Origin of the sequence: Enterobacter sp. Sphag1F, from assembly GCF_014193275.1 — a bacterium.
In the GTDB taxonomy this organism is placed as follows: Bacteria; Pseudomonadota; Gammaproteobacteria; order Enterobacterales; family Enterobacteriaceae; genus Pantoea; species Pantoea symbiotica.
This window is the reverse complement of the sequence record NZ_JACHZD010000003.1, coordinates 460,100-517,770: the sequence shown is the minus strand read 5'-3', so window position 1 is coordinate 517,770 and position 57,671 is coordinate 460,100. Positions and strand designations below refer to the sequence as shown.

The 57,671-nt window shown below is 54.7% G+C and carries 45 protein-coding genes (1 of these 45 cut by a window edge); 30 read left to right on the top strand and 15 right to left on the bottom strand.

The genetic code is table 11. The features are described from left to right. Nucleotides 1-30 precede the first annotated feature (30 nt). The 5 genes from FHW71_RS13125 (at nt 31) to FHW71_RS13105 (ending at nt 4,485) form a co-directional block, all read left to right on the top strand. Nucleotides 31-645, top strand: a complete 615-nt coding sequence (locus FHW71_RS13125) for a YitT family protein (protein ID WP_008109953.1) — start codon at nt 31-33, stop codon at nt 643-645. Between the two features lie 48 nt (nt 646-693). Beyond that, nucleotides 694-1,887: an amino acid aminotransferase gene (locus tag FHW71_RS13120; protein ID WP_179451825.1), complete on the top strand. Its 1,194-nt coding sequence runs from the start codon at nt 694-696 to the stop codon at nt 1,885-1,887. 183 nt (nt 1,888-2,070) lie between these two features. Further along, on the top strand, nt 2,071-3,606 hold the full coding sequence (locus FHW71_RS13115; protein WP_218889274.1) for a catalase: 1,536 nt from the start codon (nt 2,071-2,073) through the stop codon (nt 3,604-3,606). A gap of 108 nt (nt 3,607-3,714) precedes the next feature. Beyond that, nucleotides 3,715-4,131 carry a secondary thiamine-phosphate synthase enzyme YjbQ gene (locus FHW71_RS13110; RefSeq protein ID WP_061718371.1) on the top strand — a complete coding sequence of 139 codons (417 nt, stop codon included), beginning with the start codon at nt 3,715-3,717 and terminating at the stop codon, nt 4,129-4,131. A gap of 3 nt (nt 4,132-4,134) precedes the next feature. After that, a complete protein-coding gene (locus FHW71_RS13105) occupies nt 4,135-4,485 on the top strand; it encodes an MmcQ/YjbR family DNA-binding protein (protein ID WP_008109961.1) in 351 nt (116 codons plus the stop codon). Nucleotides 4,486-4,491: 6 nt separating this feature from the next. Here the strand turns inward: FHW71_RS13105 and FHW71_RS13100 are convergent, their stop codons facing one another. Next, nucleotides 4,492-5,556: an NAD(P)-dependent alcohol dehydrogenase gene (locus FHW71_RS13100; protein ID WP_179451826.1), complete on the bottom strand. Its 1,065-nt coding sequence runs from the start codon at nt 5,554-5,556 to the stop codon at nt 4,492-4,494. A 211-nt stretch (nt 5,557-5,767) separates the two neighbouring features. After that, nucleotides 5,768-8,596 carry an excinuclease ABC subunit UvrA gene (gene uvrA, locus FHW71_RS13095; RefSeq protein ID WP_008109963.1) on the bottom strand — a complete coding sequence of 943 codons (2,829 nt, stop codon included), beginning with the start codon at nt 8,594-8,596 and terminating at the stop codon, nt 5,768-5,770. 222 nt (nt 8,597-8,818) lie between these two features. Here uvrA and ssb1 point away from each other — a divergent pair, with 222 nt between their 5' ends. Beyond that, the gene (gene ssb1 / locus FHW71_RS13090; protein ID WP_008109965.1) at nt 8,819-9,373 is read left to right on the top strand and encodes a single-stranded DNA-binding protein SSB1; all 555 of its coding nucleotides are present in this window, start codon (nt 8,819-8,821) and stop codon (nt 9,371-9,373) included. A 69-nt stretch (nt 9,374-9,442) separates the two neighbouring features. On the opposite strand, the gene FHW71_RS13085 is transcribed toward ssb1, so the two are convergent. The 3 genes from FHW71_RS13085 to FHW71_RS13075 form a co-directional block, all read right to left on the bottom strand. Next, complete coding sequence (locus FHW71_RS13085) at nt 9,443-9,904, bottom strand: RES domain-containing protein (RefSeq protein ID WP_179451827.1); 462 nt, start codon at nt 9,902-9,904, stop codon at nt 9,443-9,445. Then, nucleotides 9,901-10,344, bottom strand: a complete 444-nt coding sequence (locus FHW71_RS13080) for an antitoxin Xre-like helix-turn-helix domain-containing protein (RefSeq protein WP_101763056.1) — start codon at nt 10,342-10,344, stop codon at nt 9,901-9,903. The genes FHW71_RS13085 and FHW71_RS13080 overlap by 4 nt, the downstream gene beginning before the upstream one ends. A gap of 72 nt (nt 10,345-10,416) precedes the next feature. Further along, the gene (locus FHW71_RS13075; RefSeq protein WP_179451828.1) at nt 10,417-10,944 is read right to left on the bottom strand and encodes an isochorismatase family protein; all 528 of its coding nucleotides are present in this window, start codon (nt 10,942-10,944) and stop codon (nt 10,417-10,419) included. A gap of 123 nt (nt 10,945-11,067) precedes the next feature. On the opposite strand from FHW71_RS13075, the gene FHW71_RS13070 reads away from it, so the two are divergent. Further along, complete coding sequence (locus tag FHW71_RS13070) at nt 11,068-11,898, top strand: AraC family transcriptional regulator (RefSeq protein ID WP_179451829.1); 831 nt, start codon at nt 11,068-11,070, stop codon at nt 11,896-11,898. Nucleotides 11,899-11,970: 72 nt separating this feature from the next. Then, entirely contained in the window at nt 11,971-12,924 is a 954-nt protein-coding gene (locus FHW71_RS13065) for a DMT family transporter (protein ID WP_008109969.1), read from the top strand. A 932-nt stretch (nt 12,925-13,856) separates the two neighbouring features. Here FHW71_RS13065 and FHW71_RS13060 read toward each other — a convergent pair. Next, complete coding sequence (locus FHW71_RS13060) at nt 13,857-14,252, bottom strand: IS3 family transposase (RefSeq protein ID WP_008109970.1); 396 nt, start codon at nt 14,250-14,252, stop codon at nt 13,857-13,859. 526 nt (nt 14,253-14,778) lie between these two features. On the opposite strand from FHW71_RS13060, the gene FHW71_RS13055 reads away from it, so the two are divergent. Next, complete coding sequence (locus tag FHW71_RS13055; protein WP_008109971.1) at nt 14,779-16,035, top strand: polysaccharide biosynthesis C-terminal domain-containing protein; 1,257 nt, start codon at nt 14,779-14,781, stop codon at nt 16,033-16,035. An 8-nt stretch (nt 16,036-16,043) separates the two neighbouring features. Then, nucleotides 16,044-16,994 (top strand): ATP-grasp fold amidoligase family protein, encoded by a 951-nt coding sequence (locus FHW71_RS13050; RefSeq protein ID WP_008109972.1) that lies wholly within the window; start codon nt 16,044-16,046, stop codon nt 16,992-16,994. Nucleotides 16,995-17,050: 56 nt separating this feature from the next. On the opposite strand, the gene FHW71_RS13045 is transcribed toward FHW71_RS13050, so the two are convergent. Further along, nucleotides 17,051-17,332, bottom strand: coding sequence for a YjcB family protein (locus tag FHW71_RS13045; RefSeq protein WP_008109973.1), 282 nt, complete (start codon nt 17,330-17,332; stop codon nt 17,051-17,053). A gap of 253 nt (nt 17,333-17,585) precedes the next feature. Continuing rightward, nucleotides 17,586-18,017 (bottom strand): superoxide response transcriptional regulator SoxS, encoded by a 432-nt coding sequence (gene soxS / locus FHW71_RS13040; RefSeq protein WP_036649992.1) that lies wholly within the window; start codon nt 18,015-18,017, stop codon nt 17,586-17,588. Between the two features lie 98 nt (nt 18,018-18,115). On the opposite strand from soxS, the gene soxR reads away from it, so the two are divergent. From soxR to FHW71_RS13020, 4 genes are all read left to right on the top strand, one after another. Then, the gene (soxR, locus tag FHW71_RS13035) at nt 18,116-18,592 is read left to right on the top strand and encodes a redox-sensitive transcriptional activator SoxR (RefSeq protein WP_008109977.1); all 477 of its coding nucleotides are present in this window, start codon (nt 18,116-18,118) and stop codon (nt 18,590-18,592) included. Nucleotides 18,593-18,635: 43 nt separating this feature from the next. Then, the gene (locus FHW71_RS13030; RefSeq protein WP_179451830.1) at nt 18,636-19,301 is read left to right on the top strand and encodes a glutathione S-transferase; all 666 of its coding nucleotides are present in this window, start codon (nt 18,636-18,638) and stop codon (nt 19,299-19,301) included. 258 nt (nt 19,302-19,559) lie between these two features. Further along, the gene (locus FHW71_RS13025; RefSeq protein ID WP_179451831.1) at nt 19,560-20,909 is read left to right on the top strand and encodes an NCS2 family permease; all 1,350 of its coding nucleotides are present in this window, start codon (nt 19,560-19,562) and stop codon (nt 20,907-20,909) included. 139 nt (nt 20,910-21,048) lie between these two features. After that, nucleotides 21,049-22,698 (top strand): Na+/H+ antiporter, encoded by a 1,650-nt coding sequence (locus FHW71_RS13020; RefSeq protein WP_008109982.1) that lies wholly within the window; start codon nt 21,049-21,051, stop codon nt 22,696-22,698. A 69-nt stretch (nt 22,699-22,767) separates the two neighbouring features. Here FHW71_RS13020 and FHW71_RS13015 read toward each other — a convergent pair whose 3' ends face one another. Next, nucleotides 22,768-23,670 (bottom strand): LysR family transcriptional regulator, encoded by a 903-nt coding sequence (locus FHW71_RS13015; protein WP_008109983.1) that lies wholly within the window; start codon nt 23,668-23,670, stop codon nt 22,768-22,770. Nucleotides 23,671-23,774: 104 nt separating this feature from the next. On the opposite strand from FHW71_RS13015, the gene FHW71_RS13010 reads away from it, so the two are divergent. The 4 genes from FHW71_RS13010 to FHW71_RS12995 all read left to right on the top strand — a co-directional run bounded on the left by FHW71_RS13010 (nt 23,775) and on the right by FHW71_RS12995 (nt 26,198). Continuing rightward, on the top strand, nt 23,775-24,197 hold the full coding sequence (locus tag FHW71_RS13010; RefSeq protein WP_008109984.1) for a CidA/LrgA family protein: 423 nt from the start codon (nt 23,775-23,777) through the stop codon (nt 24,195-24,197). Beyond that, the gene (locus tag FHW71_RS13005) at nt 24,190-24,885 is read left to right on the top strand and encodes an LrgB family protein (protein ID WP_008109985.1); all 696 of its coding nucleotides are present in this window, start codon (nt 24,190-24,192) and stop codon (nt 24,883-24,885) included. Before FHW71_RS13010 ends, FHW71_RS13005 begins: the two co-directional genes overlap by 8 nt. Nucleotides 24,886-24,969: 84 nt before the next feature. Continuing rightward, nucleotides 24,970-25,512, top strand: coding sequence for a YfaZ family outer membrane protein (locus FHW71_RS13000; RefSeq protein ID WP_008109986.1), 543 nt, complete (start codon nt 24,970-24,972; stop codon nt 25,510-25,512). A gap of 140 nt (nt 25,513-25,652) precedes the next feature. Beyond that, on the top strand, nt 25,653-26,198 hold the full coding sequence (locus FHW71_RS12995; protein ID WP_008109987.1) for a YfaZ family outer membrane protein: 546 nt from the start codon (nt 25,653-25,655) through the stop codon (nt 26,196-26,198). A 77-nt stretch (nt 26,199-26,275) separates the two neighbouring features. On the opposite strand, the gene actP is transcribed toward FHW71_RS12995, so the two are convergent. From actP to acs, 3 genes are all read right to left on the bottom strand, one after another. Continuing rightward, on the bottom strand, nt 26,276-27,928 hold the full coding sequence (gene actP, locus FHW71_RS12990) for a cation/acetate symporter ActP (protein WP_008109988.1): 1,653 nt from the start codon (nt 27,926-27,928) through the stop codon (nt 26,276-26,278). Next, nucleotides 27,925-28,251 carry a DUF485 domain-containing protein gene (locus tag FHW71_RS12985; protein ID WP_008109989.1) on the bottom strand — a complete coding sequence of 109 codons (327 nt, stop codon included), beginning with the start codon at nt 28,249-28,251 and terminating at the stop codon, nt 27,925-27,927. Before FHW71_RS12985 ends, actP begins: the two co-directional genes overlap by 4 nt. Before the next feature lie 173 nt (nt 28,252-28,424). Beyond that, on the bottom strand, nt 28,425-30,380 hold the full coding sequence (gene acs, locus FHW71_RS12980) for an acetate--CoA ligase (RefSeq protein ID WP_179451832.1): 1,956 nt from the start codon (nt 30,378-30,380) through the stop codon (nt 28,425-28,427). 581 nt (nt 30,381-30,961) lie between these two features. On the opposite strand from acs, the gene gltP reads away from it, so the two are divergent. The 5 genes from gltP to FHW71_RS12955 all read left to right on the top strand — a co-directional run bounded on the left by gltP (nt 30,962) and on the right by FHW71_RS12955 (nt 41,966). Beyond that, nucleotides 30,962-32,263 (top strand): glutamate/aspartate:proton symporter GltP, encoded by a 1,302-nt coding sequence (gene gltP / locus FHW71_RS12975; protein ID WP_061718358.1) that lies wholly within the window; start codon nt 30,962-30,964, stop codon nt 32,261-32,263. A 217-nt stretch (nt 32,264-32,480) separates the two neighbouring features. Beyond that, on the top strand, nt 32,481-32,885 hold the full coding sequence (locus tag FHW71_RS12970; RefSeq protein ID WP_179451833.1) for a type II toxin-antitoxin system HicB family antitoxin: 405 nt from the start codon (nt 32,481-32,483) through the stop codon (nt 32,883-32,885). 139 nt (nt 32,886-33,024) lie between these two features. Further along, nucleotides 33,025-33,936: an N-acetylmuramic acid 6-phosphate etherase gene (murQ, locus tag FHW71_RS12965; protein ID WP_179451834.1), complete on the top strand. Its 912-nt coding sequence runs from the start codon at nt 33,025-33,027 to the stop codon at nt 33,934-33,936. Continuing rightward, on the top strand, nt 33,936-35,366 hold the full coding sequence (gene murP, locus FHW71_RS12960) for a PTS N-acetylmuramic acid transporter subunit IIBC (protein WP_179452015.1): 1,431 nt from the start codon (nt 33,936-33,938) through the stop codon (nt 35,364-35,366). Before murQ ends, murP begins: the two co-directional genes overlap by 1 nt. A 531-nt stretch (nt 35,367-35,897) precedes the next feature. After that, nucleotides 35,898-41,966 (top strand): autotransporter outer membrane beta-barrel domain-containing protein, encoded by a 6,069-nt coding sequence (locus FHW71_RS12955; RefSeq protein ID WP_179451835.1) that lies wholly within the window; start codon nt 35,898-35,900, stop codon nt 41,964-41,966. 146 nt (nt 41,967-42,112) lie between these two features. On the opposite strand, the gene FHW71_RS12950 is transcribed toward FHW71_RS12955, so the two are convergent. Then, nucleotides 42,113-46,828: an Ig-like domain-containing protein gene (locus FHW71_RS12950; protein WP_179451836.1), complete on the bottom strand. Its 4,716-nt coding sequence runs from the start codon at nt 46,826-46,828 to the stop codon at nt 42,113-42,115. 429 nt (nt 46,829-47,257) lie between these two features. Here FHW71_RS12950 and FHW71_RS12945 point away from each other — a divergent pair, with 429 nt between their 5' ends. Then, the gene (locus tag FHW71_RS12945) at nt 47,258-48,802 is read left to right on the top strand and encodes a PAS domain-containing methyl-accepting chemotaxis protein (protein ID WP_179451837.1); all 1,545 of its coding nucleotides are present in this window, start codon (nt 47,258-47,260) and stop codon (nt 48,800-48,802) included. Here FHW71_RS12945 and FHW71_RS12940 read toward each other — a convergent pair. Then, nucleotides 48,799-49,749 carry an AraC family transcriptional regulator gene (locus FHW71_RS12940; RefSeq protein ID WP_179451838.1) on the bottom strand — a complete coding sequence of 317 codons (951 nt, stop codon included), beginning with the start codon at nt 49,747-49,749 and terminating at the stop codon, nt 48,799-48,801. The genes FHW71_RS12945 and FHW71_RS12940 overlap by 4 nt on opposite strands. Nucleotides 49,750-49,852: 103 nt before the next feature. Here FHW71_RS12940 and FHW71_RS12935 point away from each other — a divergent pair, with 103 nt between their 5' ends. The 4 genes from FHW71_RS12935 to FHW71_RS12920 all read left to right on the top strand — a co-directional run bounded on the left by FHW71_RS12935 (nt 49,853) and on the right by FHW71_RS12920 (nt 54,582). Then, nucleotides 49,853-51,040 carry an MFS transporter gene (locus FHW71_RS12935; protein WP_008105635.1) on the top strand — a complete coding sequence of 396 codons (1,188 nt, stop codon included), beginning with the start codon at nt 49,853-49,855 and terminating at the stop codon, nt 51,038-51,040. Between the two features lie 301 nt (nt 51,041-51,341). Further along, nucleotides 51,342-51,551, top strand: coding sequence for a DUF1471 domain-containing protein (locus FHW71_RS12930; RefSeq protein ID WP_008105630.1), 210 nt, complete (start codon nt 51,342-51,344; stop codon nt 51,549-51,551). A 215-nt stretch (nt 51,552-51,766) separates the two neighbouring features. Continuing rightward, nucleotides 51,767-52,819 carry a YncE family protein gene (locus FHW71_RS12925; protein WP_179451839.1) on the top strand — a complete coding sequence of 351 codons (1,053 nt, stop codon included), beginning with the start codon at nt 51,767-51,769 and terminating at the stop codon, nt 52,817-52,819. 122 nt (nt 52,820-52,941) lie between these two features. Continuing rightward, a complete protein-coding gene (locus FHW71_RS12920) occupies nt 52,942-54,582 on the top strand; it encodes a dihydroxyacetone kinase subunit DhaK (RefSeq protein ID WP_179451840.1) in 1,641 nt (546 codons plus the stop codon). A 76-nt stretch (nt 54,583-54,658) separates the two neighbouring features. On the opposite strand, the gene sbmA is transcribed toward FHW71_RS12920, so the two are convergent. Then, nucleotides 54,659-55,894: a peptide antibiotic transporter SbmA gene (gene sbmA, locus FHW71_RS12915; RefSeq protein WP_008105623.1), complete on the bottom strand. Its 1,236-nt coding sequence runs from the start codon at nt 55,892-55,894 to the stop codon at nt 54,659-54,661. Nucleotides 55,895-56,194: 300 nt separating this feature from the next. Between sbmA and FHW71_RS12910 the strand changes: the two genes are divergently transcribed. After that, on the top strand, nt 56,195-56,929 hold the full coding sequence (locus FHW71_RS12910) for a gluconate 2-dehydrogenase subunit 3 family protein (protein ID WP_008105622.1): 735 nt from the start codon (nt 56,195-56,197) through the stop codon (nt 56,927-56,929). 2 nt (nt 56,930-56,931) lie between these two features. After that, nucleotides 56,932-57,671, top strand: the 5' portion of a protein-coding gene (locus FHW71_RS12905) for a GMC family oxidoreductase (protein ID WP_008105620.1). 1,045 nt of this gene lie beyond the right edge of the window; only the first 740 of its 1,785 coding nucleotides appear in the window; the start codon lies at nt 56,932-56,934; its stop codon lies off the right edge, out of view.

Genomic DNA, 57,671 nt, shown 5'->3' with positions numbered 1-57,671 from the left:
GAACCGCATCATTTGCAATGAGATTAACCCATGGATAACGTTGTTCAACCCACCAAAGTTCCCCATTCGCTGATTGAAGATGCGCTGGCAATCGTGCTCGGCACGCTGATGGTCTCTTTCGGCGTCATTATGCTGAAACAGGCCGGCGCACTGACCGGAAGTTCAGCGGGTATTGCCTTCTTAATCAGCTATTTGTCACCGCTCTCCTTCGGTAGCGCCTTCTTCCTGATCAACCTGCCATTTTACTGGCTGGCCGTGCGCCGCATGGGCTGGGAATTTACCCTGAAAACCTTCTGCGCCGTTGGACTGGTGTCGCTGTTCACCCATTTGCATCCGCTGTTTGTGCATTTTTCTGCGCTAAATCCGTTTTATGCGACACTGTTCGGTAACGTGGTGATGGGCATTGGGTTTATAGTGTTGTTCCGTCACAAAGCCAGCCTCGGCGGCATCAATATTTTGGCGCTCTGGCTGCAGGACCGCATCGGTCTGCGTGCCGGAAAACTGCAAATGGCGGTTGATACCTGCGTGGTATTAGCGTCACTGTTTGTGGTGTCGTTACCGATGCTGTTTGCTTCAATCGCGGGCGCGGTGATCCTCAATCTCATCATCGCAATGAATCATCGTCCCGGCCGTTACATGGTTTGATGACGCATCTTTACCTCTTATTTATGACCAATCATGGAGATCTGCACCGTGTTTCAAAACGTTGATGCCTATGCCGGCGATCCGATTCTGTCGTTGATGGAAACCTTCAAACAAGATCCGCGTGATAACAAAGTAAACCTGAGCATCGGTCTCTATTACAACGAAGCGGGCATCATTCCTCAGCTGCAGGCGGTTGCCGCAGCAGAAGAGCACCTGCAGGCGCAGCCGCATCAGGCGTCGCTGTATCTGCCGATGGAAGGTCTGAACGCTTACCGTAACGCCATTGCACCGCTGCTGTTCGGTAAAGAACATCCGATGCTGCAAGCGGGCCATATTGCATCCATCCAGACCTTAGGTGGCTCAGGCGCGCTGAAAGTCGGTGCTGATTTCCTCAAGCGTTATTTCCCAGCCTCAAACGTGTGGGTGAGCGATCCAACGTGGGAAAACCATATCGCGATCTTCAACGGTGCGGGCTTTGATGTAGAGACTTATCCGTGGTACGACGCAGAAACCAACGGCGTGAAGTTTGATGCGTTCATCGCCAAGCTGAAAACCTTGCCGAAACAATCCATCGTGCTGCTGCATCCGTGCTGCCACAACCCAACCGGCGCCGATCTGACCAACGCGCAGTGGGACGAGACTACCGAAGTGCTGAAAGCGCAGGAGCTGATTCCGTTCCTCGATATCGCTTATCAGGGCTTTGGCGCGGGCATGGAAGCGGATGCTTATGCGATTCGCGCCATTGCGGCTGCCGGCTTGCCAGCGCTGGTGAGCAACTCGTTCTCCAAGATCTTTTCGCTGTACGGCGAGCGTGTTGGCGGCTTGTCCATTGTCTGCGACAGCGCGGAAGAGTCTGCGCGTGTGCTGGGTCAGCTGAAAGCGACCGTGCGCCGCAACTACTCCAGCCCGCCAAACTTTGGTGCGCAGGTGGTTTCCTGCGTGCTGAACGACGAAGCGCTGCTGAATAACTGGCTGGCAGAAGTGGAAGCGATGCGTCTGCGCATTATCGAAATGCGCCAGGCGCTGGTGAATGTGTTGAGCACCAAGCTGCCGGGTCAAAACTTTGATTACCTGCTGAAGCAGCGCGGTATGTTCAGCTACACCGGTCTGAGCGCGCAGCAGGTTGATCGTCTGCGCGATGAGTTCGGCGTCTACCTGATTGCCAGCGGCCGCATGTGCGTTGCGGGCCTGAACAGCCGTAACGTCAACCAGGTTGCTGAGGCGTTTGCCGCAGTGATGTAAGTCAGAATTTGATGATTAAAAACCGTCGGCGCAGGCTGGCGGTTTTTTTTTAACTTATTTGTTAAGGATAATCGAGACTGGTCTTGTTAGCGCTTAACTCCTTGAATGTAAAGATTCTCCAGCCTAAAAAATGGCTGAGCGCGACATCATAATCGCGAATTTTATGCACAAGGAAGCATGCTCATGACCCTTAAAACCCGTTCTTACCTCATCAAACCCACGGCTATTGCACTTGCGTTAGCTTTCTCTGTTCCGGCTTATAGCACCGAACTCACGCGCGATAACGGCGCGCCGGTTGGTGATAACCAGAATTCTCAAACCGCAGGCGAGCATGGTGCGGTGCTGCTGCAGGACGTGCAGTTAATCCAAAAGCTGCAGCGCTTTGACCGTGAACGCATTCCAGAGCGCGTGGTTCATGCACGCGGTACCGGCGCACACGGCGAGTTCCGCGCCAGCAAGGACATCAGTGACTTAACCATTGCCGAAGTGTTCAAACCGGGCAGCGTAACGCCGGTATTTGTGCGTTTCTCTTCAGTTGTTCACAGCAAACATTCTCCAGAAACGCTGCGCGATCCGCGCGGTTTTGCCACAAAGTTTTACACCAGCCAGGGCAACTGGGATTTAGTCGGCAATAACCTGCCGGTGTTCTTCATCCGCGACGCGATTAAATTCCCGGACATGGTGCACGCATTTAAGCCCGATCCACGCACCAACCTTGGCAATGACGCTCGCACCTTTGATTTCTTCTCACATGTACCAGAAGCCACGCACGGCCTGACCATGCTGTTCTCCAACATGGGTACGCCAGCAAACTATCGTCAGATGGATGGCAACAGCGTGCACGCCTATAAGTTCGTCAACGCGAAAGGCGAAGTGCACTATGTGAAATTCCACTGGAAAACTCTGCAGGGCGAGAAGAACCTCGATCCAGGCGAAGTGGCGGCAATTCAAAGCGGCACCTTCAGCCACATGACCGAGGATTTAGTGGCATCGATCAACAACAAAGCCTTCCCGAAATGGGATCTCTATATTCAAACCATCAAAGCCAGCGATCTCGATAAGTTCGACTTCAACCCGCTGGACGCCACCAAAATCTGGCCGGGTATCGCTGAAGTGAAAGTCGGCCAGATGGAACTGAACCGCAACGTGGATAACTTCTTCCAGGAAACCGAGCAGGTAGCGATGGCACCGTCGAATCTGGTGCCGGGCATTGAGCCATCAGAAGATCGCCTGCTGCAGGGCCGCTTGTTCTCCTACGCCGATACCCAGATGCACCGCTTGGGCGCTAATGGCCTGACGTTGCCGGTCAACGTGCCGCGCGTGCCGGTGAGTAACGGCAATCAGGATGGCGCGATGAACAGCGGCAAAGCTGACGATCATGGCGTGAACTATCAGCCAAGCCGTATCTATCCGCGCGAAGAGCTGCAGAGCGCACGTTATAGTCACAGCCCGCTGAGCGGCACTACGCAGCAGGCGATGATCGCTAAAACGCAGAACTTTAAGCAGGCGGGCGATCTGTATCGTTCCTTTAACGACAAAGAGAAAACCGATCTGATCAATTCTCTGGGCGGCGCGCTGAAAGGTGTGGATGTGCAGAGCCGCGCCATTATGCTGTCGTATTTCTACAAGGCCGATAAAGAGTACGGCGAGCGTCTGGCTGCTATCACTAAAGATGATGTGGGCAGCATCAAAACCATGGCCGCTAAGCTGAGCGACTAACCTTCAGGCGGCAGAGTTCACGCTCTGCCGCTTTTTCCTCTCTTCAGGGTTTACCTTTCGCCGACATGCTGCACACTTAAACGGTGTGATTACTTATAGGATTCTGGCATGTGGCATCAACAAACGCTTACGCTTGGCGCTAAAGCGCGCGGCTTTCATCTGATTACCGACGAGATTGTCGGCCAGCTTCACGGCTTATCCGATGTGCGCGTCGGCCAATTGCATCTCCTACTGCAACACACATCGGCGTCTCTAACGCTAAATGAGAATTGCGATCCCACTGTGCGCAGCGATATGGAGCAGCATTTCTTACGCCATGTTCCGGAAAGTGCGCCTTATCAGCACGACTACGAAGGGGCCGACGACATGCCTGCACACATCAAATCGTCGCTACTCGGCGTTTCGCTCCTGATTCCGGTCAACCGTGGTCGCCTGATGTTAGGCACATGGCAGGGAATCTGGTTGGGTGAGCATCGGGTGCAGGGCGGTGCGCGGCGTATCGTGGCGACCTTACAAGGGGAATAAAACATGAACACATCGGATTTACTGACGTACTGCATGAGCAAGCCGGGCGCGGAGCAAAGCTTTAAAGAGTGCTGGCAGGCGACGCAGATTAAAAGTGAAGGCGTGCTGTTTGCCATGCTTTATGAGGTCAAAGGGCGTCCGGCTTTGTCGCTGAAAGCAACGCCCGCACTGGCGGAATTATTACGTGAGGAGCATAACGATGTGTTTCCCAGCGAGCACTTAAACAAGTCGCACTGGAGCACGTTATGGCTGGACGGTTCGCTGAAGGATTCGCAGATTTACTATCTGGTGGATGCTTCCTGGCAACAGGCTGACGCCACGCGTGAAGCGGGCGTCAACCATGATGACCACTGAGGCGGATTAAGCCGCAGATTCCTCGCGCAGGGTATTGATATCAATAACGAAGCGGTATTTCACGTCGCTTTTCAGCATACGTTCGTAGGCTTCGTTGATTTGATTCATCGCGATCAGTTCGATATCTGAAGTGATACCGTGCTCGCCGCAGAAATCCAGCATCTCCTGGGTTTCCGCGATGCCGCCAATCAGTGAACCGGCGATGCTGCGACGTTTGAAGATCAGGTTGAAGACCTGCGGTGCCGGATGATCGTGCTCCGGTGCGCCGACCAGCGTCATGTTGCCATCACGCTTCAACAGTGCGATGAACGGGTTGAGATCGTGCTGCGCCGCAACCGTGTTCAGGATGAAGTCAAAGCTGTTGGTGTGCGCTGCCATTTGATCGGCATCTTTCGAAATCACCACTTCATCAGCGCCGAGGCGTTTACCATCTTCAATTTTTGACGGTGACGTGGTGAACAGCACCACATGTGCGCCCATCGCATGAGCCAGTTTCACGCCCATGTGACCAAGGCCGCCCAAACCAACGATACCGACTTTTTTACCCGGACCAACATTCCAGTGGCGCAGCGGCGAGTAAGTGGTGATACCAGCACACAGCAGCGGCGCAACGCCCGCCAGATCGAGATTCTCTGGAACGCGCAGCACGAAGCTTTCATCTACCACCATGCTGGTGGAGTAACCGCCGTAGGTGATGGCTTTGGTTTCACGGTCTTCACCGTTATAAGTGCCAACAAAGCCATTTTCGCAATACTGCTCCAGCCCTTCCTGACAGCTTGGACAGCTGCGGCAGGAATCAACCATACAACCAACGCCCACCAAATCACCCACTTTGTAGTGGTGCGTATGCGCGCCAACGGCAGTGACGCGACCCACAATTTCATGGCCCGGCACTACAGGGAAAATGGTGTTGCGCCATTCGTTGCGCGCGGTATGCAGGTCAGAGTGGCAGACGCCGCAGTACAACACTTCAATCTGCACATCATGAGCGCGCAGTTCGCGTGGCTTAAAGTCGAACGGGGCGAGTTTTGCTTTCGCGTCCTGTGCGGCATAGGCATGCGTAATATTCATGGTGTCTCCAGTAGGATGTGTCGTGAGTTTTATGCGGGATCCCGTAAGGGATAAAAGGCGCGTGAGTTACGCCAAAAGGAACGCTGTAAGGATAGTCAGCAGGATGGAATGCGTATATGCCTGAAGTTGTCTGATTCTTGCCTGTTCCTGCATTTCGTTGCGGAATTCGGCAGAAAAAAATCAGGCCCGCAATGGCGGGCCTGGGCGAAAATTACTTCTTCAACATTGGCTTAAGGAAACGCGCCGTGTGTGATTTTTCACACTCCGCCACCGTTTCTGGCGTACCGGATACCAGGATTTCACCGCCGCCGCTGCCGCCTTCCGGGCCAAGATCGACAATCCAGTCTGCGGTTTTCACCACGTCGAGGTTGTGCTCAATCACCACGATGGTGTTGCCCTGATCGCGTAGCTGATGCAGCACTTCCAGCAGTTGCTGAATATCCGCAAAGTGCAGACCGGTGGTCGGCTCATCAAGGATATAGAGCGTCTGGCCGGTGCCACGTTTAGACAGCTCACGCGCCAGCTTAACGCGCTGCGCTTCACCGCCCGAGAGCGTGGTCGCCGACTGACCGAGGCGGATATACGACAGTCCAACATCGATCAGCGTTTGCAGCTTACGCGCCAGCGCCGGCACCGCATCAAAGAACTCGCGCGCTTCTTCGATGGTCATATCCAGCACTTCGTGAATGCTCTTACCTTTGTATTTGATCTCCAGCGTTTCGCGGTTATAGCGTTTGCCTTTGCACTGATCGCACGGCACGTAGATGTCCGGCAGAAAGTGCATTTCTACCTTGATCACGCCATCGCCCTGACAGGCTTCGCAGCGTCCGCCGCGCACGTTGAAGCTAAAGCGGCCCGGATTGTAGCCGCGTGAACGCGCTTCCGGCACACCGGCGAACAGCTCACGTACCGGCGTGAAAATGCCGGTATAGGTCGCGGGATTCGATCGTGGCGTACGGCCAATTGGGCTTTGATCGATATCGATCACTTTATCGAAATGCTCGAGACCGGCGATCTCACGATACGGCGCGGCTTCGATGGTGGTCGCGCCGTTGAGCTGGCGCTGCGCAATCGGGAACAGGGTATCGTTGATCAGCGTTGATTTACCCGAGCCGGACACGCCAGTGATGCAGGTAAACAAGCCGACCGGAATCGTCAGCGTGACATCTTTGAGGTTGTTACCGCGCGCACCGGTCAGTTTCAGCACTTTAGCGGGATCGCCTTTGACGCGCTGTTTAGGGATCGCAATTTCACGTTTGCCGCTGAGGAACTGGCCAGTCAGGGAATTTTCATTCGCCATGATCGCGTGCACATCGCCTTCCGCAACCACCTGACCACCGTGCACGCCAGCGCCCGGACCGATATCGATCACGTGGTCAGCGGCACGAATCGCATCCTCATCGTGCTCCACCACAATCACCGTGTTACCGAGATCGCGCAGGTGAATCAGCGTGCCGAGCAGGCGTTCGTTGTCACGCTGATGCAAGCCGATGGACGGTTCATCCAGCACGTACATCACGCCAACCAAACCGGCACCAATCTGGCTGGCCAGACGAATACGCTGCGCTTCACCACCGGACAGCGTTTCCGCCGAGCGTGACATCGACAGATAATTCAGGCCGACGTTCACCAGGAAGCTCAGACGATCGCCAATCTCCTTAAGGATTTTTTCCGCGATCTGCGCACGCTGGCCGCTCAGCTTCATGTTGGCGAAGAAATCCATCGCATGGCCGATGCTCATTTCTGAGATGGTTGGCAGGTTGGTGTCTTCGACAAAAACATGGCGCGCTTCACGACGCAGACGCGTGCCTTCACAGCTGGCACAGGCGCGGTTGCTGATAAATTTCGCCAGCTCTTCACGCACCGCGTTGGATTCCGTCTCTTTATAACGGCGCTCCATGTTGTGCAGCACGCCTTCAAACGGATGGCGACGCACCGAAGTGTCACCGCGATCGTTGATGTATTTGAATTCGATATTCTCTTTGCCGGAACCGTACAGAATCACATTGCGCGCGTTGTCGCTCAGGCTGTTGAACGGGGCTTCGACATCGAATTGCAGATGCTCAGCCAGCGAGCGCAGCATCTGGAAGTAGTAGAAGTTACGGCGATCCCAGCCGCGAATGGCGCCGCCCGCAAGCGACAGCTCGGGATTTTGCACCACACGATCGGGATCGAAATATTGCTGCACGCCCAGGCCATCACAGGTCGGGCAGGCACCGGCCGGATTGTTGAACGAGAACAGGCGCGGTTCGAGTTCACGCATGCTGTAGCCACAAATCGGGCAGGCAAAGTTGGCCGAGAACAGCATCTCTTCGGCGCTGGTATCATCCATATCGGCGACGATCGCCGTACCACCGCTCAGTTCTAGCGTGGTCTCGAAGGATTCGGCCAGACGCGTTGCCAGATCGTCGCGCACGCGGAAGCGGTCAATCACCACTTCAATGGTGTGTTTCTTCTGCAACTCCAGTTTCGGCGGATCCGACAGGTCGCACACTTCACCATCGATACGCGCACGGATATAGCCCTGCGCGGCGAGGTTTTCCAGCGTTTTGGTGTGTTCGCCTTTGCGATCTTTCACCACTGGCGCCAGCAGCATCAGACGACGGCCTTCTTCCTGCGACAGCACCTGATCAACCATCTGGCTCACGGTTTGCGCCGCCAGTGGAACGTCGTGATCCGGACAGCGCGGCTCACCCACGCGTGCAAACAGCAGGCGCAGATAGTCATGAATTTCAGTAATGGTGCCGACGGTGGAACGCGGGTTATGCGAAGTCGATTTCTGCTCAATGGAGATGGCGGGCGAAAGACCTTCAATATGGTCAACATCCGGTTTCTCCATTAATGAAAGAAACTGGCGCGCATAGGCCGAAAGCGACTCGACATAGCGACGCTGGCCTTCCGCATACAGAGTATCAAACGCCAGCGAAGACTTACCGGAACCTGACAGACCGGTGACCACAATGAGCTTATCGCGAGGGATGATCAGGTTGATGTTCTTCAAATTATGGGTGCGAGCACCGCGGACTTCGATCTTATCCATTCACCTTTCCCGGATTGAACAACACTCGCCATGCCTTGCCAGCACGACCAGCAGAAACGGTCCATTATGGCACAAAAAATAAACTGAATAAATATCCAGTGTTTTTGCTATTCTGTCCGCCGATAAATTTTGGAATCCCGCTCTAAAGTGGGCACACGCCAATGTGACGTGATACAATTTTTCGCTTAGACTTTTAGCATCAACTCATCGGGAGACAGCAACATGGCCAGTCGTGGCGTAAACAAAGTGATTCTAGTCGGGAATCTGGGTCAGGATCCGGAAGTGCGCTACATGCCAAATGGTGGCGCGGTAGCCAACATTACGCTGGCCACGTCAGAGAGCTGGCGCGACAAGACAACCGGTGAAAACAAAGAGATCACTGAATGGCACCGCGTTGTGCTCTTCGGCAAGCTGGCGGAAGTCGCTGGCGAATACCTGCGTAAAGGTTCTCAGGTTTACATCGAAGGCCAGCTGCGTACCCGCAAATGGACCGATCAGGCCGGCCAGGAAAAATACACCACTGAAGTGGTAGTTAACGTTGGCGGCACCATGCAGATGCTGGGCGGACGTCAGCAGGGCGCAAACGCAGGTGGCGCACCTTCGGGCGGCCAGGGCGGCGGCAATAACAACGGTTGGGGCCAGCCACAGCAGCCACAACAGCAGCCGCAGGGCGGTGGTAACCAGTTCAGCGGCGGCGCGCAACAGCGTCCACAGCAGCAGAGCGCACCAGCCAACAACGAACCGCCAATGGATTTTGACGACGATATTCCGTTCTAAAAATACAGAACGTCGTATCTGTTAAGAGCCCCGCATGCGGGGCTTTTTGTTATTCAAAAAAAGGATTTTTTATTTTATCAATCGTTTATCGAATGCAAACGGCAACTTCTTTACGCTTGACAGATAACTATCAAATACCGGATGCTCCGGGTTCAATATCGCATTATTTTCCATCGGAATAATGCTTGAGGGAATAATCAACGCTGCACCTTGCCCCGATTGAAGCCAACCTGTACCTAAATCCATAGTCGAAACCGGAGCAGGATCCTGTCGCCAATCGGTTGGCAAGAATTCTTCTGCAATATAGGAGACTTCATCGTCAGGAATCTCGATGCTGAATAAAGTGTACTCATCCAAAATCGACTCGTTCGAAACGTGCACCAGCACTTCAAGCGCGGCAAGTGAAACCGAGGTCGCGACATAAATGGTTGGGTGGCCTTTGTGATTCCAGCGGCCACCGTACTGTTTCGCACCGTTGCCGGTCCAGGCTTCAGAAGCGTATAGCGTTTTGGTTAGCCGATAGAAAATCACGAGAAGACACCATGCTCCAAACGGCCAATCAAATCGAGCACATCCAGTGCGCCGCTTTCAGTGGCTAGCAAGGTAATAGGTGCAATGTTGCCTAATCCTTTGACCGGCCGGCTTAACCATTGCGTAGCATCTTCTTTATTACCACCAAACAATTGAACGGCTGCATCCATCACTCGGACGAAGCGGGCTATGCGTTCGCTCTCATCGGGTGACAAGCTTTTACCTGCGCTTTTACGGCGGGCAATATTTCGCTCATTGATGCCAGTGACCTTCATAATTTCGGCTCTACTCATTGCCGACCAATGACGAATGTCATCAATCACCGCGACCGGCAAGCCCGCCTCAAGCATGCGAGTTAGCTCCAATCCGCGTGGGGGTAAGCCAGCAAAGCGCCAAAGTGCATTGTCATGTGATTTGCCATCAGGAATGTAGGCTCTCATAAGATTCTCCAGGTCTGACAAATGTCATACTCTATTATTGACACTTGTCAGAAGTTTTCAATAGCAGAACCTCTAATGCGGTCGCCATTCCCGCAATAAGGCTTCCGTCTCACGCACCAGTACCGGATTGCCCGGCATGATCAAATCGGCCCACACTTCGTTGTGCTGATTGATCTGCTGCTGCGCGGAAACATACGTGCGGTCGGCGGTGGTATGCGCATCGGCGGCGACGGTGATGTGATAGCCGAGGCTGGCGCCGACTTTGATGGTGGTATCGACACAGTAATCGGTCGCGCAGCCGCAAATGACGAAGTTTTTAATGTCCAGTTGGTCGAGTTGAGCGGCGAGATCGGTTTGCCAGAAGCTATCGCATGCGGTCTTATTAATGAAGATGGCGTTGGCTGGCTGCTGCAGCTCGGGCACAATCGCCCAACCAGCTGAATCAACTTCTAAACCTGGCCCAACGTGCTGGATGAAGATCACCTGATCGGCCGCAGCGGTTAACTGATTAATACGTTCACAGCGTCCGGCACGATCAAAACGCGGCGTTGCCAGCACGCCATTTTGCATATCCACCACAACTACGACTCGATTCGCCATTTCACTCTCCTAAGTTTGAAGCCTCAGTGTGGATTGCCGACGCACAGAGGTAAAGCAATTCACCTTTGCATTTCTCGTCACTGCCGCGCATGCTTATAAGCGCTTTTATTCCGGAGGTGTGTCGTGAAGGTGGTTCCTGAAATCTTTCCTTGTGAGCAAGATCGTGCGCAGTTTCAGCATTTCGCTGAGCTGCCGGGCATCGAGCTGTATCAGGCGCACATCTCCCGCTACGCTTTTGAACCCCATACCCATGAAGCCTTTGGCATCGGCACTATTGAATCCGGCGCCCAGCGTTTCCGCTATCGCGGCGCCAATTACACCGCGCCGCAGCATTCGTTAGTCATGATGAATCCCGACGAGCTGCACACCGGTGAATCTGCCTGCGACGAAGGCTGGCGCTATCGCATGATCTATATCGATCCGCAGGAAATGGATCGTCTGACCGGCGATCGTGATTGGTGGTTCACCGATGCACTGCGCACCGATGCGCGACTGGCGCAGCCGTTTTCGCAATTGCTGGCGCGGATGTGGCAGGCGGAAACCACGCTAGAGCGCGAAAGCATTTTGCTCGAACTACTGGAGTTGATGCGTCCACTGGCGCGTCAGGGACAGCAGCGACCTAACGAAGGCGCGCATCGCTTTGATGCGGTTCGAGACTATTTGCGTGAAAACCTCGCCGAACCGGTGCGGCTTGAAGAACTTGCTGCGCTGGCATCACTGTCGCCGTGGCATTTCCTGCGCAGTTTCAAACAACACTTCCACGTCACGCCGCATCAAATGCTGATGGCTTTTCGTTTGTTCGCCGCAAAACAGCAGCTGGCGCGCGGCGACAGTGCGGCAACCGTTGCGGCATCGGTCGGCCTTACCGATCAGGCACATCTCACCCGCGCCTTCGCGCATCGCTACGGCATCACGCCGGGCCGCTATCAAAAACAAGTGTTCCCTTCACGCTAACCGCAATCTGCTACAAGCCTTTCGCTTCCGCCTGCGTCACACTGCAGCGGAATGCATATAAAGGAAGAGTTTATGTTTGCTGGAATACTGTTTGCGCTGGCAGCGGGATTGATGTGGGGATTGATCTTTGTGGGTCCGCTGCTGATACCGGATTATCCGGGCACTTTGCAATCGGCCGGACGCTACGTCGCCTTTGGATTGGTGGTGTTGCCGCTGGCCTGGCTGGATCGCCGTCGTTTGCGTCAGCTGGCGCGCAAAGATTGGATTGAAGCGCTGAAGCTGTCGCTGATTGGCAATTTACTCTATTACGCGTTTCTCGCCAGCGCGATTCAACGCACCGGCGCGCCCATTTCGACCATGATTATCGGCACCTTACCGGTGGTGATTACCGTGACGGCAAATCTCTGTTATGGCCATCTTGAGGGGCGCTTGCCGTGGCGCAAACTGACGCCGGCTTTGCTGATCATTGCCGCAGGCCTGGCTTGCGTGAATGCCGCCGAACTTCAGACGCAAGGTCCCGATTTTGATTGGTCGCGCTATCTCACCGGTTTAGGGTTAGCGGTTCTGGCGGTGGCATGCTGGACATGGTATCCGCTGCGTAATGGTCTATGGTTACGCGCGCATCCCCAGCACAAGCCATCCAGCTGGGCGACGGCACAAGGTTTGGTGACGCTGCCGCTGGCGATAGTGTTCTATCTATTGGTCTGCGTGCAGCTCCACTGGCAGCAACCTGCGTTTGCGCTGCCCTTCGGGCCGCAGCCGCAACGCTTTCTATTATTAATGTTAGGTATCGGGCTGATCTGCTCATGGCTGGGCACACTTTGCTGGAATGCTGCCAGCCAACGCGTGCCGACGGTGATCATGGGGCCGCTGATTGTGTTCGAAACCTTAGCCGGATTGCTGTGGACATTCCTGTGGCGACAAAGCTGGCCGCCGCTGTTAACTGCGGTCGGCATTGGCTGTTTGATTGTTGGCGTGATCTACGCGATGCGCATTAAACCTCAGCCGCATATCACTGCGGTATAACTCATCAAAGAGCGCTGCTGAAAAATCATTTCGGCAGCGTACTTCGCTGTATTTTAAGAATTTGACTAGCTCCTTTCACACCTCAAATCCCGCTTTCTGACGCTGACCAGGCCGTCGATATAACTTTTCGGCTAATTTCAGCCGCTTTTTCAGCCCTGATTTGTCATAAACAGACATGCCGCTGCGTCCCGCGCGACAGTGTTTGGCCGTATTAAGGCGCACTAAACCTTCATAAATCCTCGTTCTTCCTGGCTATAGCAGGCCCTAAAGCGGAAAAAACCGGCGCGTTAAGGCGGAAAAACATGCATCTAACCTACCGTTTATTGCCGTTTGGCACTGAAGATTGGCACTCGAAAGCCACTTTTTGCTTAAGGGAATAGGGCGTTGTTAAGAAAGATTCCATTAACCGTTGGCAAAAAACCATTAAGCGTAACGATGAATAGGGTGCAGTAATTTAACTTATCTCCCGCTTTTTGGCTGTTATTGTTTAGGCTAGATAACCTTTCTTATCAGGATTATTCCTGGCGGCATGATGAGAAATTATGGTCTACGCGCGTCAACCGAATGATGAATGAATCCAGGAGTAGATCCAGTTAAAAACAGAGGTTATGTGTGAGCGGTTACACGGCGTTGTTCATTAATGCTTAACAGAATTGTCTGCATTCAGGGCTGATGATTAATGTTGGTAAAGTAATAATTGAAGCGCCAATCTCACCGAAATGAGATTGGACTTCGTTTGAATGGCTTGAATAGAGAGACTTTTGCTGATGTGAATCTATTTTACCGCAAAAAAGGAAGCAATTCCGCGATGGTATTCATCAGGAAAAATTGGAGCGAATTGTTATGTTGTGAACGCCGTATTAAATGATCTTCATATCTTCTGGTAAGAACAAATCTCAGCATTAAGTCAAATAACATCGGCCTTAATGGTGTTAGCGATTATCTGTTCCTGCAGGATAATGATAAACGCTGCGGCTAATATCCAGTAAACGGCAGCTACGACGGGTACCTATGTCGAATGTCGTTTGCAGAAAGTTAACCGCCTGACGCTTTTCATTCGTGGTAAAGAAGTTTTTCAATACGCTTTGCAGCATCTCTTTATCGGAACTCAGAGATTGCAGTTCACGCGTGAGATTAAGAAGCTGATCTTCCAACTCCTTGATTTTACGACCTTCCTCGGAAGAGAGCCCAGAAAACTTCTTCTTCCAGCTATAGAAAGTGGCCTCGGAAATGCCAAGCTCCTCACAAATCTCCCTGACTTTCACTCCCGTTTCAGAAGCTTTAATGGCATTTGTGATTTGCTCTTCGCTATATCGTGACTTTCTCATAAATGCTATTACCTTTCTTATCAATTAGTGGATGAGAATTACTGTATTAATATCTGGCACTGCAAAAACACTATTAATTCAGTATTAAAGTGCGCGATTTGAATTGCGAGGGTTAAATTAAGATATTTAGAAGAAATATCATCATGGGATAAATCTTATTTTATTCCGAATGGCATTGAACGCCTTCCTGGCTTTAGGTTTTTGATATAAATTCTCTCCATCCCAAATGCAGAAAAATACTACATTCATTGGAAAATCGGCATAAACCACTTGCAGAAATGTCAGGGTGTGCCAGTAAACCTTTGCTTAGAATTTAAGCTGAAATCGTTTACATCCACCGAGTTTCGCACCGGATATAATCGGAATTTTCCTGAATATAATTCCTAATTGCTGACGCGAGTCTCATTTTTCGGACCAGTTTGGTTTGAAGGTAATAAATTAAGTCAGGCCCACTGAGCGCTTGTTAATTCATTTCAAGGACGTTGTACCGAAAGTTGTTGTAGTTCGTAATACTAAGGATCAGTCAATGAAATTGAGCGTAATGTCTAATGCCGCCTGGATGATGTCTGAAAAGATCGTCTCCGTGTTCGGCGTCATATTTGTGACCTCCTACGTGGCAAAATCCTTTGGTCCAACCATCTTTGGCCAAATGGCGTTTTCGACCTCGCTGTTTTCCATGGTGCAAACCGTGGCGATTTTCGGTACGGAAACCATCCTGTTTAAACGTATCAGTAAGAGTGCGCCGAAAGGGCTGCGCCTGATGACCGTAGCGCGCAACATGCGCATGGTTTTGCTGTTGCTGACATCGCTGCCCGTCTTGATTTGGGTCTGGTACAACATGCAGGAAAACTTCCTCGCTTTTGCACTGGCCTCGTTTATCTCTTCGGTTTTCGTGACGCAGGACACCTTCAGTGTCTACAACAATGCGCGCTTAGCGTCGCGACTGAATACCATCGCCAACTCTGTCGGTTTGCTGCTGGGCTTCAGCTTAAGTTTTGCCATTGCCTGGCTGCACCTCAATCCGCTGTGGCTGACCGTATCGATTGTCGCCGTCACGCTGGTGCCGTATGTGATTAAGCGTTTTAACTTTTACCGCGAAAATCAGGACGTGGCGCCGCCGCAGGATAAGCGCAACACCTATCTGCGCTATTTGCTGTACGCCGGATTACCGCTGGCCATCTCCAGCATCTTTATCTCGGTGCAGGTGAAAGCGGCACAGATGTTCCTGGCGGGCATCGCCTCGGCGCGCGATCTCGGGCTGTTCGCCGCCGCCAATACCATTTCGGCTTCCTGGATTTTCATCCCGGTCGCCATCATCACTTCCTGCTTTTCGGAAATCTTCCGCGAGCGTGGAGAAGCCGCCATCAAGCTGACAGCACGGCTTAATGGTTATGTCATGGGTGTTTCATTGTTGTTGTTAGCGGTGATCGCGATGTACGGCGAAAAAATCATCATCGCTTTATATGGTCACGAGTACACACAGTCAGGAAGTCTCATTACGTTGTTGTCGTTAGCGACCTGCTTTTCGGCGATGGGGACCGTAGCGTATCGCTACATGGTCAAAGAAGGCGGGTTTAATTATCTGTTGAAGAAAATTGTTTGCCTGATGGTGATCAGCTTGCCGCTCTCGTGGTGGCTGATCCAGGGCTACGGCATCATGGGTGCCGCATGGAGCGTTTTCATCTCAGAATTGCTGTCTCTTACCGTAATGAATTACTTCTTCAAAAACGGCGTCATCCAAAAAATCCAGGTTTCCTCACTCAACTACAAAACCTACAAATGAGGTCAGATATGCTCAAGTTGAAAGATGAACTCAGAAGAAGCGTGCAGTACTTCATCAAGAAGATGCCCTGGGCATACCAGGATCGTATCTACTATTTTCATAAGTTCCGCAAACTGCCCAATTTGCGTGAGCCGAAAGTGTTTAACGAGAAGGTGCTGTACCGCAAATTCATCCATGGCGATTATCAGATGTATGGTCGTCTATCGGACAAGTATTCGGTGCGCGAATATATCGCCGAGAAAGTGGGCAGCGAATACCTGATCCCGCTGGTGTACGAGACCAGCGATCCAAGCTCTTTGCACACGCTGCCGAGCTGGAAAAATACCGTCATCAAGCCGAATCACGCCTCTAACATGGTGGAGATTCTGCTGGAAGAGCCGGATGCGCTGAAGAAGCAGCAGATTATTAGCGACTGCCATCGCTGGCTGAAGACCGATTTCGCCAACGAAGCGCGTGAGATTCACTATCGCTACATCAAGCCACGCATTCTGGTGGAGCAGTACATTGGCGATGGTAAATCGGCGCCGATTGATTACAAGTTCCACATGTTCAACAAGCGCGACGGCAGCTTTGAGTATGTGTTGCAGGTGATCTACAACCGCTGCAATCCGCTGTTGTCGATGAACTTTTACGTCAACAACCTCAACGAGGCGTATCACAAAATTCGTGATACCGGTCTGGACGTGACGCCACAAATGGCCTCGTTGCAGCACGCGTTGGCGTTGAGTAAAAAGTTGGCGAGTGATTTCGATTACGTGCGCGTGGATTGGTACATCGATAAAGAGCAGATCTATTTCGGCGAATTAACCTTTACGCCAGGCGCGGGTTTGGTGACCGGTCTGGATCGCGGGCTCAATCAGATGATGGGTGATATGTGGATTCAGGATCGTCGCGGTACGAAGATACCGGGCATCACGGTGACGGAAGTGACCATTCCGGCCGTATTGAAGAAAATTTAAGTATCACACAGCAAAATAAAAAACCCCGCTTCGGCGGGGTTTTTTATTGGCAGCGATTAAGGCATTGGCCAATCGGTTGGCGTCTGGCTCATCACTTCAATAAAGGCGTTTTTGGAGATTTCCATAAAGTTATGCAGATTCTCCATGCTCAGCGTGATACCGAGCAGGCCAGTAACAAACCAGCAGGACATACCCACGCCAATGCCACCGCACAGCAGCGCCATCACGTGATGACTGTTCTGACGCAGTCGAATTTTCATGGTGCTGGCGAAGAACATCATTACCGCACTCAGGAGTTCCCAGCGCATAACAATCAAACTGGTGGTTAAGGTGGCCATCTGCAAAAACCTCTTAGAATCAGTGATATCCCCGACATTCAATCGACATCACTGGCGGCGAAGAAGGAAGGTCAGGGAAGTCCTTCAGGCCGTCTTACTGAATACAGGAAAGTGTGACTTGGCTCACATTATATCACTCGATTTTAAATTTTGAACAAAATTTATACCTGGTATGGTAGAAAGATTTTTATCGAAATGAGGAAGAAATAGGCAGGAAAAGCGAGGTGCGCCCGCGAGGGGCGCGCAGAAAGGGTTAGCTAACCGGGCAGCACTCGCCGGTTGTACGCTGGGCAAAACTGGTCATGTTGTTGTCTGCACAGTCAAAACTGAGCAAGCGCGGACGCTGAATCATCGCCTGACGACGCATGGTGTGACGATAAGCGGTTGGCGTTTGCGAGAACTGACGGCGGAACACGCGTGAGAAGGTCTGCTGCGAGTCATAACCGTATTGCATCGCGATATCGAACACCGGACGCTGAGTTTGACGCAGCGCTTCAGCGGCCAGCGTCAGACGACGTTCGCGAATATAGCCACCCAGCGTTTGTTTCGTGACGGCACGGAACATACGCTGCAGGTGCCATTTTGAGTAACCTGATTTTGCCGCGACTTCATCAATAGACAGCGCTTTATCCAGATTCTGATCGATCCAGTTGGACAGCGAATGAATGATTTCCTGTTGCATCATAGCCTCATCCTTCTGATGTTTTTTGCCTGGTGAGAAATTCGAAGTTTTGCTGGGGTGCGAGTATAATTCCTCAAGTTAACTTGAGGTAAAGGCCCTAAATGAAAAAAGAACGCAATTACCCGAAGCCGGTTTTAACGCCGGGCGAAGTGGCGAAGCGCAGCGGCGTGGCGGTGTCGGCGCTGCACTTCTATGAGACCAAAGGATTGATTTTCAGCTCGCGCAACGGCGGCAACCAACGCCGCTACAGCCGTGACGTGCTGCGTCGCGTAGCTATCATCAAAATCGCGCAACGCATCGGCATTCCGCTGGCGACGGTGAGCGACAGCCTGACGCATGTACCGGCCAATAAGCGCATGTCGACACAGGAGTGGGACGCGCTGACGCAACACTGGCGTGAGGAGCTGGATAAACGCATCGAAACCCTGACGCGCTTGCGTAACGATCTGGATGGCTGCATTGGCTGCGGCTGTTTATCGATGCGCGATTGCCCGCTGCGCAATCCGGGTGACCGCCTGGGCGAGCAAGGTTCGGGCGCGGTGCTACTCGATCCGGAACAAGACGAGCAAAAACGTTAATCGACTATACTTGGCGGAACACTTTTACCGGCAAGGAAACCGTATGATCACCGTTCACCATCTGGAAAACTCCCGCTCGCATCGCGTGTTATGGCTACTGGAAGAGCTCGCGGTGCCTTACCAAATCAAACGCTATCAACGTGAAAACACTCTGCTGGCCCCCGATTCCTTAAAGAAAGTGCATCCGCTAGGGAAATCACCGGTGATTACCGACGGCAATCGCGTTATTGCCGAGTCAGGCGCGATTCTCGAATACCTGCAACTCAAATACGATAGCGAGCATCAGCTGGCGCTGACTCATGAAGACGAACAGATTCAGGCGCGTTATTGGCTGCATTACGCGGAAGGATCGCTGATGCCGCTGCTGGTAATGAAGCTGGTGTTTGCGCAGTTTGGCAAAAAGCCGGTGCCGTGGCTGCTGCGTCCCGCTGGCATCGCACTGAGTAAAGGGATTCAGAAAGCCTGGCTTAATAAGCAGCTGGCTTTGCACGGCAGCGTGATTGAAGAGCATCTCACGCAGCATCCATTTTTTGCCGGTTCACGTTTTAGCATCGCCGACGTGCAGATGAGCTTCCCGTTGCTGGCACTGCAGTTACGTGGTTCGCTGCGCGATACGCCCGCCACCGCCCGCTGGCTGGAAACCATGCAGCAGCGCGCTGCCTGGCAACGTGCGATCCAGCAGGGTGGTGCGATTGAGTTGAGCCGCTAAGTTCAGTCAGGTCGCCATGAATGGCGACCCAACGGGGCGAAAGCCTGGATTTATCCTGTCATGCCCGCGATTAGTAGTTGAAAACCCCATGGCAAACGCCAGATAATCGTTTGCCTTTTTTCCGCGTCCCCTTTTACGGCCTGGAATACGCGGCGACGTAAACGTTTGCCTGGATTTTCATCATGAAAATCCGCCATCAGGGAACAGCAAACGTGCGCCGCGCGGCGACTCACATCACAAAAATATTGAGGAAGAATTATGTCTGGCGAATCGCGCCCGGCCAGTGGAAAACTGGACGCCTGGTTCAATATCTCTGCACGCGGCAGCAGCGTGCGTCAGGAGGTATTGGCGGGTCTGACAACGTTTCTGGCGATGGTGTATTCCGTCATCGTGGTGCCCGGCATGCTGGGCAAAGCGGGCTTCTCACCAACGGCGGTGTTCGTCGCTACCTGTTTAGTCGCCAGTTTTGGTTCGATTATCATGGGCTTGTGGGCCAACCTGCCAATGGCGATTGGTTGCGCCATCTCGCTGACCGCCTTCACCGCTTTCAGCCTGGTGCTTGGCCAGCACATTAGCGTGCCGGTGGCGCTTGGCGCAGTGTTCCTGATGGGCTTACTGTTCACGCTGATTTCGGTCACCGGCATCCGCGCATGGATTCTGCGTAACTTGCCGATGGGCGTGGCGCACGGAACCGGCGTAGGTATCGGCTTGTTCCTGCTGCTGATCGCCGCGGACGGCATTGGTTTGGTGGTGAAAAACCCGGCAGCAGGCTTGCCGGTGGCGCTGGGTCAGTTCGCTTCATTCCCGGTGATCATGTCGCTGGTCGGCCTGGCAGCGATTTTCGGTCTGGAAAAACGCCGCGTGCCGGGCGGCATTCTGCTGACTATCATCACCATCTCGATTCTTGGCCTGATTTTCGATCCGGCGGTGACCTATCAAGGTCTGTTCGCCATGCCGAGCCTTAAGGATGCCAACGGGCACTCGGCGATGTTTAGCCTTGATATCATGGGCGCGCTGCAACCTGTGGTGCTGCCGAGCGTGCTGGCGCTGGTGATGACTGCAGTCTTTGATGCCACCGGCACCATCCGTGCGGTAGCGGGGCAGGCGAATCTGCTGGATAAAGAGGGACAAATCATCAACGGCGGCCGTGCGCTGACCACGGATTCCGTCAGCAGCCTGTTCGCTGGCTTGGTCGGCGCTTCGCCGGCTGCGGTTTACATTGAATCGGCGGCAGGAACGGCGGCGGGCGGTAAAACCGGTCTGACGGCGATTGTGGTGGGTTTGCTGTTCCTGGTGATTCTGTTTATGTCACCGCTGGCCTATCTGGTTCCCGCTTACGCGACGGCACCAGCATTGATGTACGTTGGCCTGCTGATGCTGAGCAACGTGGCAAAAATCGACTTCAACGACTTCGTTGATGCGATGTCTGGCTTGCTGACCGCAGTGTTCATCGTGCTGACCTGCAACATCGTCACTGGCATCATGCTCGGCTTCGCTTCACTGGTGATTGGTCGTTTATTTGCTGGCGAGTGGCGCAAGCTGAACGTTGGCACCGTGGTGATTGCTGTCGCGCTGGTGGCGTTCTATGCCGGTGGCTGGGCCATCTGACTTTAAAGCGAATAAATTTCGAGATTATTCTCTTTCTGCCCCACGCCGCACATCGGGTTGCCCCGCTGTGCGGCGTTTTGTTTTACACTTTCCCACGCAACAACATCGCTTTAATGAAATTGATTCGCCTAAGGAAAGCATGGAAATCTTCTTTACTATTCTCATCATGACGCTGGTGGTTTCACTCTCCAGCGTGGCGGCACGTATTCTGCCGTTTCAAATTCCCCTGCCGCTGGTACAAATTGCCGCCGGTGCACTGCTCGCATTTCCCGTCTTCGGCCTGCACGTCGATTTTGATCCGGAGCTGTTCCTCGTGCTGTTCATTCCGCCGCTGCTGTTTGCGGATGGCTGGAAAACGCCAATTAACGAGTTCCTGCACCACGGTCGCGAAATCATGGGGCTGGCGCTGGTTCTGGTGCTGATCACCGTGGTCGGGATTGGCTACCTGATTTACTGGCTGGTGCCGGGGATTCCGCTGATTCCCGCCTTTGCGCTGGCGGCGGTGCTGTCGCCAACCGATGCCGTGGCGCTGTCCGGCATTGTCGGTGAAGGGCGCATCCCGAAAAAAATCATGTCGATTGTGCAGGGCGAAGCCCTGATGAACGATGCATCGGGTCTGGTATCGCTGAAGTTTGCCGTCGCGGTGGCGATGGGCACCATGGTGTTCACGTGGGGCGGCGCCAGCGTCGAGTTTCTCAAAGTGGCGGTCGGCGGTTTGGTTGCTGGTGTGGCGATATGCTGGCTGTATGGCCGCTCGCTGCGTCTGCTGAGCCGCTGGAGCGGTGATGACCCGGCAACCCAAACCGTGCTGCTGCTGCTGTTACCGTTCGCCTCGTACCTGATTGCGGAACACCTTGGCGTGTCGGGCATCCTCGCCGCCGTCGCCGCCGGTATGACCATCACGCGTTCTGGCATTATCCGCCAGGCACCGCTGGCGATGCGTTTACGTGCGAACAGCGTGTGGCAGATGCTGGAGTTCGTGTTCAACGGCATGGTGTTCCTGATGCTCGGCCTGCAACTGCCCGACATCCTTTCCACCTCGATTGCGCAGGCCAACGCCGATCCTAACGTGGAACTATGGATGCTGTTTACCGACGTTTTGTTGGTGTATGCCGCGCTGATGGTGGTGCGTTTCGGTTGGCTGTGGATCATGAAGCGCACCAGCATGCGTCTGCTGAAGAAGAAGCCGCTGGAGTTTACCAACTACTCGCTGCGTGAACTGCTGATTGCCTCTTTTGCCGGGGTACGCGGCGCCATCACGCTGGCCGGTGTGTTGTCGATTCCGCTGTTCCTCAGCAACGGCGATCCGTTCCCGGCGCGCTACGAATTGGTGTTCATCGCTACCGGCGTGATTTTGGTGTCGCTGCTGGTTGGTGTGGTGATCTTGCCGATTCTGCTGCGTGATGTTGAGAGCATCGATAAAGTCGGCCATCGTCGTGAGATTCAGTTTGCGCGTGCTGCGATGGCGGGCGTAGCGATTGAGAGCCTGCATAAAATGGAGCAGCGTCTCGAAACCGACACCGAAGAGAACATCGATCCTGAACTGCTGAAAGAGGTCAGCCTGCGGGTGATTGGTAATCTGCGTCGCCGCGCGGAGGGCAAAAACGATATCGAACAGGCGCAATTTGCCGAAAACCTCGAACGTCGTTTCCGCCTCAATGCGCTGCGTGCCGAGCGTGCCGAGGTTTATCATCTGCGCGCCACGCAGGAGATCTCCAACGAGACGATGCAGAAACTGCTGCACGATCTCGATCTGCTGGAAGCGCTGTTAATCGAGAAAGAGGAATAGCAGCCAGTCACACAAACGTAAGGTCGCCATTCATGGCGACCTATCTACGTTAATGCGCTGCGGCCGTTTTCACACCGACAGCCGCGGCGCACTATCCGGCCAATGTTCACGACAACACTCAATCCACGCCTCGGCGCTACGCGACAGATAACTGCCTTCCCGCCAAATCAGCCCTAAACTCCACTGCAGCTCCGATTCCAGCGGCAGCCACAGCAGCGATTGTTTATCCAACCGCTGACAAATGGGCTCCGGCAGAATCGCCAATCCCATGCCCGCCTGCACCATCGCGGCGAGAAAATCCCACTGCGCGCTGCGCAGCGCTATAGTCGGTGTCAGGTTCTGGCGTTGGAACGCTTTGCGAATCTGGCGATTCAGCGCGAACTCTTCATTGAGGATCAGTAGCGGATGTTCGGCTAACTCCGCCAAAGCCACTTTACGGTGATTGCGCCATTGTTCAGTGCGCGGCAGCAGCACGCACAGCGGATGGTGCATCAACTCCAGCGTATTGAGCGGCAGTTCTGACTCAATCGGCAGCGCGGTGAGGGCGATATCCAGCGCGCCACTCAGCACCGCTTGCTGCGCGGTTAAGCCGCCAAACTCGGATATTTTCAGCTGTACGCCCGGATAACGGCGGCGAAAGGCGGAGATCGATCCGGCCATCTGCATGCCGACCATCGGCGGAATCCCCAGCCGCAGCTCGCCGGTTTTCAGCTGGTTGATATCACCCAACTGAGCCTCAAGCTGATGAAACTCCTGCAAAATCACCAATCCGCGCTGGTAAACCGCCTGACCGCTATCAGTAAGATGCAGTTTGCGACCTTCACGCAGCAGCAAGGTGCAGCCGAGTTCCTCTTCCAGCTGGCGCAGCATTTTGCTGATGGTCGGCTGCGTCACGAATAGCTTCTCTGCAGCGCGGGTGAAGCTTTGCTGACGCACCACTTCTGTAAAATAGCGCAGGGCGCGCACGTCCATAAACATTCCTTTTTGGCATAGTTTGAATGATTTTAATTCATTTCTTTCACAGTTTGCGGCGGATTTATACTGGGCACCTCGATTCTTCCTCAGGGTACAAGGCAATGATGGCATTAAGTCCGCGCAGAACGGATCTCCTGCAACGTACGTTTGTTCCGCTGCAGCTGGTGCTGTATGTCGGTTTGTTTATTTTCAGCGACAGACTGGTGAGCTGGCTGCATCTGCCGCTGCCCGCTAATGTGGTCGGCATGGTGCTGCTGCTGGTGTTAATCATGACGCGCATCGTGCCGCTGCGCTGGGTGAAAGCCGGTGCTAACTGGCTGCTGGCGGAAATGCTGCTGTTCTTTATTCCAGCGGTGGTGGCGGTAGTGAATTACAGCGATTTGCTGCGCAGTGAAGGCTGGCGCATTTGCGTGGTGATTGGCGTCAGTACCTTGCTGGTACTGGCGTCGACTTCACTGGTGGTTGATCGTTTATATCGCTTCGAACTGGCGCGCGCCGCCCGCAAGCAGGCCCATCATGAATGATCTGCTGATTAGCCTGCTGTGTCTGGCGTTTACACTGCTGGTCTATTACCTCAATAAGATTCTCTATCGTCGCTGGCGCACGCTACTGTTGATGCCGCTGGTCTTGACGCCGTTGGTGCTGGTGGCGCTGCTGCTGCTCACTCATGTCAGCTGGAAAAATTACATCGCCGAAAGTCACTGGCTGATTTGGTTGCTCGGTCCGGCAACGCTGGCGTTTGCCGTGCCGGTGTATGAGAACCTCGAAATCATCAAGCGTCACTGGCTGTCGCTCAGCGTGGGCGTGCTGACGGCCACGCTGGTGGCGGTATGCAGTTCGGTGTGGCTGGCGCGCTTGCTGACGCTGCCGGAAACCATCCAGCGCAGCCTGGCGGTACGCTCGATCACCACGCCGTTTGCGCTGGCAGCCGCGCAGCCAATTGGTGGCCAGCCGGATCTGGTGGCGCTGTTTGTGGTGATCACCGGCGTGTTCGGTATGGCGGTGGGCGATGTGCTGTTTCTGCGTATCGCTATCAAACAGGGCGTCGCCAAAGGCGCAGGTTTTGGAGCGGCGTCGCACGGCGCAGGTACCGCGCGCGCTTACCAACTCGGCCAGCAGGAAGGCGTGGTCTCCAGCCTGGTGATGATGCTGTCAGGTGTCGTGACGGTGATTCTGGCGCCGCTGCTGAGCCATTTATTATGGGCGTCATGATGCCTTTGTTTTGAGTCATTGCTCATACTGCAACCACATCGCTTTGCTTATTGTTTGCACGCTTAAACTATAAGGAAGCGAGAAATGAAAAGTCAGTATTTTGCAATGGGGCTCCTGTTGGCCTCCGCTGGGGTAAACGCTCAGGAAATCGGCGTAAAGGGTGGTAGTGATTTCTTTGCTGCCGCAATCAATAGCCAAAAAACCGCGCCAGGCCTGCAATACGGTGTGGAATATGTCAAAGCAAAACATCAGTCAGAGTTGCTGGATGCTAATCTGGGCTATGGCGTGGCGGTCGGAGAGCTGCGCGTAGTTCCACGCGTGGGCTTGTTCTGGGCTGAGTTGAACCACGACAAGACCTCCAGCTACGGCGTTAACGCGGGTATCCGCGCGATGGCTCCATTGCCACAAGCGCGCCATACCTGGCTTTACTTCGATTTCAGCATGTCGCCAAATATCGGCAATTATAAGCTGGATCATCTGCATCAATTTGAAGCGGGTGTTTACTATCAACCGGCACACTGGCTCACGTTGAGCTCAGGTTACCGCTATCTCGGCAGTGGTTTGCACGGCCATACAACCCAACATGCGATTGATGGGTTGTTTATGGGCGCAGCCTGGCGTTTCTAGTCTGACGAGTGGCCTTGCGGGGCCACTTTTTCCCCCGCCGTAATCCATTTTTACGTAAAGCTTTCCAAATAATGTTGTCTCTCGTCGCCAGGCTGGTACCCTTGCCGCCGAATTAATTGTCCTTCATGGAGTGGAATCACATGTTAAAGCAACTTGTTACTGGAAGCGTATTGGGTCTGGCACTGCTGAGCAGCGGCGCGCAGGCAATTGAGGGCAGTGTTGACGTGGGTGAGCATAGCACCAACCTGAACCTTGGCCTCGGCACCACTTCACCGGGCCTGTTCCTGAAAGGCAACTGGCTGCGCAGCGATCACGATGGCAGCACTTACGGTGCGGGCCTCGGCTATAACATCGACGTGGGCGATTTCCGCATTGCTCCTACCGCGAAAGCGCTGTTCACCCATCCGGAAGATGGTCGTGATGGCTTCACTGTGGCAGTGGGTGGTGCAGCGCAATACAGCTTCAACAGCATGTGGGGCCTGTACGGCGAATATTACTATGCGCCAGAAGCCTTCTCCGATCGTCTGGATAGCTACCAGGAAGCGTCAGGCGGCCTGAGCTTTACGCCGATTTCACTGCTTAACCTGCGTGTGGGTTATCAGTATATCGAGCTGAACAACAAAGGCAGCCGCAAAGATAACGTACTGGTCGATGGCCCGTACGTTGGCGCGTCACTGCGTTTCTAATCGATGTAACCAGGTGCGCATCAATGCGCACCCTATCCGTAGGGTCGCCATTCATGGCGACCCTTTTAACATCCTCACTAATGCGATTTACCCTGCGAAATCCCAATCCCCGTCTGCGAGCGAATAAACTGCCCACGGAAGCGCGCACGTTCCTGCGCACCGCGTGCTGAATGGTCGGTAATCGAGAACAGCCAGATGCCGATAAACGCCGCCAGCATCGAGAACAGCGCCGGATACTCATACGGATAAATCGGCTTCTCATGCCCCAACACTTGCACCCAAATCGTCGGGCCAAGGATCATCAGCAGCACCGCAGTGATCAGTCCCAGCCAACCGCCCACCATCGCGCCGCGCGTGGTCAGTTTCGACCAGTACATCGACAGCAAAATAATCGGGAAGTTACAGCTGGCGGCAATCGAGAACGCCAGGCCGACCATGAAGGCAATGTTCTGTTTCTCAAACAGAATCCCCAGCGCAATCGCTACCACGCCCAACACCAGCACGGTGATCTTCGAGATGCGCAGTTCATCGCGCTCCGTCGCCTTACCTTCGCGGATCACGCTGGCATAGAGATCGTGTGAAACCGCTGATGCGCCCGCCAGTGTCAAACCTGCCACCACCGCCAGAATGGTGGCGAAGGCCACTGCCGAGATAAAGCCGAGGAACAGGCTACCGCCGACCGCGTTCGCCAGATGCACCGCCGCCATATTGGTGCCGCCGAGCAGCGCGCCGCTGGCATCTTTGAAGGCTGGATTCGCTCCTACCAGCAAAATCGCGCCGAAGCCGATAATAAAGGTCAGGAAGTAGAAGTAGCCCATAAAGCCGGTAGCCCAGAACACGCTTTTACGCGCTTCACGCGCATCGGCCACGGTGAAGAAGCGCATCAGAATATGCGGCAAACCAGCGGTACCGAACATCAAACCGAGACCTAATGAGAGCGCCGAGATCGGATCTTTCACCAGCCCGCCAGGCTGCATGATCGCCGCACCTTTCGGGTGCACCGCCATCGCTTCGGTGAACAGCGTATTGAAGCTAAAGCCAACGGCTTTCATCACCATAATCGCCATAAAGCTGGCGCCAAACAGCAGCAGCACCGCTTTGATGATCTGCACCCAGGTTGTCGCCAGCATGCCGCCGAACAGCACGTACAGCACCATCAAAATGCCGACCATCACCACCGCGATATGGTAATCGAGGCCGAACAGCAACTGGATTAGCTTACCGGCACCGACCATCTGCGCGATCAGATAGAGCGCCACCACCACCAGCGAGCCGCAGGCCGACAACGTACGAATCGGTTTCTGGGCGAGGCGATAAGAAGCGACATCGGCGAAGGTATAGCGCCCGAGGTTACGCAACCGTTCGGCAATCAAAAACAGGATCATCGGCCAGCCGACAAGGAAGCCGAGCGAGTAGATCAGCCCGTCGTAACCCGAGGTGTAAACCAGAGCAGAAATACCAAGGAAGGAGGCGGCGGACATAAAGTCACCGGCGATGGCGAGGCCATTCTGGAAACCGGTGATATTGCCGCCTGCGGTGTAGTAATCGCTGCGTGAGCGGGTGCGTTTCGAGGCCCAATAAGTGATGCCGAGCGTCGCGGCGACAAACACCACGAACATGATAATGGCTTCATAGTTGGTGGCTTGCCGTTGCACCGCGCCGGTAATGGCATCGGCGGCAAACACGCTGGCGGGCACGATGGCTAAAAATACCGAAAGCAGGCGCTTCATGATTTCACCTCGCTCAGGATCTGTTTGGTCAGACGATCAAACTCGCCGTTGGCGCGCCACACGTAGACGCCGGTCAGCACGAATGACATCACGATTAAACCGACGCCAATCGGAATGCCGCGCGTGACGTTAGTGCCCGCGTGCAGCGGCGTACCGAGCCAGGCGGGCGCAAAGGCGATCAACAGAATAAAGCCGATGTAGAGCACTAGCATGATCACGCTGAGCAGCAGCGCAAATGCCTGGCGCTTGTGCACCAGCTCATGAAAGCGCGGATTATTCTCGACTTGTTGCCAGACTGCTTCCTGTTCAGGGGTTTCGTTCATCACATTTTCTCCAGAGGCAAGGCAGACAGAAATCTCACAATAAAGTGATTTAACCATCTGAATATTCTAGTTATATAGGTTGTGCGATGGTGAAAAGCATACGGCGTAAGGTAAAGGTGACGGAGAGGAGCCTGCCGGGGACAGGCTGACACGCTCCGTCGGGTCGATGCCGGTTACGGCATGGTGATGGACTGTTTCTCCTCCAGCAATTTCTCTACCACGCCCGGATCGGCCAGCGTAGAGGTATCGCCGAGATTACTGGTATCGCCGGCAGCGATTTTGCGCAGAATGCGGCGCATAATCTTGCCGGAGCGGGTTTTTGGCAGCGAGTCGGTCCAGTGCAGCACATCCGGCGTGGCAATCGGGCCAATCTCTTTACGCACCCAGTTACGCACTTCGGTATACAGCTCTGGCGACGGCTCTTCGCCGTGGTTGAGCGTGATATAAGCGTAGATCGCCTGGCCTTTGATGCTGTGCGGAATGCCCACCACCGCAGCTTCGGCAATCTTCGGATGCGACACCAGCGCCGATTCAATCTCGGCGGTGCCGAGACGGTGGCCGGAGACGTTCAGCACGTCATCGACGCGGCCGGTGATCCAGTAATAACCATCTTCATCACGGCGCGCGCCGTCACCGCTGAAGTAGCGATTTTTGAAGGTAGAGAAATAGGTTTGCTCGAAACGATCGTGATCGCCATACAGCGTACGCGCCTGGCCTGGCCAGGAATCAACGATCACTAGGTTGCCTTCGGTCGCCCCCTCAAGCGGATTGCCTTCGTTATCTACCAGCGCAGGCTGCACGCCGAAGAACGGTTTGGTGGCGGAACCGGCTTTCAGTTCGGTCGCGCCCGGCAGCGGCGTGATCATGAAGCCGCCGGTTTCGGTTTGCCACCAGGTATCGACGATCGGGCAACGGCTGTCGCCAATCTTCTTGTAATACCACTCCCAGGCTTCCGGGTTGATCGGTTCACCCACCGAACCCATGATGCGCAGGCTGCTGCGATCGGTACCTTCAATCGCTTTATCGCCTTCGGCCATCAGCGCACGAATCGCGGTTGGCGCGGTATACAGCAGCGTGACCTTATGTTTATCCACCACTTCCGCCATGCGGCTCGGCTTCGGCCAGTTCGGCACGCCTTCAAACATCAGCGTGGTTGCGCCGCACGCCAGCGGACCGTATATCAGATAGCTGTGACCGGTGATCCAGCCGACGTCGGCCGTGCACCAGTAAACATCATCCGGATGATAATCAAACACATACTTGAAGGTGCTGGCGGCATACACCAGATAACCGCCGGTAGTGTGCAGCACGCCTTTCGGTTTGCCGGTAGAACCGGAGGTATAAAGGATAAACAGCGGATGTTCGGCATCAACGGCGACCGGTTGGTGCTGATCGCTGGCCTTCGCTACCAGATCGTGCCACCACAGATCGCGGCCTTCGCGCCAGCCGGTGTCTTTACCGGTGCGCTTAAACACCACCACATTTTTCACCGTGGTGACATTCGGATTGTTCAGGACATCATCGACGTTTTTCTTCAGCGGAATGCTGCGACCAGCACGCACGCCTTCATCGGCGGTGATGATCAGTTTGGCGTTGGAATCGACCACGCGCCCGGCGACCGCTTCCGGTGAGAAGCCACCGAAGATTACCGAGTGCACCGCACCAATGCGCGCACAGGCCAGCATCGCCACGGCCGCTTCGGGCACCATCGGCATATAGATTGCCACCACGTCGCCTTTCTTCACGCCCAGGCTGTCGAGCACATTGGCAAAGCGGCAGACGTCAGCATGCAGTTCGCGGAAAGTAATGGTTTTGCTTTCGCTGGCGTCGTCGCCTTCCCAGATGATGGCGGGATGATCGCCACGCGTGGCCAAATGGCGATCGAGGCAGTTGGCGGCAAGGTTCAGCGTACCGTCTTCGTACCAGCGAATTGAAATATTGCCGGGGGCAAAGGAGGTATTTTTCACTTTGCTGTAAGGCTTAATCCAGTCGAGGATTTTGCCTTGCTCACCCCAAAAGGTGTCGGGATCGTCAACCGATTGTTGATACAGCGCCGCATACTGATCGGCATTAATGAGAGCATTCGCTGCAATGGCAGCGGGTACGGGATGCTTGTGTATTTGGCTCATGGCTGACCTCCTTGAAGATGTTAATCATATGTCAATCAATGGTTAATTGAAGAGCGCATTAGGGCTTTGTTTCTGTTTTGTAGTCTGGATCACGACCTTTTATCACCGCCAAATGCCCCACGAACGCGGAGCGAAAACGCCGCGCGATCAGTCCGATCTTCTGCTTTAAGCCTAAGAGATTTCTGGTTCTTCTGTGCAAATAATCAGCAAACGCGCCGGGCCGCTTTTTGCGCAATATTGCATAGCTATGCTGAAACTTATCGAATTAACACTTTTCATAACAGCGAGTTATGGCTGTTAACCTTTGTCAGCATTTTATGCTACTAACCTGAATAAGATTTGCGCTATCACGCCGGGGGTTGCATTTACCGTAGTGAAAATGGTACTTATCTCGGCCCTGTTCAGCAGGTATCAACTCAGACTGCATCACTCCGCAGGCGCAAAATGCCTGCACAGCTGTAACCGACGTAGTCATAAATAACCCTCTATTTTATCGGGCTTTTGCTCACTTCCCTGTGTGACATTTCTCCTGCACCTTCGCAGCAGAGCAAAGGGGTTTTTAACTGAGGAAATAACGCGTTATGAAAGGTTTTAAGTTCACCCTTGCATGGCAAATCCTCGTCGCGCTGATTTTGGGCGTGATTGTGGGAACCGTGCTGCATAATCAGCCCGACGATCGTGAATGGTTAATCACTAACATTCTGACGCCAGCGGGTGACATCTTTATTCATCTGATCAAGATGATTGTGGTACCGATTGTTATCTCCTCACTGATTGTCGGCATTGCTGGCGTGGGTGATGCGAAAAAGCTCGGACGTATTGGTGTCAAAACCATTATCTATTTTGAAGTGATCACCACCATTGCCATTGTGGTCGGCATCACGCTGGCCAACGTATTCCAACCCGGCAGCGGCATTGATATGTCAACGCTGGCAACGGTGGACATCTCTAAATACGAAGCCACAACCGAAGCCGTTCAGGGCGCACCGCACGGTCTGGTCACCACCATTCTGTCGCTGATCCCGCAGAACATCTTCGCCTCGCTGGTGAAGGGCGACATGCTGCCGATTATCTTCTTCTCGGTGCTGTTTGGTATGGGCTTGTCGGCGCTGCCATCGGAACATCGCGATCCGCTGGTCACGGTATTCCGTTCGATTTCCGAAACCATGTTTAAAGTGACGCACATGATCATGCGTTATGCGCCAGTCGGCGTGTTTGCGCTGATTGCGGTTACCATTGCGAACTTCGGTTTTGCCTCGCTCTATCCGCTCGCCAAGCTGGTGCTGCTGGTGTACGTGGCGATTCTGTTCTTTGCTTTCGTGGTGCTCGGCACGGTGGCGCGCTTCTGTAAGCTGCGCATTACTACGCTGATGCGCATTCTGAAAGACGAGTTGATTCTTGCCTATTCCACCTCCAGCTCAGAAACCGTGCTGCCGCGCATCATGCAGAAGATGGAAGCCTACGGTGCGCCGAAAGCCATCACCAGCTTCGTGGTGCCAACCGGTTACTCGTTTAACCTCGACGGTTCAACGCTGTACCAGAGCATCGCGGCGATCTTTATCGCCCAGCTGTATGGCATCGACCTGTCGCTGACCGACGAGATCATTCTGGTGCTGACGCTGATGGTGACCTCGAAAGGCATCGCCGGCGTGCCGGGCGTTTCCTTCGTGGTGCTGCTGGCAACGCTGGGCAGCGTGGGCATTCCGCTGGAAGGTCTGGCATTTATCGCCGGTGTGGATCGCATCATGGACATGGCGCGTACCGCGCTGAACGTGATCGGTAACGCGCTGGCGGTGCTGGTGATCGCGCGCTGGGAAGACCAGTTCGACACCAAACAGGCCGCCGCCTACGAGCAGCAGCTGCGCACACAAAGCGCCAGTTAATGTTCCAGGTGCGCATAAATGCGCACCCTACGTTGTAGGGTCGCCATTAATGGCGACCGCTACGCACTGAAACCCGCTTCGGCGGGTTTTTTTATGCCCGCTGCAGACAAGTCTTATAACCCTTTGGCTCATATCTTTGCTTATATTCATACCCACTATAACCACCAATACTTTCTAAAATACGTTTTTAAAAATCATTTTCAAGTGAGGGTTCAGCATGAGATTCCCCGTTTATCTTCATAAGACAGAGAGCAACACCTATTCTGGATTTGTACCGGATGTTGTTGGATGTTTTTTTGCTGGCGAGACAGTGGATGATGCATTAACTGATGCTTCTGCTGCGATCGATGCGCATGTGGAATGGTCGACTGATGCGGGTTACGAGGTGCCGGTGGCAACGAGCATTGAAAAGCATATTGAGGATGAAAATTGTCAGGGTGGTTATTGGGCCTTTGTCGATATCGATCTCAGCCGCTATGAAGGCAAAGCGGTAAAGCTCAACATCACCTTGCCACAGAATCTATTAACTAAAATCGATAGCTATGTCGATCACCATCGTGAATATGGTTCCAGAAGTGGATTTTTGGCCGCGCTAGCGCGCAAAGAGTTAGCAAACGCCTGAACCCTTAAAACACCCGCTTCGGCGGGTTTTTTTATGCCTGCTGCGGCAAAAAGCAAAAAAATCACGCGCAGCAGAGGAATTAACAATTCTGTATGATATATAGTTTTACGAATAAATTATTCTCTCACCGGAGTGTCCCATGCAGATCGATCTCAGCCAGATGATCACCGAAGGTCGTAATCCCGCCAGTCAGAACATTGATGAGCTGTCCACCGAAGCCATGCTGCGGGTGATTAATGATGAAGACAAAAAAGTGGCATTGGCGGTAGAAGCCATCGTGCCGCAGATTGCGCAGGTGGTGGATGCCATCACCCATGCCTTCAGCAAAGGCGGTCGCCTGATCTACTGCGGAGCGGGTACGTCGGGTCGTTTGGGGATTCTGGATGCCAGCGAATGTCCGCCGACCTTTGGCACGCCGCGCGGTCAGGTGGTTGGGCTGATTGCCGGCGGCCACACCGCGATTCTGCAGGCGGTGGAAAACGCCGAAGACAATGTTGAGCAAGGCGCGCAGGATCTGCGGGATATCGAGTTCAATGCTAACGATGTGCTGGTCGGAATTGCCGCCAGCGGCCGCACGCCATATGTGCTGGGCGCGCTGGCGTATGCGCGTCAGCAAGGCGCATTTACTGCGGCGTTAACCTGCAATCCAAACAGCCCGATGTCGCAGGCTTCGGATGTGGCGTTGACGCCGGTTGTCGGCCCGGAAGTGGTTACCGGTTCTTCGCGCATGAAGGCTGGAACGGCGCAGAAGCTGGTGCTCAATATGCTCACCACCGGCGCGATGATTCGCAGCGGCAAGGTGTACGGCAATCTGATGGTTGATGTGGAAGCTACCAATCAGAAGCTGGTGCAGCGCCAGGTGAACATCGTCAAACAAGCCACCGACTGTGATGATGCCACCGCGCAGCAGGCGCTGGCGGCGTGTCAGGGACACTGCAAAACCGCGATTGTCATGGTGCTGGCGGGATTAACTGCCGCTGAAGCGAAATCGCTGTTAAGTCAGAATCAGGGCTTTATTCGCAACGCGTTACGTGACGCAGGAGCGCAATGATGGCGGCCATTACCGAAGGTCTGGTGCGCGATATCCTGCAGGCTGTGGGCGGCGCCAGTAATGTAGTGCAGTGCGGCAACTGCATGACGCGTTTGCGCCTGACGCTCAACGAGGCCACGCAGGTGGATAGCGCCACACTCAAAACGCTGCCGGGCGTGATGGGTGTGATCGACAGCGATGCGCAGTTGCAGATTGTGCTCGGGCCCGGCAAAGCACAAACCGCAGCGGAGAAAATGCAGGCGCTGCTCAATCAACAGACGCCAAACGATCTGCAGGCCATCGCCAGCGCGCAAAAGCAGCAGATGAAGGCGAAGCAGACCAGCGCGCTGCACCGTTTTCTCTCCTGCTTTGCCACCATCTTTACCCCGCTGATCCCCGGTTTTATCGGGGCCGGTTTGCTGCTGGGTTTTGCCACGCTGATTGAACAGATCTTCCACCTCAATCAGCCGGGCGATCACGCGCGCTGGCTGCTGGATACCGTGGCGTACATGAAGGTGTTCGGCAAAGGGCTGTTTACCTTCCTGAGTATTTTGATCGGCTACAACGCGCAGAAAGCCTTTGGCGGGACCGGCGTCAACGGGGCCATTATCGCCTCGCTGTTTGTGCTCGGTTATGTGCCTGACGCGAAGGTTGGCTATTACAGCGGGATGCAGGATTTCTTCGGCATGGTGATTGATCCACGCGGCAATATTATTGGCGTGCTGCTGGCGGCGATATTTGGTGCCTGGATTGAGAAACAGCTGCGAAAAATCATTCCCGATAATCTCGATATGATCCTGACATCGTTGCTGACGTTATTAATTACCGGCGCGGTGACTTTCCTGGTCATTATGCCAATTGGCGGTGAACTGTTTAAAGGCATGTCATGGTTGTTTATTCATCTCAATAACAATCCATTTGGTTGCGCTATTTTGGCCGGACTGTTTTTGATTGCGGTGATGTTTGGTATTCATCAGGGCTTTATTCCGGTCTATTTCGCGCTGATGGAAACCCAGGGCTTTAACTCGCTCTTTCCCATTCTGGCAATGGCTGGCGCCGGGCAGGTTGGTGCCTCGCTGGCGTTATGGTGCAAAGCGGACAAACACTCGCAGCTGCGTAAACAGATCAAAGGTGCGATTGTGCCAGGTTTGCTCGGTGTCGGCGAACCGCTGATTTATGGCGTGACGCTGCCGCGCCTGAAGCCGTTTATTACCGCCTGTTTTGGCGGCGCGCTGGGTGGCTTCTTTATCGGGCTGGTGGCGTGGCTGGGATTGCCAGTGGGAATGAACACCGTGTTTGGCCCTTCCGGTTTAGTCACGCTGCCGCTAATGACTTCATCACAGGGCATTTTTGCCGGGATGGCGGTGTATCTCGCCGGGTTGATTGTGGCGTGGATTGGCGGATTTGCCTTTACCTGGTGGGGCGGCACCCGCGATGTGGATTTGAGTTGAGTTCAGCGCGTGCATCGACCAGGTCGCCATGAATGGCGACCCTACAAAACCCACTCCCCGTAGGGTCGCCATTCATGGCGACCTGGTTAAATGTGATTCCGATCACACTTTTAAACTCTCTCGTATCGCTTATCCTGGCACTGCCCCGTTAATCCATTAAGTACCGTTTGTAAGTAAAGTGTCAGTTAAAAATAAAGGATTTATTAAGGAGATAGAAAACTAGACCTTAAATTTATATTGGTATTAATTTATTTTAAATATTTAATGCGCATCGCAATTATTTGCCCATTATCACAATAGGTTACCCACAATAGCTTTTTGCATTGGCAAGCAAAAATGTCTATACCTAAAGCCAATTAATCTATAACAACAATTCCATCCCTTTTTTCGCTGCACCGTATTTCTTCACACAGTTGTTCTCAAATTAGATTGCTACACGGGATTGGTATTAACCTGCCGTTTTATCCCCTCGCGATGAATTTAACGCTGTTGCAAAAACAGCGCGGACGCTGCACGCCCACTGGAGGAAGTATGAGGTTTACATTAAATCCTATCGCATTAGGGATGTTGGCGGCGCAATTGCTGATCTATCCAGCAATGCAAAGTCAGGCTGTTACGTTGGGGACTTACACACCACAAAATAATGACAATCAAATAGGTAAAATTACCGTCAGCAGCGGCAATGAAACCCTCACCGGCAATCAGGCGTTCACGCCAGGAACAGATGGCGCAGTCACCACCACGCTCGGGCAAGTAGCAATCACCTCGGGATCGCAGTATCTCAATCAGGATCGCCTTGATCCCGGCCCGCAAAACTTTGCTATCACTACGCCCGATGCCGCCACCGGCACCAACAGCACGTTCCAGGTTTATAACTCCGCGAGTCTTGTCGCATTAGCGCCCGTCACCAGCGCCACTAGCGTGCCGGATGTGCAAAACGTCAATAATGGCCAATATATCGACGCGCGCATTGCCGATGTCACCGGCGGTACGCTGGATGTGAATATCGGCCAGGCCAATGCGCTCAGCAGCGCCAGCACCAACAGCTGGACCATGGCAGCCAAGCAGACAGAGCTGTTTGATGTGAGCGGCAGCGGCACGGTGAACTGGAACAGCAATAACCGCATCAGCTTCTTCGGCGCAACCGCCACGCCAGACGGCGCAGGATCGGCCACCAGCAGCTACCAGGTGCAAAACCTCGCCACCTATAACGGCGCCTTCAGCGTGCAGACGCTGGATGGCAAAAGCACCAGTTTTACCGTCACTAACGCCAGCCAACTGCAAAGCTACAACAACTGGCTGATCAGCCAGCTGCAGTCAGGCAACCTCGATAAAACCCGCTATCTCACCGAATTTAACAAAGCCGTCACCTTCACCAATGCCAACATCGTTTATAACGTTAGCGCCACGCCGCCCGATGAAGTCACGCAGCCGATACTGAATCGCATTGTGATTAATGCCAGTGGCGCGGGCGCGAAAGTCAATCTGGCGGCGGGTAAAACGCTGGAAGTGGTGGGCGCAACCGGCGGAGCGATTAAAGCCTCCAACGGCGCACAAGCGGTGATTGATGGCAAGCTGGCGAGCCGTGGCAGCATCACCAATAACGGCACGGCGCTGGTGTTAACCGACAACAGCAGCGGGATTAACAACGGTGTGATTAATGGCGGATTCCTCAACCGTCAGGATGGCACCGGCATTGGCTCAACCGGCTACGGTGCCAATGGCGTAGCCGTGCAAACCGGCAGTACCTTCAACAACAACGGCATCCTTAACTTCGCCACCACCGGCAGCAATTCACAGTATGGCGTGGCGGGCATCAATCTTGGTGTGTCATCCACCGCTAATAACAGCGGCAATATCAACGTCGGCGTTAACGGTTCGAGTGCGCGCGGCACGGCTTCTGGCGTGTTACTGACCGATGCCACATCCAGCTTTACCAATAACGCCAGCGGCAATATCTACATTGGTCGCGGACCGCAGAACAGCTTGGGTGAGGCGACAGCGGATACCGCGATGAACCAGAGCGGACTCACCAGCGGTATCGCCTTGGTCGCCAACGGTAACGCGGTCAACGATGGCAGCATTACCATCGGGACCAAAACGCAAAATGCGGCGGGGATGTCGGCGACGGGTGCTAATAACGCCACCATGATCAACACCGGCACCATCAATGTGAACGGTGCGGCTGCCACGATACCGCGTGAAAACGTCGGCATGCTGGTAACCAACAGCGCGGGCAACATCAATAACGCGGGCACCATCAACCTGAATGGCGTGAACGGCACCGGCCTGAAAGTGCTGGCCACCAATGGCAACACCGCCAGCGCAACCTCAACCGGCACCATTAACGTGGCGGGCGGCGCCGATCCGGCGAGCGGCACGCGCAACTATGGCGTGTGGGTGGAAGGGCAAGGAACGGGAACGGCGCAGGCCACCGTCGATGGCCCGATTAACCTCAGCGGCAATGGTGCGATTGGCGTGCATGCGCGTGGGAACTCCACGGTAACCGTGGATCCGGCTGCCGTGCCGACTTTCTCAAACGGCACCAATCAGATTGCCTTCTTTGCTTACGGCCCCAATGCGGTGATCAACGTGCTGGGCAATGATCCGTTTGATGTGACGACACAGAACTCGACGCTGTTCCGCGTTGAGCAGGGCGCTGATTTCCACGGTAACGCCCTGTCGCTCACTGCGTCGGGCGCCGGCTCTACCGCCGTGCTCGGCAGCGGCGCAGGCACGGAAGTGAGCAGCGACGCGGCGGTGATTAACGTCAGCGGCAGCGGTGCTAATGGCATCACGGTTGAAGGGGGCGCGACGGGCGTTATTGATGCCGCTACCACCATGAATCTTACCGGCAGCAATACGATCGGCGCGATTGTTGACGGACAAAAACACGATATCTTCGGCAGAAACAGCGGCTCGCCGGTGACCAGCACCAGCCTCAATTCTGCGGCGGCATTGAATGCCTCACAAAGTGGATTAACCGGTTACGTGGCACGCAATCGCGCGCAGCTGACTAACACCGGCGATATCACCTTCACCGGCGCCAATTCCACCGGCATCCGCGTGGAGAGCGGCGCAACCGGCACCAACAGCGGCAATATCAACATCAACGATGGCGGCACCGGCATCGCGGTGAACAGCGGCAGCAGCACCTTTGCGACCACCGCCAATAACACCGGCACCATCAATGTTAACGGCGGCAGCACCACCAGCCGCAGTCGCGGTGTCAGCGCCAGCGGGAATCGCGCGGTAGCGAACCTGAATGGTGGGACGTTGAATTTGAACGGCACTGGCGCGATCGGTGCAGAAGCGCTGAACGGCGCACTGGTGAATATCGCCGCCGGTTCAGCGCCAGTATTCAACAACAGCGACCAGATTGCCTATCACGCGGCGGGCAGCGGATCGCGCATCAGCTCCGCCACCAACGCTTTAGATATCAACAGCAGCGGCTCAACCGGTTATCGCATTGATGACGGCGCAGCGCTAAGTTTCACCACTCCAACAACCCTCACCTCCAGCGCCAGCAACAGCACCGGCGCGATTATCTCCGGCAGCGGCAGCAGCCTGAATAGCAGCAATGCCAACTTCACCGCCAGCGGCCAGGGCAGCACGGCAATCCGCGCAGAAGGCGGCGCGAACGCCACGCTGGATAGCGGCAGCAGCATCAATCTCAGCGGCAGCAACGCGGTCGGCGTGCTGGTAAATAATCTGCGTACCGATTTAAGTAACGCGCTGGATGGCAGCGCGGCGGCCACCCGCGTCACCAGCAACGGCAACGTCAGCGGCGCGGGCAATGGCGCGATTGGCTTTGACGTCACCAACGGCGCAGAACTGGTCAACAACGGCAATGTGAATCTCACTGGCAGCAACAATATCGGTATCCGTTCGCGCGCCGGCAGCACGCTGACCAACAACGGCGTGGTGAACGTGGCCAACGGCACCGGACTGGATGTCTCCGGCAGCGGCAGCACGCTGGCGAAAGGCGGCACCATTAATGTCGATAACGGCACGGCGGGCGTGCGCATTAGCGATGGCGCGCAGCTGGCTTTAACCGGCAGCGACACGGTGATCACCACGCGCGGCAACGCGCACGGCATCTTGCTGGATAGCGGCGCGACCGCACTCAGCGCCAGCGACGCCACGGTGAACGTGCTGGGCAGCGGCAACGGCATCGAAAACCGCGCCGAGTTAAGCAACGTCGGCCTGAGCAATCTCACCATTAACGTCGGCGACGGTAACGGTATTCGCACCGCCGTGCCATTTGATCCGGCTTCAACCGTGACCACCAACGTGAACGGCAGCGGTACCGGCTTGAATATCGCCAACGCCGATGGCTCGACCACCAGCGGCGATCTGACGTTGGGTTCGGGCTATCAGTTTAATGTTACCGGCGCGGGCGGCACCGGTATTCGCGCCAATACCACGGGAAATGTCACCACCGCCGCCAATGTGAATATCGATAATGCGGCAGGCGGATCGGCGCTGGTCTCCAGCACCGCGGGCACCATCGTCAATACCGGCAACTTCACTTCCAACAGCCTGACGGCGCCGGTGGTGGATCTGCGCGGTGGCAAAACCATCTTCGAGAACCTTGGCAACATCATCACCGCCAATCCACAAACTGTGGCGGTGGCGGGCAGTAACGCCGATGACGAAATCCTGCTGACGGAAGGCGCGGTGCAGGGTGATATCAATCCGGGCGGCGGATCGGATCTGTTCCGCTGGACGGGCGGTACGCTCAACGGCAGCCTGACGATGGGCAACGACAACAACAACACCGCTGAAGTAAGTAATGTCGATCTCGGCACCACGTACCATCTCACCAGCGGCACCGGCACCGGTAACACCTTAACGTTCAACCAGATCGATTCACGCGGCGGCAGCTTCAGCGCTGACGATCTCAGCAAAGGGGTCAACCTCGGCAGCGGCTGGAGCACCATCAACTTCGCTAACACTAAATGGACGCTAACCGATAACCTGCAGCTGGCGCACAGCACCATCAATGTTGATGCGGGATCAACGCTGTTCGCCGGCGATAACGTGCATCCAACGCTGTCGGGTGGAACGGCGGATTCGCTGGTGGTGAACAACGCCGGTACGCTGGATCTCACCAACGGCGCGGGGTCGCCGGGCAACACGCTGGATATCGCGGGCTCGCTGGCATCGAGCGGCGGCCAGCTCAATCTGGTCACCAACCTGAATGAGGGCGGTGCGCTGAGCAACCAGTTCACCGACCATCTCAACGTCACCGGCAATGCCAGCGGTACCACGCTGGTGAATGTGAAACTGACTGATGCCAGCACCGGCGCACTCACCGATCTCAATCAAAATGGTGGCGTGGAGGGCAACGAAGGGATCTCGCTGGCGCAGGTCGGCGGCAATGCCAGCGCTAACAGCTTCGCGCTGAAAGATGGCTATCTCGGCGCCGGGCCGTGGCAATATCGCCTCTACACCTTCGCGCCGGGTAGCAGCGATCCTAATCAGCGCTTAGTCAGCGGCAGCGGCAATAACTATTGGGATTACCGTCTGGCGAACTACTACGTGTGTGAAGATAGCAACAGCTGCCAGCCGACCTTCGTCACCGATGCCTTTGGTACGCCGCAAAGCTACGATTCGCGTCCGGCGGTGGTGCCGCAGGTACCTTCGTATGTGTCGGCACCGGTTGGCCTTGCCTATTACACCTCGGCGATTATCGACGATCTGCATAAGCGCCTCGGCGAACTGCGCCACGAGCAGACGCGTCCGGAAGGCAACGGCGGCGAGATGTTCCTGCGCTACATCGGCTCGAACCTGAAGTACAACAGTGATAAGAGTTTCCGCGACTTCGGCTATGACTTTGACCTCGATTACAGCGCAGTGCAGGTGGGCGGCAATTTGCTGCGTCTCGACGGCGAGCAGGATAGCCTGCGCGGCGGTTTAGCCTATACGCGCGGTAATACGCGTATTCGTCCACATGCGGCCGACGGCTACAGCAGCACCACCTTCGACAGCGACAGCCTGGCGTTTTACGGCACCTGGCAGCGTCAGAGCGGTTTCTATCTGGATGGCGTGCTGTCGTTTGACTGGCATCGCGGCGAAACCGATATTGCGCGCACGCAAGAGGTGGCGAAGCTGAAAGGTAATGGCTGGACGGCATCGCTGGAGAGCGGCTATCCGTTTGAGTTGGGCGATGGCTATAAGTTGGAGCCGCAGGCGCAGCTGATGTACATGAAGCTGAATATGGACGACTTCACCGATAAAGACGGTAACAAGGTGCGTTACGGCGATTACAACCAAACCATTGGTCGTTTGGGCGCGCGTCTTGATCGTACGTGGACCGACGACAGTAATCGCCAATACACGCCTTATCTACGCGCTAACTACTACAAAGGTTGGGGCGGCACGGCGGATACGTCAGTGTCTTCGGTGGATAATCCGGCGTTTGGCGCGACCTTCAGCAGTGGGAAGTTTGGTCAAATGTGGGAGCTGGGCGCAGGCGGTACAGCGACCTTGCAGAAGGATGTTTCGCTGTATGCTGAGGCGGATTATCGCAAAGAGATCGAAGGCAACGGTGCCAAAGGCTGGCGCTATAACGTTGGCGTTAGGTGGCAGTTCTGATTCCAGGTGCGCATAAATGCGCACCCTACGAAAACCGAACTCTGCCTTCGTAGGGTCGCCATTTATGGCGACCACCTAAATTAAAGGCATAAAAAAACGGATGGCGCGAACCATCCGTTTTGCTCTAACTCATGGCGTTTTAGGCGTTAGATTGCCTGATACTGCTCATCCTGCAATGCAATCGGTGCAACGGTGCTGGTGGCAATACCTGATGTGGTAACCACAGACAGATCGGCCTGAGTCAGATTCAGGTTAACCTGGTGTGCTTCCGCTTCAACGTTGCTACCCAGCAGCGTTTCTTCCGCATCGCTCAACAGCTCTGCGCCTGAAATATCGAACAGGCTGAACATCTCACTCTTCGTTTCAGCGACCGGACGCTCGCCAATGTGGAAGACGAATGGCTCGGTTTCCACGCCGTTGACCTTGGCAAATACGCTGTATTGGCCATCATCAAAGCGAGTATCCACTTCGATATACCACTTACCGCTGGCAGCAACACCGGTGAAGCCCAGAGAACGGCCATCCGTAGTCAGCAGTTCCACGGTTGCATCAGGCTCACCTGAACCGTAAATCACTACGCGATGATCCTGGATTGCTTCGCCATCGGAAGGCTGGCGAGTGTCATAATCGAAAGCGCGACCAGAAACAGCATCAATACTTGCGGCATCCGCTTCGACAGTGAACTTGCGAGCCAGCAAGCTATCCTGGTTCTCATTTTGGACAGAAATGCTGTGATCACCATTAGCCAGCTTCAGTGAGTAAGACCAGGTGCCATCTTGCGCGGTGCGCACGCTGCCAACCAACTCGCCGTTGTCGTAGATTTCCAGCACGATATTCTGACCTGCAAGGCCACGCAGCAGCGGCGTTGAATCTTTTGTCACCGCACCGTATGCAATCAGAGCTTCACCCGCGTTATCGTCATAAACGTTGAAGTTGATGCCGATATTTTCAGGGTCAACCAGGCTGAAGATCAGCGTGCCGCCTTTGTTGCCCGCGACATCGGTGGCAATCACTTCGTGTCCGCCAGCTGCTAATGGTTCAGTGGTCTGGAAGCTCCAGCGACCGTACTCATTGGCAATAACGCTGCCTGCAACTTTGCCATCGATGGTGATGGTGACAACAGTGCCGGCAACGGCTAAGCCATTCAATACAGGCGTATTGTCATAGATTGTGGCGTTATACGCGAAGTCTTCAATGCCATCAAATTCGCTGATGCCACCCAGAACCCACGGTGCAAACACCTTCGCTGCAACCACTTCAAATACAAAGGCTTCGCCGGTGCTTTCGCCTACGGTAATCGCATGTTTACCCAATGAAAGGGTATTTTCTGGTTTGAATTCCCAGTTGCCATTGCCATTAGCCATGGTTGAACCGATTTCAGTACCGTTATCAAAGATGCGCACCAGCGTATTTGCAGGAGCATTTCCTTTGATCGAAGGTTGGGTATCGTCAGTTGAACCGTTGGCTGCAACCACATCTTTATCAAAGAACTCATCATTAACTTGCGTGATGCTGAACGGATTCTCCGGCTCTACCGGCACTTCTGGTGCAGTGATCACGAAGTCGAACTGGGCACTGACATTGTCATTGCCGTCTTTCGCCACGATGCTGTGTGCACCTGCAGACAGCGGGTTGGTGACATTGAAAATCCAGCTGCCATCACGAACGCTGGTCACCACGGATCCAATCTCTTTGTCGCCTTCGTACAGGCGAATCAGCACACCTTTAGGGCCGAATCCAGTAATCAGTGGCGTGGTATCCGCCGTTTCACGATCGCCGGTCTCTTCACCTGAGTTGCTGCCTACGAAGCTGATATCAACCGGAACTTTTACAACAATATTCCAGGCTTCAGTTTCTGTACCGTTGCTGCTTTTCACCACAAAGCTGTGGTTGCCGTTGACCAGATACGCTGGGTTAACTGGAGTGAATTCCCAGTAACCGGTGGATGAAACGCGGCGCTCGCCGATTTTGATACCATTGTCGAAAATTTGTACCAGACTATTTGGCTCTGCGGTACCTGACAGTTTCGGTGTGTCGTCATCGGTGGTGCCATTTTTCTCAACATAGCCGCCCTTGCCAACGTTATCGAGGATGTACTCGATCTCTGGTGTTTGTGGCTTGGTGGCTTCTGGCGCAGAAATGGTGATAACGAACGGCGCAATGGCGGTGCCTTCGGCAGTTTTGAATACCAGGTTGTAGTTACCAACTGACAGCTCTGGCGTCAGCGACCAGCTGCCCCATGCATCACTTACAGTTGAGCCCAGAACTTCATCGCCGTTATACAGACGAATAACAACGTTAGCGCCTGCACGGCCAAAGAAGCGTGGCGTTGTATCGATTGATGTTGCACCTGAACCAATCAGTTGGTTGTAGCCAGCTGAGTTATCAAATGCACCCGACACTTCGATTGGCTCTGCTGCGGCAGAAACAATGGTCACCGGGAATGGCGTAGTGGCTGAACCTTCGCCCGCTTTGAATACCAGGTTGTAGCTGCCTGAAGTCAGCGTTGGTGTCAGGCTCCAGTTGCCGTAAGCATCAGACTTGGTTGAACCAATTTCTTGCTCGCCGTTATACAGGCGAATCACCACGTTAGCACCGGCTTTGCCATAGAAGTAAGGCGTGGTGTCTTTGATGGTGGCGCCCGGAGTCAGGTTGCGGTTATAGCCGTTTGAGTCTTCTAACGCGGCATAAATTTCAATCGGCTGCGAATCTGCGGAAATAATGTTAAGCGCAAACGGTGCACTAACTGAACCTTCTCCCGCTTTGAACACCAGATTGTAGCTACCTACTGGCAGAGAAGGCGTCAGGCTCCAGAAGCCCCACGAATCGGAAAGGGTTGAGCCAATTTCCTGATCGCCGTTAAACAGGCGAACGATAACGTTAGCACCCGCTTTACCGTTGAAGCGTGGAGTAGTGTCCTGGGTGCTATCGCCGGATTTAAGTGATTTATAGGCATAGCGGTCAGAATCATCGATAGCGTTGGAAACGATGATCGGCAGTGAATCCGCGGTGGTAATGGTCAGTGCAAACGGTTTGCTGTCTGAACCTTCACCAGCTTTGAACACCAGGTTGTAGCTGCCGGCTGGCAGAGTAGGAGTCAGAGTCCAGAAGCCGCTTGACGATGCCAGAGTAGAACCAATTTCCTGGTCGCCGTTAAACAGGCGAACGACGACATTAGCGCCGGCTTTGCCGGTAAAGCGTGGCGTGGTGTCTTGGGTGGTGGAGCCCGGTGGGATTTCGCGGTTGTAACCTTGTAAATCTTCTGAGGCTGCATAGACTTCGATTTTCTGTGCATCTGCAGAGGCAATATTGATCGCGAACGGCTTGCTGTCTGAACCTTCACCAGCTTTGAACACCAGGTTGTAGCTGCCGGCTGGCAGAGTCGGGGTCAGGGACCAGAAGCCACTTGAAGAGGCCAGAGTAGAACCAATTTCCTGGTCGCCGTTAAACAGGCGAACAATGACATTAGCGCCGGCTTTGCCAGTGAAGCGTGGCGTGGTGTCCTGCGTGGTGGAGCCAGGCGCGATCTGGCGGTCGTAACCTTCCAGATTATCTAAGGCGGCATAGACTTCGATTTTCTGTGCTTCTGAAGAGACAATGTTGAGCGCGAACGGCTTGCTGTCTGAACCTTCACCGGCTTTAAACACCAGGTTGTAGTTGCCGGCTGGCAGAGTCGGGGTCAGCGACCAGAAGCCACTTGACGATGCCAGAGTAGAACCAATTTCCTGGTCGCCGTTAAACAGGCGAACAATGACATTAGCACCGGCTTTGCCAGTGAAGCGTGGCGTGGTGTCCTGCGTGGTGGAGCCAGGCAGGATCTGGCGGTCGTAACCTTCCAGATTATCTAAGGCTGCATAGACTTCGATTTTCTGTGCGTCGGAAGAGACAATGTTGAGCGCGAACGGCTTGCTGTCTGAACCTTCACCGGCTTTGAACACCAGGTTGTAGCTGCCGGCTGGCAGAGTTGTTGGCAGGGACCAGAAGCCGCTTGAAGAGGACAGGGTAGAACCAATTTCCTGGTCGCCGTTAAACAGGCGAACGACCACATTAGCGCCGGCTTTGCCGGTGAAGCGTGGCGTGGTGTCCTGCGTGGTGGAGCCTGGCAGGATCTGGCGGTCGTAACCTTCTAAATCTTCTAAGGCTGCATAGACTTCGATTTGTTTAGATTCAGGCGTCACAATGTTCAGGACATAAGGCTCGCTTGACGTTTTACCCGATACAAAGGTCAGGCTATGCGCACCGCCGTCCAGTTTGGCAGTAAAGCTCCACTGGCCATTACCATTAGCCTGCACCGAACCGATTTCCTTCTCACCATCAAAGATTTTGACGACGGAGTTTGGCGTGGCGCTGCCGGTGAAACGTGGCGTGGTGTCATTAGTAGTGCTGCCAGACTGCAGATATTGGGCATAGCCCGCACTGTCATCAATGGCTTGCGCCACCAGAACCGGCTGTTCAGGCTGAGCGGCTACGGAAACATCATAGCTGGCTGAAACGGGGTTGCCCGCACCAGCAACCTGCACGGTGAATTGGTGTTCGCCCGAGGTAAACGCATCAGACGACCAAACCCACTTGCCGGTTGGCGTGGCATTGATACGTGCAATCTCAACGCCGTTATCAAAAATGATAATCTGTTTGTTCGCTGTAGCACGACCTTCGAAAATCAATACGCCTTTTTCCGCATCGCCGCCAGATTCAATCGGGGTCAGTTTGTTATTCAGCGGGGTGCGGATGGTATCGATGATTGCTTCGTTATACTTGATGGGCACAATCGGTGGTAATTGTGCCGCAGCGGTTGCGATGGAAGCAGTATTGGCGCTGGTTTGCGCTGTACGTGTTGCGTTTTGGTTTTTAGTGGTGCTCATATTTACAGTCCTATTGTCATACTGCGCTCATGGAAAAAACTGACGCAGTATTTAGAACTTCATGTAATAAAATGACGAGAAATGTCCCAATAAAGGTTAAGCTTTCTGTTAAAGCTTCTTTTTTGTTTTTTATTTATAAAATTCAATAAATTATGATTTATTAATTTTTTAAATTATTTGTTATATCTCTGCCACTTAACGTCCCCGCATCGCCAGCATCCCTTGCGCGACAAAACTGGAATCTGAATTACTCTAAATAAATTTTTATCGGTTGTTATTCCCGCAGATTTTGTGAGCCATTCCTTATTGCCATGCACGGCAAGACAAAAAACAGCCCGTCACGCTAAAGCCCAGCGCATGCGCTGCCGAAAAGGTAAAAAAGCGTAATCGATTTTTTTCTTTTAGCCTGCGTCATGCAAGGACACACACATGCGTAACAACCAGCCCGTCACACAGCGCGAGTTCGCTTTTGACGATGACGCGACGTTGATGTCGACCACCGATCTCAATAGCTACATCACCTATGCCAATGACGCCTTTATTGAGGTGAGTGGCTTTAGCCCGGAAGAGGTGAATGGGCAGCCCCATAACATGGTGCGTCATCCAGATATGCCGCCAGAGGCCTTTGCCGATATGTGGACAACGCTCAAGCAGGGCGAGCCGTGGACGGCGCTGGTGAAAAACCGTCGTAAGAATGGCGATCACTATTGGGTGCGCGCCAATGCCATTCCGGTGGTGCGCGAGGGCAAAGTGCAGGGCTTTATGTCGGTGCGCACCAAGCCGTCAGCGCAAGAGGTGCGTCAGACCGAAGCGCTGTACCGCGATTTCCGCGAAGGCCGCATCAAAGGACGTCGCTTCCATAAAGGATTAATCGTCGGCACCGGCTGGCGTGGTCTTGGCTCGATCCTGAAAACGCTGCCGCTGCGCTGGCGTATTCGCTCCACTTTATTAACGCTGTTGCCACTTTCGGTGATTGGTGTCTGGTTGCTTGGCCTCGCACCGCTTGCCATTGGCTGCTTTGCTGGCGGTATGGCGGGCCTTTTGCTGCTGGCAAGCCTGTGGCTGGAGCAGCAAATTTCACGTCCGATGGAACGCATGTGCCGCCAGGCATTAAGCGTGGCGACCGGCGCCAGCCATAAAGTGGAACAGATCGATCGCGTCGATGAGATTGGCGTCACGCTGCGCGCCATCGGCCAGCTCGGCCTGATGTTCCGCTGGCTGGTGGATGATGTTAGCGGTCAGGCAATTAACGTGCTCAGCGCCAGCGATGCTATTGCGCGCAGCAATGACGAATTGAGCCGCCGCACCGAACAAGCTGCCGCTAACGTGCAGCAAACCGCTGCCACCATGAACGAAATGACCGCCACGGTGAAGAGCAACACCGATACGGCAAAAGAGGTGAATGGCTTATCGGAAAACACCAGCTTTGCGGCGATCAAAGGCGGCAAGGTGATGCAGGAGATGGTGGGGATGATGGCGGAGATCGCCGACAGCTCGAAACGTATCGCCAATATCACCAGCGTGATTGACGGCATCGCCTTCCAGACCAATATTCTGGCGCTGAATGCGGCGGTGGAAGCCGCGCGCGCCGGCGAGCAGGGCAAAGGATTTGCGGTGGTGGCCGGTGAAGTGCGCAGCCTCGCACAGCGTAGCGCCAAAGCCGCCAGCGAAATCAAAAACCTGGTGGAAACCAGCGCCAGCCGCGTGCAGTCCGGTAGCGATCACGCTGATGCGGCCGGGCACACCATGCAGGAGATTGTCGATCAGGTGCAAAATGTCACCGCGTTGATCGCGCAGATCAGCGGCGCGACTGCCGAGCAGGCCATCGCGCTGACGCAGGTCAGCACCGCAGTGGAAGATCTCGACGACATCACCCATCAAAACGCCGCACGCGTGGCGGAAAGCGCCGAAGCGTCCGGCCGCATGAAGCATCAGGCTAATCGTCTGGTGGAAGCGATCAGCGTGTTCCGCTAACGTATTTCGCGTTCGGCGCGCAGTGCGCCGGGTGGCGTACCGACAATGCGTTTGAATGCGCGGCTAAACGCTGCCAGCGAACCGTAACCGAGGTGGAAGGCAACGCTTTCCACCGCTTCGCCTTCATGCACGATACGTTCAACCGCTAATCGCATACGCAGTTCGGTAAGATAGCGCAGCGGCGTCATGCCGGTTGCGCTCTGGAAGCGAGCGGCAAATACTGAACGCGAGCTGCCGGATTCCCGCGCCAGCCGTTCCACCGTCCAGTTTTCACCAGGTTCACGATGCATCGCCGCCATCGCCAGGCTGAGACGCGGATCGCGCAACGCCTGCACCAATCCGCTGCCTTTGCCGCAGCCGTTCTCCACCCAGCCACGCACAATCTGCGCCGCCACCACATCCGCCAGCCGCGACAGAATCCCGGCGAAACCGGCTTTGCGCTGCCGTGTTTCGCGCTCCATCGCATCGAGAATTGGTTGGATTTCCGGGTACTGCGCCAGCAGCGTACTCACCAGCATCACATCCGGCATGGTGTGTACCAGCGGCTGCATACCGCCGAGTTCAAATGCCATGCAGGCGCTAAACAGAATCACATCGCTGTCATCTGGGCATACGTCTACGCCGTCGCCGATAGCGCAGACGCTGTCACAAATCGGGCGGCTGTTAAAAGTCGAAATGGGTTCACAGATTGCCTCTTCGCTGGAGATCAGTGCGTGCGGCTTACCGTGCGGGATCAGCAGCGCATCGCCCGCCTGCAGCGGATAGATCACGCCAGACGCCGAGCGGATCAGTAACGATCCGCGCCCGACAAAGTGCAGCTGCGCCTTGCCTGGCGCGTCCTCATATTGCAGGCCAAAGGGCGCATGCAGCGCGATACGCTGGTATTTGACGCCGTATAGGCGCATGCCCATTAGCAATTCACTGGTCAGATCTTCATAGCGGCTCATACGAATCCAGACGAATAATCAAAAAACAAAGTTTCTGCATCATAGATCGTCTGGTGATCAGTCACTATGCTTAACGCTAAATATTTTGTGATGGGGATCACAGATGAGCCTGGATACTGAAGTTATCGAAACACCACTAGAAGTGGATAAACCGGCGTGGGGCGCAGTGTTTGCCATGGCGTTTGGCGTGTTCGGCCTGATTACCGCGGAATTTCTGCCGGTCAGCTTGCTGACGCCGATTGCCGACACGCTGCACATCAGCGAAGGGCAGGCGGGACAAACCGTTACCGTGACTGCGCTGGTGGCGCTGCTCACCAGTCTGGTGATTGGCAACGTGACGCGTCAGCTCGATCGTCGCGTGGTGATGCTGGCCTTTACGCTGTTGCTGATTGCCTCCGCGCTGCTGGTGGCCTTTGCTGAGAATCTGCCGATGATTCTGCTGGCGCGCGTGCTGCTGGGCGTGGCGATTGGCGGCTTCTGGACGCTCTCCACGGCGATTACCATGCGTCTGGTGCCGAGCGATCAGGTGCCGCGCGCGCTCTCCATCGTGTTCAGCGGTATTTCGCTGGCGACCATTATTGCTGCGCCGCTCGGCAGCTATTTGGGCGGCATTATTGGCTGGCGTAACATCTTTATGCTGACTGCCGCGCTGGGCGTGCTGGCGCTGCTGTGGCAGTTCTTCACCTTACCCGCGATGCCGCCCGTCAATAAAGCGCGCAGCGGTGGCGTGCTGGATCTGCTGCGTAAAAGCGTGATGCGCTGGGGCATGCTGGCGGTGATCATGATGTTTACCGGCCACTTCGCCTTCTTTACTTATCTGCGTCCGTTCCTCGAAGGCAGCGCGCAGCTTAACGTCAATCAGCTGTCGCTGGTACTGCTGGCGTTTGGCGTGGCGAACTTCTTCGGTACTTCGCTGGCCGGTTATCTGGTGACGCGCAGCGTATCGCTGACGTTAACCGCGATGGCGCTGGTGATGAGCGTGACCGCGCTGCTGTTGGTGAGTTTCGGCGAGGTGTCGTGGCTGGTCGCGGCGGGCGTGGCGCTGTGGGGGCTGGCATTTGGTTCGATGCCAACCGGCTGGTCAACGTGGATTTCCCGCGCGGTGCCGGACGATGCTGAATCGGGCGGCGGTTTGCTGGTCGCTACCATTCAGCTGGCGATCACCGCTGGTGCCGCCGCCGGTGGCTGGATGTTCGATCTGCAAGGCGCTGGCGGCGTGTTCCTCGCCAGCGGCGTGCTGATGCTCTTAGCCGCTATCACCATCTTCACCCGCGTCCGCCATCACGGCTAACCGTAGGGTCGCCATTCATGGCGACCTTGCCATCAACCGCACGAATCAAAAGGTCGCCATGAATGGCGACCCTACGAAACCTCGCCCATCACCTATCACAGCCATAAATCCTGCCTTTTAATTAAATGTCAGATTTTTAACCCTTTGCACAAAGGTTAACCCAAACGTGCTTTTTACATTCAAAATATTCGAACAACAACGGCAAATCTCTCCGCTTTTTACTGATCGATTCTACAACTACTATGTATCTCAACAAGGCGATGACGCCTTACTCAATCAAATGTACATTAAGGAATTGACCATGAAATCTATCAAAACTTTTGCTGCTGTTATCGCTCTGACCGTTCTGCCATTCGCTAGCTTTGCGCAAAGCATCACTGCAACCGCTTCAACGCTGGATGGTGCAGAAGCGCAAATCGCTGCTCAGGCCCACGAAGCTGGTGCTTCCTATAAAGTGACCGAAGCCAACTTCAACAACGGCGTGCACATGACTGCCGAACTGACCAAATAAGTTGCGTTAACGTTCTGTGCTGACAGGGTGCCTTCGGGCGCCCTGGCGGCGTTGGTAACCTGATAAAATCCTGTCACTTTCCCTTCGAAATGATTACTATTCTCAAAAAGTAGCATCCTTCGTCGGCTCGCCTCGGGCTGTCTTTTTAAATATTGGTTGTAATGTCGGGCTTTCACTTCACTGCCATCAGGCGGTGTTTTTGCTATGGAGAAGTTATGAAGGCGAATAAAAAATCATGGGCGCTGCGTCCACTGCTGCTGGCAACGGCGCTGTTCTCGACCTCTGCGGTGATGGCGGCAGAATCTCAGCCGCTGAATCAGGTGATCTCAAAAGGCGCTTACGAACTGGCATTCAGCAACAGCGATAACGCACTGTTCCTCGCGACCGCGCAGAGCACAACCGACAAAAAAGGCGGCACCGTTTATCGTCTTGATCCGCAGGACCTGGCGGTGAAGCAAACCATCAATACCGATCTGCCGACCTTTGGCGCGGCGATTAACCAGAAAACCAACACCCTTTACTTCGGTAACACGCGTGACGGTTCACTGACCGCAGTGGATGCCACCAGCGGTAAAGTGATCAACACGCTGGTGTTGGATGGCCGTCAGCGCAGCGAAACCGTGCGTCCGCTGCAGCCGCGTCAGCTGGCCGTCGATCCGACAACCGATCGCGTTTACATCACCGGCCTCGGTGAGCAGAGCGTGGTGTGGGTGGTGGATGGCAAAACCCTGAAACTGATCAGCACCGTGCCGAACACCGGCAAAATGGGCACCGGTTTGGCGATCGACTCTGCGGCGCAGAAACTGTATGTCACCAACTCCGACGGCGAACTGGTGACCATCAATACGCGCCTGAACGCGATTGAAAAGCGTCAGAAAATCGATGGCGATAAAGATCACTTCTTCCTGAATATTTCGCTGGATACTCAAGGCCATCGCGCCTTCCTCAGCGACTCAAAACAGTCGCAGGTGCTGGTGCTGGATACCCGCACGCAGCAGGTGATCCACAAGATCGATGTGCCAGAATCGCTGGCAGTGCTGTTCAATGCCGATCGTGATGAGCTGTACGTTACGCACCGCAAAGCGGGCGAAATCAGCATCATCGACGCCAGCAGCTACAAAGTGAAACGCACGGTAAAAGCACCGGGCCTGCCAAACAGCCTGGCGGTTTCCGCCGATGGTAAAACCCTGTTTGTCAGCATCAAGCAGCCGGGTTCACGCAAAGAGCCACCCAAAAATCCCGATAGCGTTTTGCGCATCGAACTCTGATCGGTAGTTTTCTGAAACTGAGAGGCGGCTTATGCCGCCTTTTGCATTTCTGCCATCTGCGCCGTTTTTATCGCCGCACATACGCTACCTTGTAGAGCAACAACACCAATGGAGAGGATGCAATGAGCCAGTTTTTTATGCATGAGAAAAACGATCTGGTTAACGAAGCTATCGAAGGGGTTTTGCTGAGCACGCCGTGGCACAACCTCAGTCGCCTCGATCTCGGTGATGAGATTCGCGTGGTGGTGCGCTCGGACTGGGATAAAAGCAAAGTGGCGCTGATCTCCGGCGGCGGTTCCGGGCATGAACCGGCGCATGCCGGCTTTGTCGGCAAAGGCATGCTGACGGCAGCGGTGTGCGGTGACATCTTCGCGTCGCCAAGCGTTGATGCGGTGCTGAACGCCATCGTTAACGTCACCGGCGATGCTGGATGTCTGCTGATTGTGAAGAACTATACCGGCGACCGTCTCAACTTTGGTCTGGCGGCGGAGAAAGCCAAAAACCTCGGCTACAAGGTTGAGCTGGTAATGGTGCAGGATGATATCGCGCTGCCGGAAAACCCGCAGCCGCGCGGCATCGCGGGTACCGTGCTGGTGCACAAAATCGCGGGGTTTGCGGCGGAGCAGGGACAATCGCTGGATGAAGTTAAAGCGCTGGCGCAGCGCGCAATTGATGCCACATCGTCCATCGGTTTAGCTTTCGCCACTTGCCATGTGCCGGGCGAAAAACGCGATGAACGCGTCGAGCCCGGGCACAGCGAGCTCGGCATGGGCATTCACGGCGAGCCGGGCGTGATCACGCTGGATACGCAGGACAGCCGCAACATCACCAGCATCATGACCGATAAACTGGCGCAGGCGCTGCCGGACGGCAAGCAGGCGCTGCTGCTGATCAACAACCTCGGCGGCTTCTCGCAGCTGGAGCTGGCGCTGCTGACGCGTGAGGTGTTGCAGTCGCCGCTGGCGGCACGCATCACCCATCTGTTGGGTCCGGCAACGCTGGTCAGCGCGCTGGATATGAAGGGTTTCTCACTGACGCTGCTGGCGCTGGAAGAGCCGTTCCTGGAAGCGTTAAACGCGCCGGTTCAGGTGCTGGGTTGGGTGCCAGTGTATGACTTTGCGCCGATCAGCCTGCAACGTGCCGAGAAGATCGGCAGCGTGCTGGATTTTGATGCCTCTGAGAATGCTGAGGTGGCGAAGATTGTCGCAAGCGTCACGCAGACGCTGATCGATCTGGAAAGCGAGCTGAATGCGCTGGATGCCAAAGTGGGCGATGGCGATACCGGTTCGACCTTTGCCGCCGGGGCGAAGAAAATTCAGCGCGGTTTGCAGGAAAAACAGCTGCCGCTGGATGAACTGCCAACCTTGCTGGCGCTGATTGGTGAGCAACTGGCCACGGTGATGGGCGGATCGAGTGGCGTGTTGATGTCAATTCTGTTCACCAGCGCCGGTCAGCAGCTGGAAGAGGGCAGCGCGCTGCCGCAGGCGCTGATGCACGGGCTGGAACGCATGAAGCATTACGGCGGCGCGCAGCCAGGCCATCGAACCTTGGTGGATGCGCTGCAACCGGCGCTGGAAGCGTTAGTGGCGGGCGAGTCGCTGGCTGTTGCTGCACAAGCTGCGCAGAAAGGCGCCGACGCCACCGCGCAGATGCAGAGCGCCAAAGCGGGGCGTTCCGCGTATCTGAATCAGCAGAGTCTGGATGGGGTAAAAGATCCGGGCGCGTATGCGATTGAGAAGGTGTTTGCGGTGTTGGCGGGTTGATGTAGCAAGGTCGCCATTAATGGCGACCCTACACCGTAGGGTGCGCATTCATGCGCACCGTTTCAATGGACGCGGCTTACTCTGCCGCTTCGCGCATCATCTCTTCGTGCGGAATATCCTGCAAAATCTGCTCGAAACTGCGCAGACGTTTGTAGATCGACATCAGCGTAATCAGCGTTGACCACGAGGTGATCAAATACTGGAACGATGAACGCACCTGATCAAACACGTTGGTGATCTGGTTCAACAGGCCGAGCGTAATGGTGCCCGCCACAATCGACGGAAACAGCACAAACAGCCCGAACACGTTATCCACCTGCAGATACATAATGCGGGTGATGTTGAAGTACAAATAGTGGAAATAGAGGCGGAAATAGTTCTGACGCACGCGGCTAAACAGCTCATGCACCGTTGGCGGTGAAGCGCGTTCAGGATCGTCTTCGCCGTACACCAGCTCTTTACGATAGGCCGCTTCAACCCGCTGATTACGAAACTCCAGCCCCGGCAGTTTAATCCCCACCAACGCCAGCAGCGCGGTACCAAACAGCGACCACAGCAGCGCGGCAATCACTAATGCATACGGAATGCTGCCAAGAATCGGCACCTCTTTGACATGGTGCGACAGCGTGACCAGCACCGGCAGAAACGCCACCAGCGTCATAATCGCCTGAATAAAGTTGATGCCCCAATCCTGCAACGTGCCGGCGAAGCGCATGGTGTCTTCCTGCACACGCTGAGCCGCACCCTCAACCAGACGCAGACGCTGCCAGTTGTGCATGTAGTAATTGTTCATCGCGGTACGCCAGCGGAACACCCAATGGCTAACGAAGAAGGAATTCATCACGCCAATCACCACCGCGATCAGCGCGATACCGAGAAACGCCAGCACTTGCACATAGAACTGGTGGATGGCGACGGAACCGGCTTTGGTCAGCGCCTGTTGAATCATGTCGTAGAACGGGCCGTACCAGGCGTTGACGCCCACGCCAACCTGCACACCAAACCAGGTGACAAAGATGATCAGAATCGATCCCCAAACCGACCAGCGCTGCCACGGATGGTTATCAATCACACGCCAGGTGAGCGCGAAGATGCCGGCAACAATCCAGTAATAGGCGTAAAACCACAGTTGGCTGATGTGAATAAAACGGCTGGCATTGGTTGGCAAAGGTTCGTGCATCGCCGCCTGGAGCGCAGGCCAGCGCGCCGGGAAATCACTGAAAAAGCCGAACCAGGCAAAAATTGCTACTAAACTCCAAATCGCAGCTGAGCTGAAAAACAGCGTTGGCCGCGGAAAAAAGGACTTAAACATAGGCACTCCGCTGTTGTGTGTACTCTTTTATACCGCTTCAGACCTCTATCTGTCTGTCTGTTGTCGGTTGTATCTGACGATGACAGCTTCGCCGCTGCGATGTAAAGCGACAGCGGCAATTGTTAAGTAATTAGTGCGAATTTGTTTCTAAGAACTAAATTATCCACAGCAATGGTGTTACAATATTTGCACTGTTACCGGTAACAGTGCTGCTGTATCCCTTAAGCTATCAATAAAAAAACAATACAACGCAACTACTTAACTTTCATGCCGCATTATATGTGGTACTGAGGCAATGTCATGTCAGAACAAAAAAATGGTCACACTCGCAGGGATTTTCTGCTGAGAACCATCACCCTGGCGCCGGCAATGGCGGTGGGCAGTACGGCGATGGGCGCACTGGTGGCACCGATGGCCGCTGGGGCAGCAGAACAAAACGCATCACCACAACAGGCGCGTAGCTACCAGCCAAACTGGTTCACCGCCGAAGAGTTTGCCTTTATCACTGCGGCCGTGGCGCGCCTGATCCCCAACGATGAACGCGGTCCTGGCGCACTTGAAGCTGGCGTGCCGGAGTTTATCGATCGTCAAATGAACACGCCGTATGCCACCGGGAACAACTGGTACATGCAAGGCCCGTTCAATCCCGATCTGCCAAAAGAGTTGGGTTATCAGCTGCCGCTGGTGCCGCAGCAGATCTACCGTCTCGGCCTCGCTGATGCCGATAGCTGGAGCAAAAAACAGCATGGCAAAGTGTTTGCAGAGCTGACGGGCGAACAGCAAGACGCGCTGCTGACCGCGTTTGAAAGCGGCACGGCCGAGTTCCCGCAGCTGCCAGCGAAAACCTTCTTCTCCTTCCTGCTGCAAAACACCCGCGAGGGTTATTTCAGCGATCCGATCCACGGCGGCAACCAGGGCATGGTGGGCTGGAAGCTGATTGGCTTCCCAGGCGCGCGCGCTGACTTTATGGATTGGGTGGAACGCGGTGAACGTTATCCGTTCCCGTCAGTGGATATTCGCGGGGAGAGGACGTAAGCGTGGCAAATGAATTGAAAAAAGTGGATGCAGTCGTCGTCGGTTTCGGTTGGGCGGGCGCCATCATGGCGAAAGAGCTGACCGAAGCGGGCCTGAATGTGGTGGCGCTGGAGCGCGGACCGCATCGCGATACCTATCCGGATGGATCTTATCCGCAGTCGATTGACGAACTGACCTATAACATCCGCAAAAAGCTGTTCCAGGATCTGTCGAAAAGCACCGTGACCATTCGTCACGATGCCTCGCAAACCGCCGTCCCTTATCGTCAGCTGGCGGCGTTTCTGCCCGGTACCGGCACCGGCGGTGCAGGTCTGCACTGGTCAGGCGTGCACTTCCGCGTTGATCCGGTTGAGCTGAACCTGCGCAGCCATTACGAGCAGCGTTACGGTAAAAACTTCATCCCGGAAGGCATGACGATTCAGGATTTCGGCGTCAACTATGACGAGCTGGAACCCTTCTTCGATCAGGCCGAGAAAGTGTTCGGTACTTCGGGCAGCGCCTGGTCAATCAAAGGCAAACTGCTGGGCAAAGAAAAGGGCGGCAACCCGTACGCGCCAGATCGTTCCAGCGACTTCCCGCTGCCGGCGCAGAAGCGCACCTACTCGGCGCAGTTGTTCGCGCAAGCGGCGGAATCAGTGGGTTATCACCCATATGATATGCCGTCGGCCAACACCTCCGGCCCGTACACCAACACGTACGGCGCACAGATGGGGCCGTGCAACTTCTGCGGTTTCTGCAGCGG

Bases quoted from the DNA above. Each gene is read 5' to 3' on its own strand.
- FHW71_RS13125 (WP_008109953.1), top strand. From the start codon at position 31: ATGGATAACGTTGTTCAACCCACCAAAGTTCCCCATTCGCTGATTGAA.
- FHW71_RS13115 (WP_218889274.1), top strand. From the start codon at position 2,071: ATGACCCTTAAAACCCGTTCTTACCTCATCAAACCCACGGCTATTGCA.
- FHW71_RS13110 (WP_061718371.1), top strand. From the start codon at position 3,715: ATGTGGCATCAACAAACGCTTACGCTTGGCGCTAAAGCGCGCGGCTTT.
- FHW71_RS13105 (WP_008109961.1), top strand. From the start codon at position 4,135: ATGAACACATCGGATTTACTGACGTACTGCATGAGCAAGCCGGGCGCG.
- FHW71_RS13100 (WP_179451826.1), bottom strand. From the start codon at position 5,556: ATGAATATTACGCATGCCTATGCCGCACAGGACGCGAAAGCAAAACTC.
- uvrA (WP_008109963.1), bottom strand. From the start codon at position 8,596: ATGGATAAGATCGAAGTCCGCGGTGCTCGCACCCATAATTTGAAGAAC.
- ssb1 (WP_008109965.1), top strand. From the start codon at position 8,819: ATGGCCAGTCGTGGCGTAAACAAAGTGATTCTAGTCGGGAATCTGGGT.
- FHW71_RS13080 (WP_101763056.1), bottom strand. From the start codon at position 10,344: ATGAGAGCCTACATTCCTGATGGCAAATCACATGACAATGCACTTTGG.
- FHW71_RS13075 (WP_179451828.1), bottom strand. From the start codon at position 10,944: ATGGCGAATCGAGTCGTAGTTGTGGTGGATATGCAAAATGGCGTGCTG.
- FHW71_RS13065 (WP_008109969.1), top strand. From the start codon at position 11,971: ATGTTTGCTGGAATACTGTTTGCGCTGGCAGCGGGATTGATGTGGGGA.
- FHW71_RS13060 (WP_008109970.1), bottom strand. From the start codon at position 14,252: ATGAGAAAGTCACGATATAGCGAAGAGCAAATCACAAATGCCATTAAA.
- FHW71_RS13055 (WP_008109971.1), top strand. From the start codon at position 14,779: ATGAAATTGAGCGTAATGTCTAATGCCGCCTGGATGATGTCTGAAAAG.
- FHW71_RS13050 (WP_008109972.1), top strand. From the start codon at position 16,044: ATGCTCAAGTTGAAAGATGAACTCAGAAGAAGCGTGCAGTACTTCATC.
- FHW71_RS13045 (WP_008109973.1), bottom strand. From the start codon at position 17,332: ATGGCCACCTTAACCACCAGTTTGATTGTTATGCGCTGGGAACTCCTG.
- soxS (WP_036649992.1), bottom strand. From the start codon at position 18,017: ATGATGCAACAGGAAATCATTCATTCGCTGTCCAACTGGATCGATCAG.
- soxR (WP_008109977.1), top strand. From the start codon at position 18,116: ATGAAAAAAGAACGCAATTACCCGAAGCCGGTTTTAACGCCGGGCGAA.
- FHW71_RS13030 (WP_179451830.1), top strand. From the start codon at position 18,636: ATGATCACCGTTCACCATCTGGAAAACTCCCGCTCGCATCGCGTGTTA.
- FHW71_RS13025 (WP_179451831.1), top strand. From the start codon at position 19,560: ATGTCTGGCGAATCGCGCCCGGCCAGTGGAAAACTGGACGCCTGGTTC.
- FHW71_RS13020 (WP_008109982.1), top strand. From the start codon at position 21,049: ATGGAAATCTTCTTTACTATTCTCATCATGACGCTGGTGGTTTCACTC.
- FHW71_RS13015 (WP_008109983.1), bottom strand. From the start codon at position 23,670: ATGGACGTGCGCGCCCTGCGCTATTTTACAGAAGTGGTGCGTCAGCAA.
- FHW71_RS13010 (WP_008109984.1), top strand. From the start codon at position 23,775: ATGATGGCATTAAGTCCGCGCAGAACGGATCTCCTGCAACGTACGTTT.
- FHW71_RS13005 (WP_008109985.1), top strand. From the start codon at position 24,190: ATGAATGATCTGCTGATTAGCCTGCTGTGTCTGGCGTTTACACTGCTG.
- FHW71_RS13000 (WP_008109986.1), top strand. From the start codon at position 24,970: ATGAAAAGTCAGTATTTTGCAATGGGGCTCCTGTTGGCCTCCGCTGGG.
- FHW71_RS12995 (WP_008109987.1), top strand. From the start codon at position 25,653: ATGTTAAAGCAACTTGTTACTGGAAGCGTATTGGGTCTGGCACTGCTG.
- actP (WP_008109988.1), bottom strand. From the start codon at position 27,928: ATGAAGCGCCTGCTTTCGGTATTTTTAGCCATCGTGCCCGCCAGCGTG.
- FHW71_RS12985 (WP_008109989.1), bottom strand. From the start codon at position 28,251: ATGAACGAAACCCCTGAACAGGAAGCAGTCTGGCAACAAGTCGAGAAT.
- acs (WP_179451832.1), bottom strand. From the start codon at position 30,380: ATGAGCCAAATACACAAGCATCCCGTACCCGCTGCCATTGCAGCGAAT.
- gltP (WP_061718358.1), top strand. From the start codon at position 30,962: ATGAAAGGTTTTAAGTTCACCCTTGCATGGCAAATCCTCGTCGCGCTG.
- FHW71_RS12970 (WP_179451833.1), top strand. From the start codon at position 32,481: ATGAGATTCCCCGTTTATCTTCATAAGACAGAGAGCAACACCTATTCT.
- murQ (WP_179451834.1), top strand. From the start codon at position 33,025: ATGCAGATCGATCTCAGCCAGATGATCACCGAAGGTCGTAATCCCGCC.
- murP (WP_179452015.1), top strand. From the start codon at position 33,936: ATGGCGGCCATTACCGAAGGTCTGGTGCGCGATATCCTGCAGGCTGTG.
- FHW71_RS12955 (WP_179451835.1), top strand. From the start codon at position 35,898: ATGAGGTTTACATTAAATCCTATCGCATTAGGGATGTTGGCGGCGCAA.
- FHW71_RS12950 (WP_179451836.1), bottom strand. From the start codon at position 46,828: ATGAGCACCACTAAAAACCAAAACGCAACACGTACAGCGCAAACCAGC.
- FHW71_RS12945 (WP_179451837.1), top strand. From the start codon at position 47,258: ATGCGTAACAACCAGCCCGTCACACAGCGCGAGTTCGCTTTTGACGAT.
- FHW71_RS12940 (WP_179451838.1), bottom strand. From the start codon at position 49,749: ATGAGCCGCTATGAAGATCTGACCAGTGAATTGCTAATGGGCATGCGC.
- FHW71_RS12935 (WP_008105635.1), top strand. From the start codon at position 49,853: ATGAGCCTGGATACTGAAGTTATCGAAACACCACTAGAAGTGGATAAA.
- FHW71_RS12930 (WP_008105630.1), top strand. From the start codon at position 51,342: ATGAAATCTATCAAAACTTTTGCTGCTGTTATCGCTCTGACCGTTCTG.
- FHW71_RS12925 (WP_179451839.1), top strand. From the start codon at position 51,767: ATGAAGGCGAATAAAAAATCATGGGCGCTGCGTCCACTGCTGCTGGCA.
- FHW71_RS12920 (WP_179451840.1), top strand. From the start codon at position 52,942: ATGAGCCAGTTTTTTATGCATGAGAAAAACGATCTGGTTAACGAAGCT.
- sbmA (WP_008105623.1), bottom strand. From the start codon at position 55,894: ATGTTTAAGTCCTTTTTTCCGCGGCCAACGCTGTTTTTCAGCTCAGCT.
- FHW71_RS12910 (WP_008105622.1), top strand. From the start codon at position 56,195: ATGTCAGAACAAAAAAATGGTCACACTCGCAGGGATTTTCTGCTGAGA.